A 57,671-nucleotide genomic window follows, 5' to 3' on the forward strand; every position below is an offset into this window, starting at 1 on the left:
GCATAATCCTCGCTCCAGTCGAACTGGAAGGCCTCGCCAGGCTGGAAAACCAAAGGCACGAACGTCCCGCGCCCGCTGGTCTGCTGTTCATACTGAAGCTCGCTCCGCCATCGCCGCGCAAAGGCGGCCACCCGGTTATAGGAGCCATCGTAACCCAGCTTCACCAGATCAACCTACAGCTGCTTGGCGGTTCGCTTCTACTTGCGCGATTTCTTGGATTCCACTCGCAACCAGGCCGTCAGCTTGTCCGCGAAAGGATCGAGTTTGCTGGGCCGCAACGGAACCTTGAAGCTGGGCTCAACCGCATCGGAGCGCAGATATTTGCGGATGGTATTGCGGGACAGGCCGGTTCGCCTCTTGAGCTCCCGAATGGAGATCCCCTGCCGCAAATGCCACCGGCGGATCACACTGAGTAAGTCCATGTCGATCACTCCAAGACCCTCCGACTGGCAGCCGGAAGGGAGGGAAACATGGGTCAATTCTCAGTGGTAACTTATACGCGCCCCGGGTCACTTCTCAGTGGTAATCAACACACAGTGCATATTCTGCGGGCCAGCGGGTCTTCACCTCTTCATGGGTTTTCCATTGCCATGCGCCATAATGGATATCCAGCAGATCCTCATCACTTTCATGCGGTGCTTTGCAGGCTTCGGCGATCCGGCTTGCCGTGACGCGGCAGCGCTCCAAAGGGCTATGCAAGACGATTTCAGGTTGCCATGTGCGGGCGATATATTCCGCAACCCGGTCAGCCTGCTGTTCTCCGAGAGATGTCAGGGGCAGTTCATATTGCCCACGAAAGCGGGGCGGGGTGATGCCTTCAACATGCCCGTGCCGGGTCAGGATGATGGTCGTCATCGGCGACACTCCCCCTCAATGCAATAGCGTTCACCATGACAGAGAACTGCGCGCACAGGAAGACGCTCTTCCGGTCCCTCAAGAGCTGGAGGAGTCTTACAGGGGCGGACCATCCGCCGGTCCTTCATTCAGCGTGAGAAGAGAGGCATTGCCCCCCGCTGCCGTGAGGTCGATCGTCAAGGTCCGCTCAATCATGAAGCGCATGAGATAATGCGGCCCGAAAGGTTCTGAAACCAGGGGAATGATGGGGCCTCGACGCATGGCCAGAAGGCTTGCCAGCGCTATGGTGGCAGGTTCCGTTCCAGTCCATTCCGCGCTGGCCCACGACACTCCATGAATGCGCTCATCCTCCATAGCAGCATTTGAGGATGACTGATCGAGTATGATGAGAGCGTGTTCTGGCGCTCCGGCCATATACAGGCGATCCACCAGATGCCGGGTGGTTTCGGCCAGCTCCGGGGGAGGCAGGATAAGGGCCGGGCACCCGGAGGCGACGCAGGCTCCAATCTGGGCCGCAATGGCGCTGAATGCGGCCCCTTCCTCGCTCATGCACAATATGACACCCCGGCCATGGTATTGCAGTTCATTATATTCCCCTGTCGGGCCGGGCAGCTTCAGGGGGGCAGAGAGAAACTGCCGACTTTGCGCCGCCAGGAGCCGAAGCATGGCGCAGGCAGAATGGATGTCCGCCGCCTCGTCCATATTGGCGGCGCTCTTGCGCGCCAGCAGCGCGGCCAGACTGGGAGCTTTCGTCTCAAGCGCCATTGCGGCTGTTTCCAGAATGGTTGCACGCCGAATGCCGCCAAAGCGATCCCATTTCGGCTGGACCTCATGGGCCGCAACTATGGCTTTGGCAAAATGCGTCTCTACGGTCTCCATGATTGAGGTTGGGGAAGATCCAGGCTGTGCCGCCTGAATGTCTGGGACGTTCCGCATCGTTTCATGGGTGACTACAGGTTTGGCAAAGCGCGCCACATAATTCGGTCCACCCGCCTTTGGCCCGGTGCCGGAGAGGCCTTCGCCTCCAAAGGGCTGCACGCCCACCACAGCTCCGATCATGTTGCGATTGACATAGGTGTTGCCAACTCTGGACGCAGCCTGAATTGCGCGGGCTTTCTTGTCGATCCGGGTATGGATACCCATGGTCAGCCCATATTGTGTGTTGCGTATAGCGGCGAGAACCCTGTCGAGCTCCTTCGCCTTGTATCGCACCACATGCAGCATCGGGCCGAACACTTCCCGTTCCAAAACCTCGATGCCTTCAATCTCATAGGCGCGGGGTGAGAAGAAGGTGCCGTGCGCGCATGAGGCAGGCAGAGGTGCTTGATGGATCAATCGGCCCCGCGTCGTCATATGCGAGGCATGATGCTGGAGCGTGTCTAGGGCTTCTTTATCAATCACTGGGCCGATGTCTGTTTCCAGAAGGGCCGGGTCGCCGATGACCAGTTCCTGCATGGCCCCCTTCAGCATGGTGATGATGGTTTCGGCGATCTCCTCCTGCACATACATCACGCGCAGGGCCGAGCAGCGCTGTCCGGCGGAGCCAAACGCAGAAAGCACCGCATCACGCACAACCTGTTCCGGCAAGGCGGAACTGTCGACAAGCATGACATTCTGGCCCCCTGTCTCGGCGATGAGAGGAGCGACGCCCCCAGTGCGCCGGGCCAGGCTTCTGGAAATGATGTGCGCCACCTCTACCGAGCCGGTAAAAGCCACCCCGTTTACGCGTGGATCGGCAATCAGAGTGGAGCCAACCGTTTCGCCAGAGCCGGGCAGGAGAGCCAGTACATTGCCGGGCACACCGGCCGCATGGAATATCCGCACCACGCGAGCGGCCATCAGGCTGGTTTGCTCTGCGGGCTTGGCGATCACCGCATTTCCGGCGGCCAGAGCGGCTGTGATTTGCCCGGTAAAGATTGCCAGCGGGAAGTTCCATGGGCTGATGCAGACAAAGACACCACGTCCACGCATCTCAATCCGCGCCACCTTTCCACCCGTGGCGGGCAGTTCGACAGGTGTCTGAATATCCTGTTGGGCACAACGCGCATAATAACGCAGGAAATCCACCGCCTCGCGCACTTCTGCCACGCCATCGGCAATGGTTTTGCCAGCTTCGCGGGTGCAGATGGCCATCAGTTCCGGCATCTGCTCTTCCATCGCGGTGGCGATGTGCTCGAAGATCTCTGCGCGCTCAGCTGTTGGTCTGGCTTCCCATGCGGGCTGGCTGGCTTGGGCGCGGGCGAGAGCCTCTTCAATATCATCTGGCCCGGCTTCACGGACATGGCCGACTATGTGTCGCCTATCCGCCGGGTTGCGGACAGGCTGGCTGTCGCCCAGACGCATATCGCCACCGATGATGGGGCCAGCACTCCATGGCCCACATGATGTGGCCTCCATGCGTTCCGCCACAGGCTGCAACTTGCTCATGTCGGAAAGATCAAGCCCGCGGGAATTGGTGCGGCCATCCGGGAAGAGGTTGCGGGGCAGGGGAATGTTGGGGTGTCGCTTGCTGCCATTGATGGCGCCAAGGCGCTCGGCGGGGTCCGTGATGATGAGGTCAATCGGCGTCTTGTCGTCTTCGAGGCGGTTCACGAAGCTGGAATTGGCTCCATTCTCCAGAAGCCGACGTACAAGATAGCTCAGCAATTCCGCATGGCCGCCCACGGGTGCATAGATGCGGCATGGCCTGTTGTGCTTCGCAGGGTCAACAATCTCGTCATAGAGTTCCTCGCCCATGCCATGCAGCCGCTGAAACTCGAACACCCGCCCTTTGCCGATTTCCAGCAGGGTAGCGACTGTCTGCGCATTATGTGTGGCGAACTGGGGAAAGAAGCTGTCGGTGTTTTCCAGCAGATAGCGGGCACAGGCAATATAGCTCACATCGGTCGTGACCTTGCGTGTCCATACCGGATAATCACCGAGCCCCTGTTCCTGTGAACGTTTGATCTCGGTATCCCAATACGCGCCCTTGACGAGCCGGACATTCATGCGGCGCCCCACACGGCCCACCATGCTTGCCAGCAGTTCCAGCGCCGCGCGGCTGCGCTTCTGGTAGGCCTGTACGGCCAGCCCGAAGCCGTCCCACCCTTCCAGATCCGAATGGGAGTAGACCTTCTCGATCAGTTCAAGGGAGAGCTCCAGCCGCTCGCTTTCCTCGGCATCCACACACAGGGCGATGTTCTGCTGCTTCGCCTGGCGGGCCAGCTCCAGAAGCCGCCCTGTCAGCACATTCAGCATGGTTGTGCGGTGGGCGGACTCATAACGTGGATGAAGTGCAGAGAGCTTTACAGATATGCCATTACCCTCAACCGGGCCCTTGCCCTGCGCCGCCCTGCCGATGGCTTCAATCGCCCGGCTATAGCTCTTGAAATAGGCTTGGGCATCGGCTTCCGTCCGCGCCGCTTCGCCCAGCATGTCGAAGGAATAGCGATATCCCTTCCGTTCCTTCTCCAGCCCGCGTTGCTGGGCCTCTTGAATCGTCCGGCCAAGTACGAATTGCCGGCCCATGACACGAATGGCCTTTCGCAAGGCTTCCCGAATGACCGGCTCTCCCATGCGGGCCACCATGCCGTGAAGCGGGCCGCGTGGTGCATCATCTGGCAGATCCGCCGCACCCAGAATACGCCCGGTCATCATCAGGCCTAGGGTTGAGGCATTTACGAAGATAGAGCGCGAGGAGCCCAGATGCTTTTCCCAATGGGTACCACTGAGCTTGTCGCGTATGAGCCGGTCTGCTGTTTCCGTGTCAGGCACGCGCAGCAGGGCTTCGGCCAGGCACATGAGCACAAGCCCCTCTTCTGTGGAGAGGTCATATGCATGCATGAAGGCATCTATGCTGGAACGGTGCTGGCGGTTGGCGCGTACAGCCTTCACCAGATTGCGGGCGGTGGTGTGAATGCGCGCCCGAGCTTCATCCGGCAGGCGGGCCTTATCGAGAATTTCAGCGGCCAGAACATCTTCATCCGCGCGATAGACAGCCTGCAAAAGTGCATGCCATGCCGGGACGGGAGGGTCATTCTCACGAAAGATCATGTCGTCCACCTCCGGATTTGAAGCTGCAACGAGAGACGCTAGAGCATGTTTCTTCCACGCTTTGATGGCAGGCGGCCTCATTATGAGGTGCAGTAAATCCTTGCGCCAGCCGTATGTTCTCGGGGTTCCGGGCTGAAACAGGCTCGGAACCCCGCTTTTATCTGAGAGCGGCGCCTATTGGGCGCGCTTCAGATCTTCCTTCACGCTGAGGAACTCTTCATGCACCTCAGGCGAAACCTTGGAACCAAACAGGCTGACAATAATGGCCGTAGCCCCGCACAGGATGAAGGCGGGCAAAATTTCGTAAATTTCGAAAATGCCGCCAGCAAACTCGCCCCCCGAAATGTTCCCCCAGATCACGACGGTCAGCGCACCCACGATAATGCCAAGCAGCGCGCCGTTTCGGGAGAGGCGTTCCCATGTGAGCGACAGGATGATGATGGGGCCGAAGGCTCCGCCGAATCCGGCCCAGGCATAGGAGACAAGATCCAGCACGGAACGCTCGGGATCAGACGCCATCCAGATGGCCAGAAGCGCAATCAGCAACACCGAGAGGCGACCGATCCAGATCAGCTCCAGATCACTCGCATTGCGGCGGAAAAGCTGCTTGTAGAAATCCTCGGTGATGGCGGAGGAGGCCACCAGCAACTGGCTGTCGATGGTTGACATGATTGCCGCTAGAATGGCCGCCATCAGTATGCCGGCGATCACCGGATGGAAGAGCACATTCGTCAGCACGATGAAGACCTGTTCTTCATCGCCAAGAACATTGCCCTGAGACAGATAGGCGATGCCGACAAAGCCGGTGAAGATGGAGCCGAACAGGGAAATCACCATCCAGCCCATGCCGATGAAGCGCGCCTTGGGCACATCATTGGCTGAGCGCAGGGCCATGAAGCGGGCCAGAATGTGCGGTTGCCCGAAATAGCCAAGCCCCCATGCCAGCAGCGAGACAATGCCCATGAAGGTCATGCCGCTGAAGGCGTCCAGATAGCTGGGATCAACGGCTGCCACACGGGTCACAGTCTCGTTCCAGCCACCAACCTCCATGATGGTGACGACAGGCACCGCGCACAGGGCGAGGAACATCAGAATGCCTTGGACGAAATCTGTCCATGACACGGCAAGGAAGCCGCCAAGGAAGGTGTAGGAAATGATGACAATAGCTCCGACCCACAAGGCCGATTGGTAGCTCATGTCAAAGCTGCTCTGGAACAGCTTGGCCCCCGCCACCAGGCCGGAGCTGGTGTAGAAAGTGAAAAAGAGCAGGATCACCGCTGCGGAAATCACGCGCAGCATACGCGAGCGATCCCGGAAGCGGTTTTCGAAAAAGTCTGGGATGGTCAGGCTGTCAGAGGCCTTTTCCGTGTAGATGCGCAGGCGTCCGGCGATGAACCACCAGTTCAGGAATGCGCCAAAAGTCAGGCCGATGCCAATCCAGATCTGGTTCATGCCGGCGGCGAAGACCGCGCCTGGCAGGCCCAGAAGCAGCCAGCCGCTCATATCCGAAGCTCCGGCCGATAGCGCCGCAACGCCCGGACCAAGTCGGCGACCGCCGAGAATATAGTCCGAGAGGCTGCTGGTCAGGCGGTATGCTGCAATGCCGATGGCTAGCATCGCGACCAGATAAATCACAAAGGTGATAGCCGTGGTATTGCTCATCGGGCGTCTCCCGGATGAGATTTGCCCGCATGACGCAGCCAGGACACCAGAGAAATCAGGACCAGAAGCGGCATGGGTATTGCCAGCCAGAACCATGTGGCAGCAGTCAATCCAGTCTCCATATAAACACCTCTGTTCTGCAATGGATGCGGCGGCTTCCTGTCGCTGCCTGCGTTTCCGGGAGCATTGAAAGTGCAGGCGAGCGGATGAAGCGCATGGCAGCCATGCCGGATTTGTTGGTCAGCCTAACAAAATGCTAATGAAATATGCCGCCGATATAAGGGATATTCGCGTTATTTTATTCGGCTAAAATAGTCATTTGAAGAAAAATATTCTGGGATATGCAGTGAGCAGAGAGCTGGACAAAACCGACCGGAAAATACTGAGGGAGCTTCAGGGCAGCGGCCGTTTGACGAATACGGAGCTGGCACGCCGGGTCAATCTCTCCCCCACGCCGTGTCTGGAACGGGTCCGTCGGCTGGAGCGAGAGGAGTATATCCGGGGTTATCGGGCGGAGTTGAACCCCGCTCATCTTGGCTACAATGTGATGTGTTTTGTGGAGATCTCACTGGATCGCACAACGCCGGATGTGTTCGAAACATTCCGAAACGGCATATTGAACATGCCGGAAGTCATGGAATGCCACATGGTCACGGGCGGGCTGGATTATCTTCTGAAGGTTCGTCTGCCAAACCTGTCTGATTATCGCAGCTTTCTGGAAGAAAAGCTCTCCCGCCTGCCGGGCGTGCATGCCACTCAGACTTATGTGGTGATGGAAGAAGTGAAATCAGGCAACACGATTCCGGTTGCTGAGTAGAGCGCTTTCAGTGCGGGAGGCCGGCCGGGCCGTGGCCCGGCGCGGACATTTCAGCGCGGATCGTGGCTGTGGACTTCCAGCGCTTCCAGAAAACGGGAAACCATGTTGTAGGCCCCGATTGTCGCCGTCAGTTCCACCAGAGCGCGCTCGTCAAACAATTCACGCACCTGAGCGAAAATTTCTGCGGGCACCTGAATGTTCCGTGTCATGGCCTCTGCATAGCCGAGAGCCGCACGTTGGTCCGACGTGAACAGATTGCTCTCCTGCCAGTTGGAGAGTGCATCCATCTGCTCTTGGCTGGCCCCTTCTTTCAACGCGATGGGAATATGCTGATCCGCCTCATAGGGGGCATTATTGATCTGGGCGATACGCACGATCAGCAATTCCCGCAGGCAGCCATTCAGGCCGCTTTTTTGGCGAATGGCGGTAAGGAAGGCGAGCCATCCTTCCGCCACTGGCGGGCTGTGAATCAACATCTGATACAGATGAAGCAGGTTGCCGCGTTCCGCGACAATGCGCTCCACCAGCGCGCGGGATTCCGGCGCATCAGGATCGCCATAGGGTATGCGGGCCATATATGTCTCCTCGGGGCATGTTTTCGCGGGACTGTGGGGCAGACAGGGCGAAAAAAATCAACGGGTGGCGCTTGTCAGCCCGCCATCCACCAGCAATTCGGTGCCGGTGACGTAGCGGCTTTCATCAGCAGCCAGAAAAAGGGCGGCGTGGGCGACATCCCAGGCATTGCCCATGCGGCCCATGGGCACCTGTTGGTTGCGGGTGGCGACAAATGCCTCATATTGTCCGCCGGCATATTTGTCCGCCAGGCGGGCAACCAGCGGCGTATGCATCAGGCCCGGCACCACGCAGTTCAGCCGGATACCTTTTGAGGCATAGAGAACGGCTGTGGTGCGGGTCATCTGCATCAGCCCGGCCTTGCTTGCGGCATATGCCACCTGAGGCTTGCCGATATAGCGCAGGCCCGCGACGGACGAGACATTGATGATTGAGCCGCCGCCCTGCTTCTCCATCACGGGTAGCACGGCCTTGCAGGTGAGATAGGCGCTCTTCAGGTTCACATCCATCTGAGCGTCCCAAATCTCCTCATTCATGGAGACAGGATCACCGGGCTCTGAGCGGCCAACATTGTTGACTAGCACATCAACGCGACCGTAACGCGCCAGGCAGGCTTCAACCAGAGCTGCGGTTTCATTTCCATGGGTCACATCGCAAGTGCCCACGGTCATGGTACCGTTTTCCTCGGTGACGATACGTGCCGTTTCTGAGGCAGCTTCAGCATTGAGATCCACGCCGTAGACCTGTGCGCCCTGCCGCGCGAACAAAACGGAAATGGCCTTGCCATTACCCCAGCCAGGCCCGATGGAGCCGCATCCGGTGACGAGAACCACCTTGCCATCCAACCGAAACGGGGGAGCGGATGGCGCTTCAGAGGGAGCGGAGGTGGTTTCAGCTTCAAGAATATCCATGTGTCATTCCTCATCTCACGGCTCATGCGTGAGAGGCCGCGCGGAGCGCAGGCAGTGAGCGGGGAGGGCGGCGGAGCCGCAGCCGGTTCAGGTTTCGGGCAGGTCCATATCCAGCACGGCTGCGCCAATGCATTTGCCATGTGCATCCAGCGCCAGGGACTGCGTGACCCCGCCGGCCAGGGCATCATGAAGAATGAAGTTCAATGCACCCAGCGCGGGCAGTTCAAACCGCTCGATCCGGCCAATGGAAAGGCCGGGGAAGCAGGCTCGCACCCGTTCTGTGGTCACTTCTTGTGCAAGGCGCGGATAGTCTTCCGGCTTGTAGGCAATCACCGAGATGTTGGAGGTGTTGCCCTTGTCGCCGGTTCGGCTGTGGGCAAGTTCCCGCAAGCGCATCTAGGCCTCCATCATGTGAATACGGGGCGTCGCGAGATGCTCCGGGATGAGGGTGGACAGCACACCGATGACCCGGCGGGTTGAGCGCCACGCGCCGCCACCACCGGCAGGGCCGTTCAGATAGAGAGCCTCAACTTCTCTGCCGATACGCTCGGCATCTGAACGTTCATCCGTTCGTGCAGCAAAGCGCATGCGAACTTCGCGTGGTTCCGGCAGGTGTGGTTCGGAGCCAAGAATGGCGTTTACGCCAATCAGCTCGCCCCGCGTTTCCCGGCACGGTACATCGAGAAGACGCAGGCGTTCGGCCACAATATCCGCCGCAAGTTGTCCGCGGGCCGTGGCGCCGGGGCCGGCATAGGAAATCTGGCCTTCGCCGATCCAGCCATCCTGCACCCCCAGTGATACCTTCAGAAGGCCGCTGCGGGTGTGGCCATTGCCACCTGTTATGCGGATGCGGTCTGGGCCATCCTCAGCCATGGTTACATTCGAGAAATCCGCCACGACATCCGGCTGAAGGTAGCGGGCCGGATCATGCACTTCATAGAGAAGCTGCTCCGTACAGGTTGCCCGCGTCACAGCGCCTCCCGTGCCCGGCAGCTTGGTGATGACGAGGTTGCCCTCTTCATCCAGTTCGCCAATGGGCATGCCCAGACGCGCCAGATCCGGCGGGTTCTTGTAGCCGGGGTCTGCGAAATAGCCGCCAGTCACCTGTCCACCACATTCCAGAAGGTGCCCGGCGACTGTGCCGCGCCCGAGTCTGGCCCAGTCATCCATCTGCCAGCCAAAGGCATGGATGGCCGGCCCCAGAAACAGGGCCGGGTCTGAGGCGCGGCCGAGAATGACCACATCAGCCCCTTGTGCGAGCGCCTCGGCAATGGGCCCTGCGCCCATATAGGCATTTGCGGAAACCAGTTTCTCTTGCACGCTGACCACCGGAGCGCCGGTTTCCTCAATGGTGAAATCACCCTTGCACACGGCTTCCAGAACATCATCGCCGGTGATGGCGGCAATGCGCAGGCCACCCAGCCCGCACTTTTTTGCGATGCGGGCGGTGGCTTCGGCGGCAGCCAGTGGATTGGCTGCCCCCATATTGGTGACGATCTTTACCCCGTTTTTGTGGCAGGCGGGCAAGACGGCCTGCATACGGGCTTCCAGAAGCGGCTCATAGCCGTGATCGGGATTATTGAGGCGGGAGAGCTGAGCCAGCGCAATGGTGCGCTCCCCCAGGCACTCGAACACCAGATAATCGAGATCCCCTCTTTCAGCCAGATCAACGGCAGGGTCGATCCTGTCCCCGGAATAGCCTGCGCCTGTGCCAATGCGGATTCTTCTCATGGCTGGCGCTCCATTGCGATGCGCGTTTCTGCCTGTGGTTCCGGCCGTTTGCGCATGAAGGCCCATGTCAGAATGGCAATGGCGATCAACGGCGTAACGGTATAGGGCAGGACGGCCAGCACGATGACGGCGAGATAAATCGCAATATCCACCAGACGGTTGCCGAACAGGGGCAGACCACTAAGCAGGGCCGGAATGGCCAGCACCAGAGCACCGCCGGTCAGCACGGCATCCAGCACAGCCATTGTGCCACCGCTTCCGGTCATGCCCGGATAGACGAGGAACAGGAAGGGCACCAGATAGACCACCGCAGCCAGACGCACGGCTTCAATGGCAGCCGGCAACCAGTTGGTCTGGGCAATCCCTGCCCCGACGAAGACAGCCACACAGACAGGCGGTGTCACCACAGAAAGGGTCGCGAAGTAGAAGACGAACATCTGTGCGGAGAGGGGCTCCACGCCAACGGTCGTCATGGCTGGGGCCAGCACGGCGGCAACCAGCACATAGGCGGCTGTCGTGGGCAGGCCCATGCCCATGATAAGGCACACCAGAGCGACAATGATGGCGACGATCCCCATATTGTCACCGGCCAGCTGCACGATGAGCGAGGAAACCACCACGCCAACGCCCGTCAGATTGATCATGGACACGAGGATCTGGGCACCAGCCAGCAGCACACCAATGATGACAAGGCCACGGCCGGCATCTGCAAGGCCATCGACGATATGCTTCACCATTTCGCGGGGCGAGGTTTGGCCGATATTGGTGGCGACATAGGCCACCAGCAGGCCGAGAACACCCCAGAAAGCGGATGTGGTGACGGACCGGCCAGTGAGAATAGCCACCAGCAGTCCACCCAGCGCCGCCACCACAGGCAGGGCCCGACGAGGCGCGAAGATGGAACTCCATGCCGGCAGTTCTTCATCTGGAGCCGCCCGCAGCCCCCGCCGCAGCGAGACGATATGCACGGTGATGAACACCGAAAGATAGAAGAGCAGCGCAGGAATGATCGCCGCCGCCATGACGGTGAAATAGGACACGCCCAGAATTTCCGCCATGACGAAGGCGGCGGCACCCATGATGGGCGGGGCAATCTGCCCGCCGGTGGAGGCCACAGCTTCCACCGCCGCCGCGAAGGGGGCCGGATAGCCAAGGCGGCGCATCATCGGAATGGTAAAATTGCCGGTGGTGGCGACATTAGCCACGGCGCTGCCGGAAATCATGCCGAACAGGCCGGAGGCAATGGTGGCCACCTTGGCCGCGCCACCGGGGCTGCGCCCACCAAGACGCATCGCCAGATCCATGAAAGCCTGCCCGCCGCCGGTATGGAGCAGCAGGGCCCCAAAAAGCACGAAAGCGGCAATCACGGTGGCGGCCACGCCTGTCAGCATGCCCCATACGCCCAGATCTCCAAGGAAAAGGGTCTCAGTCACGAAAGCGGTGTCAAAACCGCGATGGTTGAAGGGAGAGGGCAGCAGGTGGCCGAGCAGGGCATAGGCCAGGCCCGCAGCCACGACTGCCGGAAAAATGATGCCCACTGCCCGGCGGCTGAGTTCGAGAACGGATAGGGTGAGCCCGACAGTCAGCGCCATATCCAGAGAGGTTGCCCAGGGCAACTCCGTCATGATGCGATCATAGTTGACAATCACATAGGTGCTGGCAGCCAGGGTGCAGGCGGCCATGGCAAGGTCAATCGCCAGTCCCGCAGGGCGCCAGCGTGTGCCGGCGCCAAGGGGGTAGAGTGTCAGGCCGAGACAGACGACCAGAGACAGAAATATTGCGCGTTGAATGAGGCTCTCAAAGGGGCCCGCGCCCGCGGTCCAGAATACGAACACGCCAACGAGGACCGCGAGCGCGGCTGATAGTTGTTTGAACATTGGCGGTTTCCATCACTTCGAGGGCTGAAGCTTTTCGGGAAGCTCGATGCCATGTTCCTTGAACCAGCGCGCCGCACCCGGATGCAGCGGAATGGTGCCATAGGTGGTAGTCAGCTCGGCCAGGTTTTCACCCTTCATGGAGGCCAGCGCCGCAGCCTGGATGGTCTTGTCGGCCATCACCGCATCCACGATGCGATAGGCGGTTTCCTCATCCAGATTGGGGCTTGCGCCCACGGCGAGGCCAAAGCTCCAGGTGGAGTAGGCCGGAATATCCTGATCGGGATTGGCCGGCACCTTCACCACGGAAATGTCAGGCATTTCCTTTTCCAGCTTGGCAGCCTGCTCATCTGTGAGGGAGATCACATTGATGGGGGTCATGGTGGCGATATCAAGCGAGGAACTGTCCAGCTTCTTGCCCGCGCCGGATTTGACATAGCCGTTGACGCGGTTGTCCTTGACCATGTTCACCACATCGGTGGTGGAGCCGCGAATATAATCCGGCTTGATGCCGAGAGTCTTGAGAACGGATTCCGCCGTGGCTTCGGTGGCGGAGCCCTTCAGGCCGGGGTTGAAGCGCTGGCCATTCAACTTCTCCAGCGTGTCGATTCCGCTGTCCTTGCGCACCACCACATTCTGGGGGGCGGGCGAGTAGACCCAGAGAAGCTTCAGATCCGTCGGGCGGCCCTTGAACTCCTGCGTGCCGCTAATGGCGTGTTGGGCCACATTGGTGGTGACAAGGCCGAAATCAATCTGGTTCCGGTCCATGCGGCGGATATTGTCCAGCGTGGCGCCGGTTTCCACCACAGAGGCTTCAACACCCTTGAGTTGATCGTTGATGATTTTTGCAAGTGCAACGAAGTAGCCATACTGGCTGGACGAGGCCGATGTGGAGCCAATCAGCAGCTTTTCACTGGCCTGAGCCGAGGGAATGGCGAGCAACAGTGCGCCAGCCGCGAGCAGTGCGCGGAGCTTCATTTCATATTCCTCCCACAGGAAGCACAATGGCTTCCGATCACATTGGTGATCTTTATTTCATTTTAGCCAGCCTGTTTTTCTACAGGCTCACAAAAACTGTTGCATATAGGGGCTGGTGTTTGAATTGAAAAGAAGTCAATTTTCAGTGCATGAAACGCATCAATCCAGATCTCAATGACCTTCGGGTTTTCGTCACCCTGGCTGAAGCGGGCGGGTTTCGCGCTGCTGGCGAAATTATCGGGCTCAGCAGTCCGGCTTTGAGCCGCCAGATCGCGCAACTTGAAGGGCGACTGAACACGCGCCTGTTCGACAGGGATACGCGGAATGTAGAACTTACCCCCTCCGGCCGGGAGTTGTTGGGGCTGGCGCGCCGGGTGCTGAATGAAGCTGAGAAGGCGCGCGGTGAGTTTGAAACATTTCTGGCGGCCCGGCGCGGCAGCATTTCCATGGCCTGTCTGCCATCGGTCACGGCGGGGCTCATGCCGCCCATATTGTCCCGCTTCGTGAAGGACCGGCCGGATATTGACGTGCGCTTTCTGGATGCCGTGTGGGATGGGGGAGCCAGCGCCGTTCTGGACGGTCGTGCGGATCTGGGCCTGACAACGAATACGGCGGACAGCTCGGGACGGCTGACCTTCCGCAACCTGATTGATGATCCGATCTACGCCGTGGCGGCTCCAGGTGGGCCACTGGATGAGCCCCGCAGCTTTCTGTGGGAGGAGATCCTCGCGATGCCCTTCGTCACCATGGCGCCGGGCACAACAGTGCGAGACCATATTGAGGCATCAGTCACACAGATTGGAGCGGTTTTCCGTCCTCGGTTCGAGGTTTCTCATCTGGCTTCTGTCGGTGCCCTTGTCCGGCAGGGGCTGGGGGTTACCGCGCTGCCGCGGCTGACGCTGCCAGTGATTGGCGGTTCATCGCTGATCGTCCGCCCGCTGAAGGCTCCAGCCATGGTGCGCCATATCGGTTTGCTGCATTTAACAGGGCGGAGCTTGTCTCCGGCGGCGCAGGCGCTGACGGATGTGATTGTGGATTATTGTCGCAGCTATACACAGGATGATCTGCTGAATGCACTCGATCCCGCATAGAGCGCCTCAAATGTAGAAATGAATGTGGCGCGGAGGAAGCCCCCGCGCCACATATGTTTTCAGGTTGATATGTCCGGGTCAGTCGGCTTCGCCGTGCACCAGTGTCGAAGGTGTCACGATCTTGCGTTGCCAGAGATAAAGGCCAATGGCGATGGCGAGGCCAATGCCGTTGGAGAACCAGCCGGAATCGATCATCGCAATGGCGGCGATCAGCAGGGCGATACGTCCGATGGAGCCGAGCTTGCCGAAATAGTAGCCGATCACTGCCGCAGACAGCAGGAACATGCCGAACAGCGCCGTGACGAACACATGGGCAATGTTCACCCATTCACCCTGCATCAGCAATTCATGCGAGGTGAAGAACATGAAGGGCACGATGAAGGCGGCAAGACCCAGCTTGAACGATTCAACAGATGTCTTCATCGGGTCGGAGCCTGCCAGCCCTGCGCCGGCATAGGCTGCCAAGGCCACCGGAGGCGTGATGGCGGACATCACCGCATAATAGAAGACAAAGAAGTGGGCGACCAGCAGCGGCACACCCAGTTGCACCAGCCCGGGCGCCACCACGGCCGCAGCCACTGCATAGGCTGCCGTCGTGGGCATTCCCATACCCAGAATGATGGAAATGCACATGGCGAAGAACATCGCCAGAATCTGGCTCTGCCCGGCAATGGAAAGCAGCAGGGTGGAGAAGCGCGCACCTACGCCCGTAAGCGCGATAACGCCCACGATGATGCCAGCCGCAGCACACACCGCCACCATCTGAATGGTCATGCGTGCGCCGAGATCAAAAGCGTGGAAAATCTGCTTCGGCCCCATGCGGAAGGGCGTCAGCCAGCTCACCACGGCGGCTGCCGCCATGCCCAGCGTACCGGCGCGGATCACGGAATAGCCCGCAAACAGCGTGTAGATCAGAATGATGATGGGTGTGAACAGATAGATCTGTCGCACCAGAAGAGAGAATTTGGGCAGCTCATCACGGGTCATGCCCTTCATGTTCATTTTCAGGGCCTGTAGATCGACCATGAAATAAACCGAGATGAAGTACAGTACCGCAGGAATAATGGCGGCAATGACGATGTCCGTATAGGGAATGCCCGTCACTTCTGCCATGATGAACGCACCGGCACCCATGATGGGCGGCAGAATCTGCCCGCCGGAAGAGGCCGTGGCCTCAATGGCTGCGGATGTTTTGGGCGTATAGCCCACCTTTTTCATCAGCGGAATGGTGAGCGAGCCGGTGGACACCACATTGCCCGCCGAGGTGCCATTGATCATGCCCATGAGGCCGGAAGCGAACACCGCCACCTTGGCCGGGCCGCCGCGCGTCTGGCCGGCACAGGCAAAGGCGAAGTTCACAAAATAATCGCCTACCTTTGAAACCTGAAGGAAGGCTGCGAAGATGATGAACAGGATGATGTAGGTGGAAGAGACCGCAATCGGGTCTCCCAGAATACCCTGATCGGTAAAGATATAGGTGAAGAACCGCTTCGCATCATAGCCGCGATGGTTCAGAAAGCCCGGCAGCCAGGGGCCGAGGAAGGAATAGCCGATGAAGATGCTGACAATCACCACCAGAGCCAACCCGGTAAGCCGGCGCGTCAGCTCCAGAATGAGGATGACTCCCACCAGGGCTGCGTAGAAATCCGCCGGCTGCGCCATGGATGTGCCGGCCCGCAGGCGCAGGCTGCCAACCACGAACAGGATGTAGCCCAGCATGGCAATGGAGGCGAGGCCGAGAAGCCAGTCACCCTCATAAATGCGTCCGCGATTTTTGGGGGACCAGATCCAGCCAGCCAGCAAAGCCAGAAGCGTGCCTATCAGCAGGGGCATGCCATAAGTCTGGAAAACAAAGCGGCTGGGCATCGCCGCCCCCATGAACCACCAGCCGAACCACGCATAGGCGATCATGGCAAAGCCATAACCCACACCAGCCGCAGCGCCGATCAGCACGATCAGTTCAAGAGGGCCGCGCCGTGTCACAGGGCTGCCGCCCTCGCTCTGCGATAGGGCCGAATAGGTAAGGAAGCCGATAATCAGACCGCCGGAAAGATGCAGCATCCGGTAGGTCCACGTCTCCAGCGGGTAGACGTTCATCACAAAGATATGGAACGCCGCATAGAGCGCGCACAGAATGGCCAGCAGCAGGCCCATCCGGGCTTTCGGGTCGCGCTGGTTGGAGGCCAGAGGCTCTTCATCAACGCCTTGGGCGATGACGACATTGTCCTCAACCCCCGCCGGGGTGGGGTGGGTCATGTTGTTCTCCATCACGTCGGGCCATACCGAATGCCGGCAGCCGCGCTGGAAAGATGAGAATGCAGGCACACAAGCCGGGCCGCTGCATCAGGAGGCGGCCTTGTCGGAAATCCACAGCGCCAGCTCGGAAGACTCGAACCTCCAGAGCGGAGCTGCTGCGGGTGAACATTCAGCGGGGACAGGATCATCAGATCTGGCCGCTTAGGAGAGGACGGCCTTGTCGGGCCGTCCATCTTGTTTGCAGGGGCAACGCCCGAATACTCAGCTGGCAGACTCAGCCGCGCAGTTCATCCGGGATCTTGACGCCGATTTCATCAAAATATTTCACGGCACCCGGATGGTAGGGCAGGAACTTGTTCTTGTCGGCATTGGCCGGAATGGATTCCGCAGCCGTGGCGTGGATGCGCTTCATATCCGGGTTATTTTCCATCACCAGCTTGGTGATCTCATAGGCGAGGCTCTCGGGCATCTCGTCCGTGGTGACAGCGAAGTTCCACATCGCCACCGTGTTGTGGCTATTCGGCGTGTTCTTGTAGAGGCCGCCAGGCACTTCAAAGGCTGCCACTTCCGGCATGGCTTCGAGGATCTTCTTCAGCTGCTCGTCAGTGAAGCCGAAAATATTGACATCGCTTTCGGCAGCAATCTGCGCAAAGGCTGAAATCGGGACGCCAGCGGCAAAGGCGAAGGCATCCAGAAGGCCATCCTTCACCTGCCCGGTTGCATCATTGGCACCGGAATAGCTGATCTTCGGCTTGACATTGAGCACTTCGAAGAAGCGCGGCCAATAGGTGGCGGCGGTGCCGCCAGCTGGGCCGACGGAGACGCGCTTGCCGTTCATCTTGCTCACATTATCAATGCCGGAAGACTGGAGCGCCATGGCTTCAAACGGCGTTTGATACATGGGGAAAAGCGCGCGCAGCTTCTTGTGCTCCACGCCGGGGGCAAGCTCACTCTTGCCGGTCCAGGCTTCATAGGCCGGGCCCATCGTCACAAGACCGATCTGATGATCGCCGCTTTCCACCAGCGTGGCGTTCTGCACCGGGCCACCGGTCACTTCCGCAGAGGCATTGACGCCGAGATTCTTGCTGATGAGGCCAGCAAGACCCGTGCCGTAAATGAAGTAAGTGCCGCCCTGGCTGGCGGTGCCAATGGTGAGGCTTGAAGGCCAGTTGGTCTTGTCCTGCGCAGGGGCAGCGGACATCGACAGAACAAGGCCGGCTGCCGCGGCAGCCAGAGTGAGAAAGCGCATGGGTTTCCTCCCGCAGTTCCCGTCTTCGGCCAGAGGTTGCCCCTCCGGCCCAGACATCTCAGGAAGAAAAACTGTCACAGCACTGCCTCGCAATGGTCACATTGCCTAACAAATGCATAAAATGCGGAGGCGGGCTTCCTGATGGGTGGATTGGGTAACGTCACCCCTCATAAGTGGGTGGAAATCCCCCCATCTCACTCATCTGCATCTTCGTGGGCCATGCCGAGCTGGCTCTTGTCGATGCCATATTTCTGCATCTTCTCATACAGAGTCTTACGCGAAAGGCCGAGGGTTTCATAAACCGGCTTCAGCTTGCCGCCATGGGCGGAAAGGGTGGCGATGATGGTTTCCCGCTCAAAAGCGGCGACTCTGTCTGCCAGTCGCTGCGGTGCTTCGCGGCTTTCCGCCGGTTGAAGGGGAATGCCCAGTGCGTGCCTGTCCGCAGCATTGCGCAGCTCCCTCACATTGCCCGGCCAGGGGCGGTTCGCGATTTCCTCAAGTAATTGCGGGGGCACCGCGACAGGCTCCCTGCGGTGACGCGCTGCGGCTTCCTGCACCAGCTTGGTGAAGAGCAGCTGCACATCTTCCCGGCGGGCGGAAAGCGGCGGCACATGCAGGGTTGCGACATTCAGACGGTAAAGCAGATCAGCCCTGAAAAGTCCTTTTTCCACCTCCGCTTCCAGAGGCTGGCGAGAGGTCGCCAGAAAGCGGACATCCAAAGCGCAGGCTTCATTTGAGCCGAGGCGGGTGATGATCCTATCTTGTACGACACGCAAAAACTTGCCTTGCAGATCAATCGGCATGGAGCCGATTTCATCCAGCAGAATGGTGCCGCCCTGTGCATATTCAAATTTGCCATAACGCGGGCGCATCGCTCCGGGAAAAGCCCCGGCTTCATGGCCGAACAGTTCGCTTTCAATAAGATTGGCGGGCAGTGCGGCGCAGTTGATTGCAATGAAAGGCTTGCGGGCGCGGGGAGAAAGGTCGTGCAGGGCACGCGCAACAACCTCCTTGCCGACCCCCGTTTCTCCGATGATGAGCACATCCGCGTCTGTCGGCCCGATGGTGCGGATGCGGCGTCGCAGATCCACCATGGTGTTGGAGCGCCCGACCAGGCGTGTTTCCAGATCATCAGCCTGCCCGGCGGCCGCGCGGAGTACGCGATTTTCAAGCACAACCCGGCGATATTCCAGGGCCCGTGCGACAATCTCGGCCAGTTGCGAACCCGAAAAGGGCTTTTCTACGAAGTCATAGGCCCCTTCGCGCATGGCGCTGACAGCAAGCTGAATATCTCCGTGGCCGGTGACGAGAATGACCGGAATTTCCGGGTCAATATCATGGATGCGGTTCATCAGCGTGAGCCCGTCCATTTCCGGCATGCGGATATCGGTGACGACAACACCGCGAAAGCCGAAATTTACCAGATCCAGCGCCGGTTCCGCCGAGGGCAGGGGCTCAACCTCCAGCCCGGCCAGATCCAGCGCCTGGGTCGTGGAAAGACGCATTTCCGCATCATCATCCACCAGCAAAATCCGCTCGCTCTTCATGGCGCATCTTCCTTGTGCGGGAGGTCTTGTTCCGGTTCAGGGCGGGTTTCCTGGGTGGCCTGCGTCAGCTCCATTTCAAACATGGCGCCGCCCCCCGGTGTTTCCGTCACTCGCAGTTCACCACCAAAATCCTTGATAATGTTGTAGGAAATGGAAAGCCCAAGCCCCAGGCCCCGGCCGACCCCCTTGGAGGTGAAGAAGGGGTCGAAAATGCGCTCGCGCATTCCGGGGGGCACACCGGGCCCGTTATCAGCCACGCGCAGAATGACTTTCCCATCCCGCGTTTCAGCACTGATACGAACACGGCCCGCCACATGGGCGCCCAGCACATCTATGGCATTTGAAACCAGATTGACCAGAACCTGCTGTAATCGAACCGCATCGGCCTTCACATGCAGGGGGACAGGGCCCAACTCATCCTCAATTTGCACCTGTGTGCCCCTGAGCCGCCAGGCAATCACTTCCAGCGCTTCGGCCCAGACCGTTTGCACGGTCACGGTGCAGAGCTTCTGATCCGCCTTGCGGGCGAAGTTGCGTAGTGTGCGGCTGATATCCTTCATTCTGTCTGCAAGGTTCAGAATGCGGCTGATATTGTCTCGTGCTTCCGGGAAGCGGCCCCGGTCAATATAGGCCAGCGCATTATCCGCGAAGTTACGCAATGCCCCCAGCGGCTGGTTGAACTCATGAGAGAGTGCAGCAGACATCTGCCCCAGAGCCATGAGCTTGCCCGATTGGACGAGGCGGCTCTGGGTGCGACGCAACTCCATCTCCGTGGCGCGACGTTCAGCCACTTCGGCTTGCAGACGTGTATTAAGGCCGGCCAGTTCCTGGGTGCGTTCGTCGACGCGCTTTTCAAGCTGCATTTGTGCTTCGCGCTGCATCTCCATGCGTTCATGCAGCCGGGCGCGACGCTGAAGGACAATGGCCAGCCCAAGTGTCGTCAGGGCGACAGCCAGTAGGGCGGCTAGCGTACCCGTGCGGGCCAGAGTGTGGGCCGAGGCTGTATCCATCAGCATGCTCACGGTCCACCCGGCAGAGGGCATGGCTTCAGATACCATCATGAATTCCCGCGAGCCTTGCGGAAGCTTCAGCCGTAACAGTGGGCTGCTCTCAAAAATGCCGTCCTGGGTCAGCGGCAGAGCGGGCAGGGGGTTCATGTCATAGCGCCGGGTTGCGCTGACGCGCGCGCGCATTTCATCTGTAAGTGGGGCGAGGGTCTTGAATTGCCATGCCTGACGGCTGGCCATGAAGATGATGCCTTCCGGGTCTGTGACGATAATTTCATATTCCGCCGTGCGCCAGGAATCCTCCAGCGCATCAATGTCCATCTTCAGCACCAGAACCCCAAGCGTACGTCCCTGGCGTAAGATGGGTGCGCCGAAATAGAAGCCCCGCTTGCGTGACGTGGTGCCCAAGGCGAAGAAACGCCCTTCTCCGCCAGCCAGCGCATCTGTGAAATAGGGGCGATAGGTAAAGTTATGGCCGATGAACGAGGTGCTCAGATCATAATTGCTGGCGGCCACCGTGTGTCCATCAGGCCGGATGACATACAGATCCGATGAGCCGAGCAGGGCGTTGACCTCTTGCAGATAATGGTTCGCGGTAGAAAGTACCTGCTCTGAAGCGCCGGGGCGCACTGCATCAGCCAGAATATCCTGTTGAGCCAGAAACCGGGGCAAACGCTCGAACTGGGCCAGCTCGCCTCGCAGGCCAGAGACGGCAAGGCGCAGCGTGTTTTCACCCCGCACGGCGGTTTCTTCCAGTGCGGCGCGGGTCAGGTGATCGCGCCCCAGCGTAAGGACCAAAGTGGTGCATATCAGAAAGACAAACGCCAGAAGCCCCCAGCGCGAGCGCAAGGCGTGAAGGGCATGGGAGAGGCGCGAATGGTGCATCTGGATATGTGGCACAGGCTGGAACGAGGGAGGGGGCATCATGCCTCGCCTTTCGTCAGCCTTCCAGACATGAGCCTGCCACAGAGAGAGTTTGTTTGCCGGGCCGAGAAAAAAGCGGGCCGGTTATGCACCGGCCCGCTTTCAATTCATGTCAGTGGCGGCTTTCAGCGCCCAGTTGCGCTGATGCTTCACTGCGCCGGCTGCGGGCATAAATCGCGCCCCAACTCAAGCCCACCACCGCTGCGGTGACAGAACCGATGAGCACACCGAGTTTGGAAGCGCCCAAGAGGTTGGCATCCGTAAAGGCGAGCATGGCAATGAAGATGGACATGGTGAAGCCGATGCCTGCCAAAAGGCCGATCAGCACCACGCCACCCCAGCTGACGCCCGGCGGAAGACGGCAGACACCCAGCTTCACCATCAGCCAGCTCACACCCACAATGCCCAGGGGCTTGCCCAGAACCAGCGCAATGGCGACCCCGGCCATGACCCATTGCGGGCCGGCATTGGAGAGATCTATTCCATCCAGAGTGACGCCAGCATTGGCCAGAGCGAACAATGGCATGATGCCATAGGCGACCCAGGGGTGAAGCGCCATCTGCACGCGCACCACGGGCGGCAGAAGCTCACGCTGGGCGCGGCGCATCTCCTTGAGGGGACCGGCCATATGGTGGGGGTCGGGCTTTTCTTCCCGGCCCGTCAGGGCGCCGGTCACACGAGAAAGAATCTCAAGCGGGTGCTCATGCATGCGGACAGAGAAGACAGGGGTCATCAGGCCCAGAACCACACCTGCCAGTGTGGGGTGAGCTCCGGTCATGAGCAGGCCGATCCAGATGATGGCGCCGGGCACAACATATACATAGGCCGAACCGATGCCGATGCGCTGTAGCGCCAGGATCATGACGATACCAACTGCCGCAACGGCAAAGCCGCTGTAATCCAGCCCGCCGGAATAGAAAAAGGCGATGATGAGCACAGCGATGATGTCATCAATGATGGCTAGTGCGAGCAGAAACACGCGCACATTACTGGGAATGGATTTGCCCAGCAGCGCCAGAACACCCACCGCGAAGGCGATATCAGTTGCCGTGGGAACAGCCCAGCCCTGCAATTGCGGACCATTATGGTTGAAGCCCAGATAGACAAGAGCCGGCACACCCACGCCGCCCAGAGCCGCAGCGATGGGCAGGGATGCCTGCTTCAGATCGCTGAGTGCGCCCTCATGAATTTCTCGCCGAATTTCCATGCCAACGACCAGAAAGAAGACGGTCATCAGCGCATCATTGATCCAGAAATGCAGGGGGCGATCGAAAACGAAATCACCCAGACCAATGGAAAATGAAACATGCCAGAGATGGTGATAACTCTCCGCATAAGGAGAGTTGGCCCAGATGAGGGCAATGGCCGCAGCCAGAAGCAGCACGATGCCGCTGACGGCCTCAATATGCAGAAAGCGTTCAACCGTAGCGAAGGCGCGCTCGGCCAGTATCTGGGCGCGCGGCATCTTCTGCCGGTGGGCGGGTCGGTTCATGAGCAATAGCCTTTCCGCGCGGCGGCCCGACCAACGCAACATTTCCTGCCATGCAGCCCCATGCTGCTGGCACCCGAGAAATTCCTAGCAAACCGAATCTGAATTTCCAACTGTCTGTGTGGCAAAAATCCACATGAGGGGGTGGAAGTATTCAGCAGTTTGCCGGCGTTCTGGCCAAGTGCGTGTAATGCCTCAGATATACGAGAATATATTCTGTTTTAGTACTGTAAATGCCCCGACATCAGGGCGGTGACAGAAAGATGGCGGAGAGAAAATATCGGGTAAGCCCATAATGTTCGTGCAAAGGGACGTATAAGTGGAGCGGGAGCACGCTCAGTTGCTCCCTCCCTGTTCTGGGCCTGCTCTTGCAGCCAGGTGGTCGCCCAGCCGATGAGCCAGAGCCATGATGGTCAGGGTCAGGTGTTTGTCCGGCAGGTGAGGAACAACGCCGCCATCACAGATATAGAGATTGTCGATGTCATGGCTGCGTAGATTGGCGTTCACAATGCCAGCCTGCGGATTTTCCGACATTCCTGTGGTGCCGGCATAATGGATTCCGGTGCCTGAATTATCATGCGAGGTGGAAATCAGCGTGGATGAAGCCCCCTTCAGCACGCGTCGGCCCCAGGCTGTCATTGCATCCATCTGCTCATATGCCGTGGGCGGAACGGCAAAATCCACGGCCACCTGTCGTACGCCATGCCGATCTGTGCTGCTTGCCGGTCGCACCCGGTTTTCAGGTCGTGCCTCACCGGCGCAGAACAGGCCCAGCGTCACATAGCTGTGAAACAGCATGCGGGCCAAAGGCTCCTTCATGAAGGCGGGGAAGCGCGCCATGGCTGGCAGATAATGGGGAATATCGGGAATGCCGTGAATGGCGTGGCCAATGAAGGGGAAACTGCCGCCATCCTTCAGCTTTGCGCGGGCCATGAGGATGAGAAGATCTCCATAGCCAATATCATAATTGCGCCGCTTGCCCCACAGTCGCCAAAGCGAGGTGGAAAGGACGGATTTGGGGTTATCCTGCAAACCTTGGCCCAAACGGCCGGAGTGGTTCGCAAGGCCGGATGGGGCCTCTTCGTCTGCGGAGTTGAACAGAATGCGTGGCGTTTCGATCGCTCCGGTTGCCAGCACAACAATACCAGCCTTCAAGAAGCGCCGCTCCCCTGATGCGGTATCAATATATTCCACGCCAGAAAGCTGGCGACTTCCCGGCTTGCGCGCCAGCCGCACCACTTTGGCATGTGTGCGCAGCTCATAGTTCGGTAGCAGGCGGATTTCCGGCAACAGGCGGCTGGTGAATTTGTAAACCGCCCCAACAGGACAGCCAGATGTGCAGATGCCGGTTGAAATGCAGCTGCGCTCCTGTCCGGGGCGGGTATCTATGGCCTTGCGGTTGGGAATGGCGTGCGCATCGGCTTCGCCCAGAGCCTTCACGGCATTGATAACCATATGGTCTGCCGGGCGCAGAGGCTTGGGCGGCACGAAGACACCATCCGGCAATTCCGGGATATTCTCTTGCGTGCCACACACGATGATGCGCCGCTCTACGGCCTCATAGGCCGGGGCCAGATCTTCATAAACAATCGGCCAGCGCTCAAAATCACGCGGTGCAAAACGTACGCTCACCCCATTCCATAAATTTTGAAGGCCATTAACCGCCAGAACCTGAAAATGGCGAAAGCCATTTCTGGGGCGAGCGGTGGAACCTTCCTGCCCATCAGCGAACAGGGGGTGAATGAAGAGGCTATCGTGCGGATCACTCGGCCAGCGCGTATCCGGGCTAATGCCGAAATCGCGTACGGCTCCGGGTGGGGCCGTATTCTGGAAGTAGTCATCCGGCAATTGTCCACCCTGTTCCAGCGAAACAACATTGAGGCCGGCTTTGGCGAGCTTATAGGCCAGCATGCCGCCACCAGCGCCGGTGCCAACGATGCAGACATCACAGGAGGCGGCTTCAGTCATGCGCCAGCCCTTCCTTGTTCCGAGCCAAAGGCCCTTCGCCGACACGCGTCAGAAAGGCGGGGGAGGCGAAATGGATATATTCCAGAAATTCTGAGAACAGCCTGGCATCCGGCCCCAGATCCTGCCGGTTTAAGGGCGCCAGAGTGCGGCCAGCCTGCTCGCGTCTGGCCAGAAGTTGTTCCAGCGCCTGGCGAATCTGGTGGTTCATCAGGGCGATGCGGGTGATGTCCGGCTCCATTCCGACCAACTTGCGGCGATAGGGGCTGAAGGGAATGATTTGCGCAACAAGTTCTTTCAGTTGCGGATCTGTCGCGGAGGGCTTCATCAGGCCGGGCTCCCCAGTTCGCGGAAGGGCCTGCCCGATTTGAGGTGGCTCTCAATCTCCTCCAGCGGAATGCCGCTGGTTTCGGGCACTGTGCGCAGGGTGAACAGAATGCCGGCAAGGCATGCCATGGCATAAATGGTGAAGATGCCGCCCAGCCCGATATGCGCAATGAGGACCGGGAAGGAAAAGACGACCAGAAAATTGAAGCCCCAATTGGCCAGAGTGGCGGCGCTCATGCCAAGGCCGCGGACATTCTGCGGAAATATTTCAGACATCATGACCCAGGGCAAAGGGCCAAGGCTGGCTGCAAACGCGCCGATATAGATAACCAGCCCCACCAGCGCGACCATATCCAGAGATTGTGCTTCCGTGGCTGCGCCAATGGCTATCATGCCGAGGCTCAGTGCGGTGCCAGTGAAGCCGATGAGCAACAGTTTACACCGGCCGATCCGGTCAATCAGCGCCATGCCGACAAGGGTCATCAGAACATTGACGAGACCAATGCCGACGCTGGCCAAGAGGCGGCTGGAGCCGGTGTCAAATCCCGCCTCCCGAAAAATTTCAGGCGCATAATAGATGACGGCGTTGATGCCGCTGAGTTGCTGGAGAAAGAAAAGCCCGATGCCAACGATAAGGGCGGGGCGGGCAACAGGGCCGAACAGATCTGCCCATTTACCGCGCGGGGCATCACTGGTCGCGGTGCGGGTGATTTCGGCCATCTCGGTCTGAATGATGGGGCTTTGCGGAGGAGCTGCCCGCAAACGGCTGAGCACGGCCTGGGCCTGCCCCGTACGACCTTGCGCGGCAAGCCAGCGTGGTGTTTCCGGCATCAGCCACATGCTGGCGAAAAGCGCCACACCGGGCACCACGCCCAGCAGGAACATGGTGCGCCATGAATCCGAAAAGCCATAGCCCGCCAGATAGGCTCCCAAGATGCCCAGCGTGATCGCAAGCTGATAGATGGAGACCAGCATGCCGCGTTTTTTCGGCGGGGCGCTCTCGGAGATATAGAGCGGAGCCACCAGTGCAGCGATGCCAACGGCAAAGCCGAGAATGAGCCGCGCGAGGCTCAGCATCCAGATGGCAATGGTGGCAGAAGAGAGCAGGGCGCCTGCGGCAAACAGAAGGGCTGCAAACAGCAGCATGGTTCTTCTGCCATAACGCTCCACGGCAGACCCGGCAACGAGAGCCCCGAACAGCGCCCCCAGAGGCACAGCGGAGGTCATAAGCCCCTCATGCAGTGGAGAAATGGGGAATTGGGCACGCAGCAAATGAAGCGCACCCGCGATGATCCCCTCATCAAATCCGAACAGAAAGCCTGCAATGCCGGCAACTGCGGCGACTATATAGATCATGCGCTTCCCCCCGTTTTATGTGTGTTCAGGCGTGTGGAAGCGCGCCGGCCACCTTGCGTATGGCATGGATGACATCCTCCACGTCCTGATCGGTCAGGACAGAGGCGATAGTGAGAATGACACCCCGTTCCCTCATCTCGTCACAAACGGGCAGGGTGCCTGCCTCATAGCTGTAGCCATTCGCGAAACTGTTGGCCGGATGGGTCCAGGGAAAGCCATCCCGCGAGTTGGAACGGCGTTCGACAAGGCTGGGAATGTTGCAATACCAGTGCAGGCCCCACTGGCGCATGGTGATGCAGGCCAGGCTTCCGGCTGGCCCCACAATCCCTTCCGCGCGCAGTGCTTCCACAAACCAGTCGGCAGTGTGGCTATCTGCCAGTTGCATGAGAAGAAAGGGGCCGCTGTCGCCTGCCGGGTCTGGCACATGGCGGAAGGAAAGACCGTTCAGCCCCTGAATACCATCCCTTATCCGCCATTTGGCATTGCGCATGGCCCCGGTAATGGCTGGCAACTTGCGCTTCTGGGCCAGAGCCATGGCTCCTGCAAGTTCGGACATGCGAGCGCCATATCCCCACAGCTGGCAGTCTTCCCGTATCGTATCCAGCCGGCCTTCTTCCGTGCGCGGATAGCCCAGATCATGCAGGGCGACGATCCGTTCGAACAGTACATCATCCTTGCAAACCAGCAGGCCGCCTTCGCCGGAAGTCATGTTCTTGTTGAGCTGGAAGCTGAAAATGGCTACGTGGCCAAAACGCCCGACCGGCGTGCCTTTGAAGCTGGCACCGGCGGCCTGTGCGCAATCCTCAATCAGTTTCAGGCCGTGGGCCTGACAAATAGCTGCAATCTGGTCGATATGGCCAGGAGCGCCGCTCATATGCACACACAGCACGGCGCGGCTGTGGGGGCCGATCTTTCGGGCCAGGTCCTCCGGGTCCATGCAGAAGCTGTCGTCTATATCCACCAGCCGCGGAATGGCTCCGGTGCGGACAATGGCAGCGACGCAACTGACCCATAAATAGCCTGGTACCAGCACTTCATCACCCGGTCCCAGTTCCAGAGCTGACATGGCAATGGAGAGCGCCGCCGTGCCGGATGAAACCGCCAGAGCGTGCGGGTGGCCATAGGTTTCGCACCATTCCTGCTCCAGCCTGTCCACCATATGCTGAAGGTCTGGCCCATAAAAACGGAACGGGCTGCGGGCTTTGACGACTTGATCCACAAGCGCGCGTTCTTCCTCATCAATCCAGTGGGCACCTGGCAACTCCCAAGGCAAGGGCAGGGTGCGGACGGGCTTTCCCCCACGAATTGCGAGCTCCTCCTGATGGCTGGTGTGGGCGGCTTGGGCCGGGGGCATGTCGCTATTCATGGGGAGCGGTCCAGTCTGGGGGGATGAGAGAAACGAAATGAAACTGTGCGTCGGATCTCATTTGTGAGAACGTGTCTTCTCAATATACGTTTCACTCGCAGATTGGTTCCAGTCTTTGTTTGAAGGATCGAGGCATTGCGCACAGCTCCTCTCGCACTGGTCGTGTCTATGGTTGCTTTCTCTGGAGCAACCTTCGGTTATGGAACTGCATCTATTGCGGGAGTTCTGAGCCAATTACAGGATGGCTTTGGCATAGGAGTGGAGTGGCAGCAGGCAATAGTTGCATGCGTGCCAGGATCAGCCTTTGTCGGAGCAATTGCCGCCAGTATGTTGGCGCGAAAGTTTGGTCGCCGTCAGCTTATGTTGGCGGCATTTCTGCTGGCCTGCTGCGCCTATTCAGTCCTGTTCACTGCGCCTGACCTGACTATATTGTTGGTTGCGCGCGCGGGTATTGGAATAGCCATCGGCCTGGTTTCCATGGTTGCTCCCATGTATGCGGCGGAACTGACGCCTCCAAGATATCGCGGTGGTGTGGTTTCCGTTTTTCAACTTGCTGTGACAGTCGGTATTCTGGCGGCCTATGCGGTGCCGCTGGCCTTCCCACAATGGGCATGGTCGAGCGTTCTGGTCATGGGGATTGTACCCAATCTTCTGGGGGTGCCCGTCGTTTTGCTCCTGCCCGAAAGTCGTTCCTCTTTCAAAGAGGGGCGCATAGGGTTGGCTTCCGCTGAAGAGGCCGCGCGCGCGGAGAGGCAAGCCTTCTTCGCCCTGTTGCGACGCAAGAGCGTTCTGGCGGTTTTCATTTTATGCGGCTTGCTGTTCGTGTTGCAGAATCTGAGCGGCATTGACGGCATTCTTTATTATGCCCCCCATATTTTTGAGCAGCTCGGCTTCTCCGGGGATGGAGCGGCCATCATGGCAACGTCAGCGCTGGGCTTCATCAATGTGTGTGCGACCATATTGGCCATTCTGCTGGTTGATCGCATTGGGCGTCGGCCCTTGCTGATTTACGGGTCTCTCATCATGGCTCTGGGGTTGGGCGCGACTCTTGCTGGAGCAGCTCTGAACCTGCCCATGCTGGGGCTCCTGGGGCTTGGAGCCTATATCTGGGCGTTTGCGATGAGCCTTGGCCCACTGCCTTATGTGCTGATGTCTGAACTTTTTCCCTCGGCTGTGCGAGAGGCGGGCATTGCTGCGGCTTCAGCAACCAGCTGGCTCTTCAATATGCTGGTCGCTTTCACCTTCCTGTCCTTTGTAGGGTGGATCGGTCTTTCAGGAGTGCTCCTGCTTTTCCTTATCGTTTGCGTGGCCTCAGTCATCATCGGAATGGCGTTCGTGCCTGAGACAAAGGGAGCGGCGCTGGAGGATATTGAGGAGAATGTGCTGGCGGGGCGTCCGATCCGGCATCTGGGGCGTTTGGGGGAGTAGAGAAAAGACTCAGTTGGATGTCCGGTGACGCGCCAATGGAGCAAGAAGTCGTGGGATTGGCGTGAGCCAGATTTTTTGCCGCGTATTTTTTAGCAGGCCAACAATCGAGTGCTCATCAGGGTTACTGCGGCATTTCCGATATATCTATCCACAGCTTGAGAGGGGCTGTGACAGTTTTTTGTCTCGCCCCTCTTTCCTTTTTCGAGGGGCGTTGCTACATAAGCGCCACGCCAGACGGCGGCCACAACTGGCCCAGACAACTGGCTTTGACGCGGGGTGGAGCAGCCCGGTAGCTCGTCAGGCTCATAACCTGAAGGTCGTAGGTTCAAATCCTACCCCCGCAACCACTGATAACGACAAACCCGTAGCATCCGCTGCGGGTTTTGTTGTTTTGGCACTGTTTCCAATGGCTTGCTGCTCTGTCCAGTTGAGGATCGTGCCGAGTTCGCCGTGCAGTGTCGCGTAAATCTCGCCGCGTTCAGGCCCCGGCGTGAGCAAAATCTTCTCGATCAGGCCACGCAATGTCTCTGCCGCTTCTTGCCGCTCTTCCTTGCGGTTGAGCGCTTCGGTCAGGGCAGAAACCTTCTTTGCATAGATCGCCGAGGCGCTCGGCAGAATGTCCGGCGTGTCCTCTAGGTTCAGGACACATTGCTCATAGCCAGAAGATAACGGTCGCAGCGAGAGCGATGGCGGAGAGAAAGGCCATTGGGCACCTGTCGTAACGCGTAGCAACGCGTCGCCAGTCTTTGAGACGCCCGAACATGATCTCGATCCGGTTACGCCGTTTGTAGCGGCGTTTGTCGTATTTGATGGTCTTGTTGCGGGATTTCCGACCCGGAATGCAGGGAGTGATCCCCTTTGCGTGTAAAGCGTCACGAAACCAGTCGGCATCGTATCCACGGTCGGCCAACAGCCATTTGGCCTTGGGAAGCTCATCAAGCAAGGCGGCAGCACCGGTGTAATCGCTGACCTGGCCGGCCGTTATAAAGAAACTGATCGGGCGACCACTCGCATCCGTTACGGCATGAAGCTTGGTGTTCATGCCACCTTTCGTGCGCCCAATCAGGCGGCCCGCGCCCCCTTTTTTACCCGCAGGCTGGAAGCAGTGCGGTGGGCCTTCAGATAGGTCGCGTCGATCATGATGGTCTTGTGCTCTGCGGCTTCAGGCACAGCCAAGCCTTCCATCATCTGGATAAAGATGCCCTTGTCGCCCCAGCGTTTCCAGCGGTTATAAAGCGTCTTCGCCGGGCCATATTCCTTCGGCGCATCGCACCACCTGAGCCCGTTGCGGTTGACGAAGATGATGCCGCTCAGAACGCGCCGATCATCAACGCGCTGGCGGCCATGGCTCTTGGGGAAATAGGGCTGAAGACGAGCCATTTGCTCCTCCGTCAGCCAAAACAAATGACTCATCACTCAGGCTCCTGCTCACAAAGCCTGAATCACGGCCGTCAGCCAAAATCAATAGGTCCTGACCCTAGGCTGCAACGGAACCTTGAAGCTGGGCTCAACCGCATCGGAGCGCAGATATTTGCGGATGGTATTGCGGGACAGGCCGGTTCGCCTCTTGATCTCCCGAATGGAGATCCTCTGCCGCAAATGCCTCCGGCGGATCACACTGAGTAAGTCCATGTCGATCACTCCAAGACCCTCCGACTGGCAGCCGGAAGGGAGGGAAACATGGGTCAATTCTCAGTGGTAACTTATACGCGCCCCGGGTCACTTCTCAGTGGTAATCAACAACCGGAGGCTTTCGCCAAAAAATCGCGATCCACCAGAAATTGCCCAATCTTGGCATGCAATTTCTCGATTTCCGCCTCGCTGGCAGCCCTGGCCGTCTGGTCGCGACCATCGAACAGGCTCGCCATGCCTTCCATCGCCTGCCTCTTCCACGCTCCGATCATCGTGTGGTGAATGCCGTGCTTCGACGCCAATTCGGCCAAGGTCAATTCACCGCAGATGGCCTCCATCGCCACCTTCGCCTTGAACTCCGCGCTGTAACGCTTTCTCGTCGCCTTCATTCCCGTCCAGTCCTCAAGGTCGGGATGAGCTGAACACCCTGTCCAAATCTCCGGCAACACCTCACTGTGCGGGCGGCAGGAGCGAGAGAGCACCTGCCGCAACCTTGTTTCAGCGACGCACATCACCGCGTAGATCGGCTTCCATCCGGCGGGCGTTCGAGAGATTGAAGCGCGCTTTGTAACTCTGGTAGTTTTCCATCACCCGTTGCACATAATTGCGCGTTTCGGAGAACGGGATCAGTTCCACCCAATCCACGACATCCACCTTCGGGTCTCGCGGGTCTCCGTAAAGCTCTATCCAGTCCGAGACATTTCCGCGCCCGGCATTGTAGGCGGCAAACGCCAGTACATAGTTGCCATCATACACACGTACCAGCTCGCCCAATTCCGCAGCGCCGAACTGAACATTGTAAGACATGTCGTTCATGAGGCGTTTCTGGCTGTAAGGCACGCCAGTAATCTTGGCGACCTGGCGACCTGCAGCCGGGGTCACCTGCATCAGCCCCATGGCCTTGGCGCTGGAATAGGTGTTGGGGTTGAAGTGGCTCTCCTGTCTGGCAATGGCGTAAACGGCAGCCTTGTCCACGGGGTCGCCAATGGGGTTGTAACGGGGCATGCCGAAAATGGGGTAGGCGTCGCTTTCAACCGGATGCCCTTCAGCTACGGCCTCCTTGCCAACGGCCAGTGCGCCACGCGCATCATTATTGGCCTCAGCCAGATCCGCCAACAGGGCGATGTGGCTGGAATCTCCCAAACGCCATGCGAGATCATAATAGATGGTGAGAGGAATATTCCGCTCACCAATGGCGTAAAGCATGCGAATGGCCTTCACAGGCTCCAAGCGAGCAAAGGTTTGTTTGTCGCTGAAGGAGGGCGATGGCGTGGAACGCAGTGAGACCGGCTTGGCTCCCAGTTGCATGCGCGCCAGCTGGCCATAATAGGTCCAGGAATAATTGGCTGCGGTCTGGTAATGGCTGCGGGCCGACATGGTGTTGCCCATGGCCTCGGCCGCGCGTCCCTGCCAGTAAGAGGCGCGCCCAAGGGCAATGGGATGCTTCTGGCCATGCGCAATACGCGCAAAATGGGCGGAGGCCGTACGCGGATCATTCATGAAGCGCAGGGCAATCCAGCCGGCTGTGAACTGCTGTTCGGCCCGGTAATTGTCAGATTCCGGCACCACGCCACTGGCCGCCACCTGATAGGCTGTGCGCGGATCGCGATGATCTATGAGATGGCGCGCCAGCCGCCGGCGCTCAACCCACCAGGCATCAGGGTTCGCCTTGGCGTCTGCCGAATCCGCGCCGGCGAGTAGAGAGCGGGCCGCCTCTTTCCCCTTGTCCGCGCGCCGTAGCATCTGCGCGCGGGCATAATGATAGGCGGGTTCATCACGAAGCCCATAAGGCACTTTGCCAAGCAGGCTGTTTGCGCTTGATGATGCCTTCACGGCGGCCAGTTGCGCGCGCGTCAGGGCGACCACATCCGAGCCGGCAAGCGCCGCCGCGCGCATGGCGCGCCCACTGTCTCTTTCATAACTGAAGCGAGAGGCGCGGGCTTTGTGGTCATCACGGGTGAAAGCGCCGCCAAACTCTGAGAGGGCCGTTTTCTCGAAGCTCTCTGTCAGCTTATCTTCCCGCCAGGCGCTGCGTGCCCACGCGATAGCGTCCTTGCGATTGCCTTTCTGGAGCAGTGCACGAGCCAGCGCGAGCTTGCCTTCACCGCTGAGGGGAGGCTGCTGGGCAAAAAAGGCAATGGCCCGGTCCGCTCCGCGATTCTCTTGAAACAGCACACGCTCCGCCCGGCGTCGCAGGGTGGATTGGGTGGGCCAGCCCGGATTGGCCTTCAGGAAGGCGTTGATGTTGTCAAAGCCCATATCGTTCGGGGCATGGCGGATGACGAGCCATTCCACCAGTGTTCTCGCCACTGGGTCCCGCAACTGTGAAGCTGTGGCGAGCGCTTCCCTGCCTCGTGAATTGCGTGCAGACTTCACGGCGCTTTTCAGGGTGGAAAGTTCACCGCGCGGAAGGCTGGAGGATGAGGTGAGGGCGGGTAGGGGCTGGCTTGTGCGCACGCTGCCTGTGGTGAGCACAGCACTGCGTGGGGTGGGGAAGACAGCCAGATTGCCGGATGCACTGGCAACCGCGCTATTGCCTGTGCGTAGATTGGCCGGCTTGTGAGGCGGCAGAGGGGTTGCCGCCGAAGCCGCAGTCACCGCGCCGCCCAAGGCGACGCTCATCGCCAGGATGCTTGCGGAAATCAGGCTCGGAACTGGCAGCATGACGTTTCCTCACATTCGGAGGTCGAGGGAGTATTTGGGCCGGATGTTCCTCTACGGGCCTTGAAGAAACATTAAAGTCTTCACCGGCCTTGCCACGCCGTAAACGTCATGCTCTTGCGAAAAGGCGGCAAAAGCAGGGCTGGTAAAGGTTCGCGGGGAAAAACATGGCCGTGGAGGCGGACATGTTGCCGGAAACGCTTTGCGGATGGCGCGGGACAGGTTATGGGATGGGGTTCATGCCGGTGTGCCCGGTATGCTGCTGGGTGATGCAAGGCGGCGCGCCGGACGCGCCGTTGCCTGCGCGCCTTGCGGATCATTCCTGTAAGTCCAAAACTCCACAAGGCGTTCTCCATGTCGCCCATCGCGCCCCCTTCTTCTTACCGCGGCTCCTTCACTGCCCTTGTCACCCCTTTCCGTGATGGTGAGGTGGATGAAAAAGCTTTCCGCGATTTTGTGGACTGGCAGATCGCCGAGGGCGTACATGGGCTGGTGCCCGTGGGCACGACGGGCGAAAGCCCCACGCTGAGCCACGCCGAGCATAATCAGGTTGTGGCCTGGGCCGTGGAGCAGGCGGCTGGCCGCGTGCCGGTGCTTGCCGGCGCAGGCTCCAACAACACGGCGGAGGCGATTGCTCTGGGTCAGCATGCCCAGAAGGTGGGCGCTGATGCCTTGCTTGTTGTAACACCCTATTACAACAAGCCGAATCAGGAAGGGCTTTATCAGCACTTCAAAGCCATCGCCGAGGCGGTGGACCTGCCCATCTTCATCTACAATATTCCCAGCCGCTCAGTGATCGACATGTCTGTTGAGACCATGGCGCGGTTGTTTGAGCTGAAGAATATCGTTGGCGTGAAGGATGCGACGGCCAATATGGCGCGCGCCTCTTTGCAGCGGCAGACCGTGGGGACGGATTTTATCCAGCTTTCGGGTGAGGATGCCACGGCGATGGGCTTCATGGCGCATGGTGGCCTTGGCTGCATTTCGGTGACAGCCAATGTGGCCCCGCGCCTGTGTGCGGAGTTCCAGAATGCCTGTTTGGCGGGTGATTACACCACTGCTCTGGCGCTTCAGGACAAGCTGATGCCGCTGCATACGGCCTTGTTCGTTGAAACCAACCCGACGCCCACCAAATATGCGCTCTCCCTTTTGGGGCGCATGGGGGATGAGGTGCGCCTGCCGCTGGTGCGGGTGGCTGAGCCCACCAAGGCAATCGTGCGTGCGGCCATGGTCCATGCCGGTCTGATCGGCTGAGGCTCAGGTAGCACAGGTTCAGGAGACGGCGGGGGTTACCCTGCCGTTCTGCGCCTCCGGGTGGGGTGCCTGATATGGGGCGCGTGTGGCCGCGTCTTCCAGCGCAGGTTGAAAACCAGCGCTGATATGAGCATATGCGAGACCATGAGCCAGAAGAACAAGGACACCCCCCGCAAGATCGCCGCAGATAACCGGCGTGCGCGCTTTGATTATGAAATCAAGGAAGCCATGGAGGCGGGCATTTCGTTGACCGGCACGGAGGTGAAGAGCCTGCGCACCGGAAAGGCGACGATTGGCGAGAGCTATGCCGCCCAGAAGGGCGGGGAAATGTGGCTGTTCAATGCCTATATCCCCGAATATCTGGAGGCCAACCGCTTCAATCACGAAACGCGGCGGGCCCGTAAGCTGCTGCTTCACAAGAAAGAAATCGCCAAGCTGGCCAATGCGGTCGAGCGCGATGGCATGACGGTGGTGCCGCTGAAGATCTATTTCAATGATCGTGGACGAGCCAAGGTGGAACTGGCGCTGGCCAGAGGCCGCAAGAGCCATGACAAGCGCGAAGTGCTGAAGGAGCGCTCATGGCAGCGCGACAAGGCCCGCCTGATGCGAGATCGGGGCTGAAGGGCGGGCGCGATCACCTGTGGTGCCTCATGCGGGCGCATCCACCTAAAATGCCAGATGGCCCGGAGCGACTGCATCCGGGCCATTTTGATTCAGATAGAGATGGACAGGTCCACCCACACCGGCACATGATCGGAAGGCTTGGCCCAGCCTCGGACATGCTTGTCGATTCCTGTCGCCAGCAGATTGTCCGCCGCTTGCGGCGACAACAGCAGATGGTCGATGCGAATACCTTGATCGCGCTGCCATGCTCCGGCCTGATAATCCCAGAAGCTGTAAAGGCGCGCGGCGTCGCTGGTGGCGCGCACGGCGTCCGTCAGACCCAGATCCAGAAGTGTGCGGAAGGCCGTGCGGGTCTGGGGCAGAAACAGGGCGTCATTCGCCCAGGCTTCCGGGTTGGCGGCGTCAATCGGGGCAGGGATCACATTGAAATCGCCTGCCAGAACCAGAGGCTCCTCCAGCTTCAGCCGGTCTTCGGCCAGAGTGGTAAGGCGACGCATGAAATCCATCTTGTAGGGGTATTTCTCGGTATCAATCGGGTTGCCATTGGGCAGATAGAGGCAACACACCCGCACAACGCCGCCCTTCACGGAGACCACAGCCTCAATAAAGCGGGCCTGCACATCCTCATCATTGCCGGGCAGTCCGAAGCGCACATCCTCCAGCGGCAGGCGGGAGAGCATGGCCACACCGTTGAAGGTCTTCTGCCCATGCACGGCGACATTATAGCCCAGCGCCTCGAAGGGCTCCTTCGGGAAGGCTTCTGTCTGGCATTTGATTTCCTGAAGGCACACCACATCGGGCCGTGTTTCTTCCAGCCAGGCAAGGGCATGGTCGAGTCTCTGGCGGATAGAATTGACGTTCCAGGTGGCAATGCGCATGGCGGAAAGGCTCCTTTGGGGCGCAGCATAAGCACGGCGCGCGGGGCGGCAAGGGCGTTGCGCATCTGCTGGCTATTCCGCAGCCGGCTTGCATGTGACGGCAAAGGGTGGCATGTCCCCTCTCGCAAATCTGAACAGGCGGAAATGGGCGGATGACGTTCGCGTCAATTGAATTTCTATTTTATTTTTTTCCGCTGTTTCTGGTCAGCTATTTTTCCGCGAAGACCATTGCGACGCGGAATTATATTTTTCTCGCCTTTTCGCTGGTGTTCTATGGGGCAGGTTACACGCCCCATATTCTCATTCTACTCGCTTCGGTTGTGGTGAACTATTATCTCGCGCTGGCGATAGACAGGCGTGATGGCGCATCCCGCAAAAGCATGTTGATAAAGGGCGCAACCTTTAATCTGCTGCTGTTGGGCGTGTTCAAATATACCGGCTTTCTGGTCGAGAATATCAATGACGTGATTGCTCCCAGCGGCGCGCACATTCCTGTGCCGAAAATTGGGCTGCCGCTGGGCATCTCCTTCTATTCCTTCCACGCCATTTCCTATCTGGCGGATATCTACAAGCGGAAGGTGAGTGCGAACCGCGATTTCGCGCAGTTCTCGCTTTATATGTGCATGTTCCCGCAACTCGTGGCGGGCCCCATTGTGCGTTATTCCACGGTGGCCAGGCAGCTTTCCCAGCGCCGCACCACATGGGGGCGTTTTTCGGCCGGTGCGCGTCTGTTCGCCATCGGCCTGGGCTGGAAGGTGTTGATTGCGGACGAAGTTGCGCGGCTGGTGGATGGTGTGTTCGACGCCACTTCCAACCCCACATTCGTCGAGGCATGGCTGGGGCTCTATGCCTACACCATCCAGATCTATTTCGATTTTGCGGGCTATTCCACCATGGCTGTGGGCCTTGGCGTGATGGTGGGCTTTGCGCTGCCACGCAACTTCCGCCTGCCTTACACAGCCCTCTCCATCACCGATTTCTGGCGGCGCTGGCATATGAGCCTGTCTGCCTTCCTGCGGGACTATCTCTATATTCCGCTAGGCGGGAACCGGAAGGGCGCCTATCGCACCTATATCAACCTTTCCATCGTCTTCCTGCTCTGTGGTCTGTGGCATGGCGCAAGCTGGAATTTTGTGATCTGGGGTGCGCATCATGGCGCTTTCCTCATCATCGAACGGGCCTGGTTGGGTCGGTTGCTGAAGCGCCTGCCTGTCATTCTCTCGCAGGCTTATGCGGTTCTGGTGGTGATGCTGGGCTGGGTCTGGTTTCGGGCCGAAACCTTTGATGGCGCCATCCAGATGTTCCAGGGGCTGATCGGGCTGAATGGCCTGCACCGTGCGTCCATGGCGCTGTATTTTGGCCTGTATCCGCTTTCGATCGTGGCGCTGATTGCCGGCGGGCTCATCGGTTTTGTGAGCTGGCGGCGCTTCAGGCTGTTTTCCGGGGAGGGGCGCATGTCCGCCATTGCAGATTTCGCCCTGATCGGCGCCATCATGGTGCTGAGCGTAATCTGGGTGGGTGGCACCACCTCCACCCCATTCCTCTATTACCGGTTCTGAGGCAGGGACATCATGAGAATGCTCTCGCGTCATCGCCGTTATCTTGGTGCGCTCGTGGCTGGCATTGCGGGCCTGTTGCTGCTCTCCAACATCATTCCAGACCCACTGGGGCGCTGGCAGACGCGCACCGTCTATAATGCGGCGGCGGATCTGAATACCCGCTTTCAGCAGGCCACACGCATCGCCGGGGAATATCTGAACGACAATTTCGGCTTCCGCGCCTCCATCCCCTTTGCTCTGCGCAATTTTCGCGAGGCGGTAAATTCCCCTGACAGCAACAATGTGTATGTCGGGCGCAACGGGGAGTTCTTCTGGGCGCGGCAGGGCACGCCGGAGCAGTCGGCAGGCGCGTTGCTGCGCGTGAATGATGTGGAACGCTTCGTCTTCATGATGGGCGAGATGCAGCGCATTCTGGGGCCGCGCGGCACAAAAATTGTCGTCTCCATGCCGCCCAATGCCCAATCCGTGGAGCTGGATGAGCTGCCGGAATGGATGAAGAATCTGGATTATCCCACCACGGAATATGATCTCGCCATGGCCGGCCTTCATGCCATGGGGGTGACTGCTGTGGATCTGCGCAAGGTGCTGCGCGAGGCGCCCAAGCCGCGCTTCCTGCAAACAGATACGCACTGGAATAACCGTTCGTCAGTCATCGCCTTCAATGCCACGATGGTGGCGGTTGGTCACCCCGATTGGCAGGTGGATGTGAATGAGGTGGTTGGGCCGGCCATCTCGATTCCCTCCGGCGATTTGCTGCGCACCATGCGCATGCCGCCAAATATCGAGACCACGCAATATGGGGTGCGCGTGAAGATGCGCTCTTCCATGCCGCGGCCGGACCCAGCCCTCCAACACCATAATGAACATCCGGCCTTCCGTTCCATCGCCTATGATTATGCGAAGGCCGGGCCGCGCGTGCTCATTATGGGGGATTCGTTCACGGCCGGTCTGTGGGCGGGTCTGTTCGTGAATTCGGATGTCAGCGTGGTGGGCTGGATGCACGCCTCGCATGAGGTGAATGGCTCGTGCGATTTCAATTTCAAGGATATTGAGCAGTTTGCGCCGGATATCCTGATCTATGCCCGCACGGAGCGTTTCTTCCCCTGCGCGCGGGAGGATTGGCCCGTGGGCCTGCCGCAGCCTTCCATGCGCGGCTGGCTGAAGAATGTGGCGCCATAAAAGCTGGCGGGGCTTTTCTGCGCCCCGCCTTGCGCCTGCTCACACTGAAAAACTGGTGCCGCAGCCACAGCTTGCCGTTGCTTGCGGGTTGCGAACCTGAAAGGCCGAGCCCATCAGGCTGGAGACATAATCCAGCTCGGAACCGCGAACGAGTTCGAGCGATATGGCATCCACCACCACTTTCGCTCCGTTTTTTTCGATGATGAGATCATCGTCATTCTGCTGTGTCGTTACATCATATTTGTAGGAAAAGCCGGAGCATCCGCCCCCTTCCACGCTCAGGCGCAGAAAGGAGCCCTCAGCTTCCTTCTTCATGATCTGGCTGATGCGCCGTGCGGCGGCGTCCGTCACGGAGAAATCCGTGGTAGCCGGAGAAACAGGGGCAGAGGAAGGAGTTGCATTCATGGTATCGACTTTGCGAACAGAAGCTGGCACTGCCCAGAAACATAAGGGCTCTGCGGTCTGATTGAAGGGGTGTCGCGCCTCTGGCGTACACAACTGTGCAGAACCTCATGAGGATGAAGCGTTTTTATGCGCTTGGCCTCCAGAGGTGAAACAAGTTCAAGGGAGAGTGCGGCATGGCGGTTTCTGGAGCAAGGCCTCGTGTGTCATGGTCCTGCGATCCGTTTGCATCACGCGGGCGGCTTGTGCATGAGGATGATGCGCCTCCCCGCAGCGCCTTTCGCCGTGATTGCGACAGGGTGATTCACTCCACGGCCTTTCGCCGTCTGCGTCACAAGACGCAGGTTTTCAGCTTCAATGAAGGCGATCATTACCGCACCCGGCTTACTCATACGCTGGAAGTCGCCCAGGTGGCCCGCTCCATCGCCCGCGCTCTGGGGCTGGATGAGGATTTGGCGGAAGCTTTGGCGCTTTCCCATGATCTTGGTCACCCGCCTTTCGCCCATTCCGGCGAGCGTGCGCTGAATGAGTGCATGAAGGAGCAGGGCGGGTTCGATCACAACGCCCAGTCTCTTCGGGTCCTCACCCGGATCGAGCGGCGTTATGCGCGGTTTGACGGGCTGAATCTGAGCTGGGAAACGCTGGAAGGCATCGCCAAACATAATGGCCCACTCACTGATCGAGATGGCAATGGCGTCGGCCGTTATGCGGCCGGCCTGCCGCACGCCATTCAGGCCTATAATGAACAGCAGGATCTGGAATTGTGGAGCCATGCCAGCGCTGAGGCGCAGGTGGCCGCCATTGCCGATGACATCGCCTATGATGTTCATGATCTGGATGATGGCATGCGCGCACGCATGTTCACGGTGGATGATCTGGCTGATCTGCCGCTGGTGGGCAATGCCCTGCTGGAAGTCCGCACGCTCTATCCCGGCCTTGATGTGCCGCGCACGGTGGGTGAGGTGCTGCGCCGGGTTATCACGCGCTTCATCGAGGATGTGGTGACGGAAACCTCCCGGCGTGTGGCAGAGGCTGATGTGGCCAGCGCGCAGGATGTGCGCGGGCTGGGCCATCCCCTTGTCGGCTTTTCACCGGAGGTGCAGAAGGCTGAGCGGGCGATGAAGGATTTCCTCTTTCCCCAGATGTATCGTCATGCCCGCGTGGAGCGCATCATGGAAGATGCCCAGCAGGTGGTACGGGATCTGTTCGGACATTTCATCGCGCAGCCAGGTGATCTGCCGCCATCCTGGCAGGAGGGACGGGATGCGCTGAATGAGGAGCGTCTCGCCCGTCGTGTCGCGGATTATATCGCCGGGATGACGGATCGTTATGCGCTGGACCAGCATGCGCGTTTCTTTGACACGACGCCCGATCTGCGTTAGGCGCGAGCCCAGCCAATCCGATTGGAAAATTTCATGAACGTTTATGCGATCTTCGCCGCGCATGTGCGCGAAGCCGTCGCCGCCCTCGTCAGCGAAGGGCATGTGCCTGAAGGGCTTGATCTGTCTCGCGTTGTGGTGGAGCCGCCGCGCGACGCCAGCCATGGCGATATGGCCACCAATGCGGCCATGGTGCTGGCCAAGGGCGCGCGCATGAAGCCGCGTGATCTGGCAGAACAGATTGCTGGCAAGCTTTCGGCCACCGCCCATGTGGCGAAGGTGGATGTTGCCGGCCCCGGCTTCATCAATGTCACGCTGGAACCGGCTTTCTGGCCGCAGGTGCTTTCCGCAGTGCTGAAGCAAGGCACGGCCTTCGGCCAGTCTGAGCTGGGTGCGGATGAGCCGGTGAATGTGGAATATGTGTCCGCCAACCCCACCGGGCCCATGCATGTGGGCCATTGTCGTGGCGCGGTATTCGGCGACGCTATGGCGCGCCTTCTGGCGTTCGCCGGCCACAAGGTGACCAAGGAATATTACATCAATGATGCCGGCGCACAGGTGGATGTGCTGGCTCGCTCGGCTTTCCTGCGCTACCGCGAAGCGCTGGGCGAGGATATTGGCAGCATTCCTGATGGACTGTATCCGGGTGATTATCTGGTGCCTGTGGGGCAGGAACTGGCCCGGCAGCATGGTGAGAAGCTGAAGGCCATGCCGGAAGCCGAGTGGTTGCCTCTGGTGCGCGATTTCGCCATTGACGCCATGATGGCCGCGATCCGCGAGGATCTGGATGCGCTGGGCATCACGTTCGATATGTTCTTTTCCGAACGCTCCCTCTCGAAAGGCGCGGTGGACAAGGTGGGCGCGACCATCTTGTCGCTGCGGGCGTCTGGCGAGGTCTATGAAGGTCGTCTGCCGCCACCCAAGGGTGCGCCGGCCGAGGACTGGGAAGATCGCGAACAAACGCTTTTCCGCTCCACCGAATTTGGGGATGATGTGGATCGTCCGCTCATCAAGTCCGATGGCAGCTACACTTATTTTGCCGGTGACATCGCCTACCACAAGGACAAGGTGGACCGCGGTTTCCTCAAGATGATCGACGTCTGGGGCGCCGATCATGGCGGCTATGTCAAGCGCATGCAGGCGGCCGTGAAGGCCGTGAGTGGCGGCAAGGCAGAGCTGGATGTGGAGCTGATTCAGCTTGTGCGCCTGTTCCGCAATGGCGAGCCGGTACGCATGTCCAAGCGGGCGGGCTCCTTCGTGACGCTGCGTGATGTGGTGGATGAAGTCGGCCGTGACGCCGTGCGTTTCATGATGCTTTTCCGCAAGAATGATGCACCGCTGGATTTCGATCTTGCGAAGGTCATTGAGCAGTCGCGCGAGAACCCGGTCTTCTATGTGCAATACGCCCATGCCCGAGCTTGCTCGATTCTGCGTAATGCCCATGCTGCCATGGCGGATTTGCCCAAGGCTGCGGCAGATTATGCCGGCGCTGCACTGGCTCGGCTGGATGATGACGGGGAGCAGGGCCTCATGAAGCGTATGAGCGCCTGGCCGCGTCTTGTGGAGCAGGCCGCGACAGCGCGTGAGCCGCACCGTATCGCCTTCTTCCTGCATGAATTGGCAAGCGATTTCCACGGCCAGTGGAACCGGGGAAAAGACCTGCCTCATTTACGCTTCATTATAGAGAATGATCGAGAGTTGACATTGGCGCGTCTGGCATTGGTCCATGGCGTCGCTACGGTACTCGCCTCCGGTCTGGATATTCTTGGAGTCGAGGCCGTTGAGGAAATGACGTAGCCACCGCGTTTCGCGTACCTGAAGCTGCGAGCAGAGCCGGGCCCCTGTCCGTAAGGGCAGGGGAGCGCGTCGAGGTGGCATCGAGTGAATATCGAGGCGACATGGGCGACGACAGCAGGTTCCGCTACCGGCGCGACGACAGCGCGGGTCAGGATGGGCGCAGGGCTCCGGCTGCGCCTCGGGGTGGGCCTTCCGGCGCGCCTCAACAGCGGCCTGCCGCTGGCGCACCTCCTTCCCGGCGCGATATGGTGGAACCGGCGACGCAGGACCGTGTGACACGGCCGCCTCGGCCCGCTACCATTCAGCCGGCTCCTTCTCAGGCAGCAGGGGGAGATGCCGGTGATCCTTTGGCCGAACTGGCGCGTCTGATCGACGAGCAGGATCCTTTCGCAAACACCTCTGCGCAACGCCAGCCACCTGAAGGTGCGCGGCCGGCCCAGCCTGCGGCGCAGCCGCACGCGGGCATGTCTCTTCGTGAAGAGGCGCAGGCACGTCTGGAAGCTGCGCGTGCGCGGCAGACGGCGGCTCAAGCATCCCCTTCTGGGGCGGCAACTGCCCGCCAACAGGTTGCAACGCGAGAGGACGACGCACGTCGCCAGCTCGCGCGGCAGGAACTGGCCCGCTACGAACTGGCCCGCCGTGAACAGGCCCGTCAGGAACTCGCGCGGCAGGAGCGGGCCCGTCACGAACTGGCTCAGCGTGAGCAGGAGCGGCAGAATTTCATCCGGCAGGAGTTGGAGCGGCAAAAGCAGGCGCGACAGTCTGGTGTGCGCGCTACAGAGAGCCCGGCTTCTTCCTCTGCTCGGACGCGTATGTCCGCCCAGAGTGGGGAAGCTCCGGCCCGCCAAGATGCGTCTCGCCAAGATTCGGCTGGACAGGCTCCAAGCCGAGAGGTTCCAACCCGCGAGATTTCCAGTCCTCAGGCTTCAGCCCAGCGCGGTGCACGCCCACCGGCGTCGGCATCGTCCTCTGAGCGCCATGTGGATTCTTCGGTCGATGCTGTTCGGCAAGCGCAGTTGGCGCGGATTGCTGCGGCCCGAGAGGCGCAGGCGCGGCAGCATGCCGGGCAAACAAGCCCGGAAGCCGGGCGTGAGCGCGCCGAATCTCGCCCGTCCCATTCCAACGAGCCTGATGCGGCGCGCAGGGCACCTCCTTCATTTCTGACAGCGGGCTCTGCGGCTGGGCAGCGTGAGCGTCGGGTGTCGCCACAAGCTGGCGCACTGGATGAACGTCTGGCTACGGACCCCAACCTTCGCGCGAGTGCCGAACAGGCGGCTCGGGCCACTCAGGCGCGGCGTGAGGCAGCAGCGCGCACTGCTGCCATGCAGGGGGCTGCCCCCTCAAGGCCGGCCTCCTCACCTGATGGACGCCGGGCACCGGGGCTGCATAATCCGCCTCCGCGCGCCGCCACACCGGCTACATCCACGGCAGAACGCGCTGCTGATGCAGCATCTTCCGTTCGCCTCGGTTATGGATCTTTGGCCAATGAGCGCGCCGCCCAAGCGCAACAGGCTGAAGTTTCGCGTCATGCAGAACGTCCACGCGTTGCACCTTCGGCGGAAACGTCGGTTTCTGCGCCACGTCATCATGCTGAAGAACCGCAGGCTCACCCGGATGCGGCCAGCTATGCCTATTCCGCCGAGCGTCGTTCCGCTGGGGGGCATGGCTATGATGATTATGACGAAGCCTATGATCCCCAATATGCCGATGAGGGCTATATGCCGCCTCATGGCGAGGAGATCTATGATGGTGATGCGCAACGCCAGAAGGGGCGTCGGGCACTGATGGCTGCCGCTGCCGCTCTGGCCATTGTTGTGGTGAGCGCAGCAGGATATTTCGCATTCCGCATGGGTGGGGACGATGCCGGAGGCACGTCTGGCAACGGCACGCCGGTTATCAAGGCCGATACGACGCCTAGCAAGATCATGACGCCGCCATCGCAGCAGGATGCTCAGCAAAAGCTGATCTATGATCGCGTCGGCACCGGGGCGCGGGGCGATGAGCAGATGCTGCCGCGGGAGGAGCAGCCGGTGGATGTGTCCTCGGCAGCCGCAATTCGTACGGCGCCGCCGGAGGGCATTACGCCAGAAAGCACAGAGCCCAAGCGGGTGCGTACGCTGACCGTGCGGGCAGATGGCACTGTGGTGCCGGAGGGCACTGTGGTGGCCGCCAGCCCCAATACCAGCGGCTTGACAGCCTATTCTGCGGATCAGGATCCTGTTCCCGGCGGGTTGCCTGAGCCGACTGGCGTGACCACCGTGACGACCGAGAATGAACCGGAAACGACACCAGAGGTGGCTGTTGACGGGCAATATGTGGTGCAGGTCTCTTCGCAGCGCTCCAGCTCGGATGCGCAGGGGTCTTGGCGTGCCTTGCAGACACGCTATCCGAACCTGCTCAGCAGCTATGCGGCCACCATCAAGAGGGTGGATCTGGGCGAGCGCGGCATTTTCTATCGTGCTCAGGTCGGCCCCTTTGCAACGCGGGATGATGCCAACAGTCTTTGCCAGGCGTTGCGCGCGCAGGGCGGCGATTGCGTCGTCAATCGGGAATGAAGTGAGAGGGGCGGTGGAGCGGGCAGTGCCTGCGTGGTGCTCCTGAAGTTATGGACCCAATGATGGAATGAAGGGCAGGGCCAGAACAGGCCCTGCCTTTTTAGGTTACGTCATCAGGCTTCGCGCAGCGGCACGCCGAGCCGGCCGGCCAGATCCTGAATATATTGGAAAGCGGTGCGGCCAGAGCGGGAGCCGCGGGTGGTGGCCCATTCCAGCGCCTCTGCCCGCCACTGCTCTTCACGAACCGGCAGGCTGTGATGCTTCACATAAGCCGCCACCATGGCCAGATATTCTTCCTGGCTGCATTTGTGGAAGCCCAGCCACAAGCCGAAACGATCCGAGAGGGAAACCTTTTCCTCAATGGCCTCGCCGGGATTGATGGCCGTGGAACGTTCATTGTCCATCATGTCGCGCGGCAGCAGGTGGCGGCGGTTGGATGTGGCGTAGAACAGCACATTATCCGGCCGCCCCTCAATGCCGCCTTCCAGTACGGCCTTCAGAGATTTGTAGGAGGTGTCGTCGGTATCGAAGGAGAGATCATCGCAGAACACGATGAAGCGATGGTGAGAGCCGCGCACAAGGCCCATGAGGACGGGCAGGGTTTCAATATCCTCGCGGTGGATTTCCACCAGCTTCAGACGTGGGCCGGTGCTGTCGCCCAGCTCGCGGTTCACGGTGGCGTGCGCCGCCTTGACGAGGGAGCTTTTGCCCATGCCCCGTGCGCCCCAGAGCAAGGCATTGTTGGCCGGCAGGCCGCGCGCAAAGCGCTGGGTATTCTCCAGCAGTTGCTCACGCATGCGGCTGATGCCTTGGAGCAGTTCCATATCCACACGGTTCACGCGGGCCACAGGTTCCAACCGGCTGGGGTTGGTTTGCCATACAAAGGCATCAGCCCCGTCCACATCCGGCGCTGTGAGGCGGGGCGGTGCAATGCGGTCCAGCGCTTCGGCAATGCGCGAGAGCAGATTGAGGGCCGATTGGGCAGTTTCTGTATTCATGGTTATAGACATATTATTTCTCCCAAAGCGGGATTAGTGCGCGCGGCGCGCCACTGCAAGGGGAGATGAGGCGGTAGCGCAGGGTGGGGCGTTCAAGTTGGGACGCAAGAAAAGTGCGAAGCTCCACAAACTTGCCTTAACTTCCTCCCATCACTCTCTGAAAGGCTGAAGGCCGTGACAGCGGATGAGCGTGGCGGCAGGGGCGGTGTGGAGAGGCGGATGCGATCGACAATGCGAGAACGCAGGAAGGTTTTCCTGGTCACGACCTTTATGCTCCCTGTTCTTTCTGCCCCGGCCTTGGCTGGCGAGGTGGTGACCACATCCCGGCAAGCGCTGAATGCGGATGGTTCCACCTCGATGAATTATTCAACACAGTTGGAAGAGTTGGGGGCGCAAATCGGGCTGAGCATGTCCGCACCCGGCCGCAGTGTGGCTCCACAAACGATTATTGGCACGTCGAATGTGACGGGTACGGCCTATGCCAAGGTTTCTGTCTCCAGCCTTCCTGAGTGGCTGATGTGGCAGAAGGGGGCGGTGAATGTGGTGCTGAACCCCACGGCGGAGGAGAGCAAACTCTCCACCTCTTTCTCACGGACATGGACAGTGAATGACGGGCTGAAAGCCACTTTGGCTGACAGTTATGAGGTTGCCCACAATTCCTCCGGTGCCGGATGGAACACGGATAAATCCCTGAGCGTGAAGCTGGAGGATACGGGCACCACGTTTTCGGTTGGTGCGCATGCCTCGGATTCCACCCAGCAGTTTCTGGGGCGGGTAAGTGCGCGGCAAAAAGTGTTTGGCAATATCAATGTCACGGCCAGTGCATCTGAGACCACTGGCGATGATTTCAGCAAGAGCGTTACGGCGGGCTTCACCCATCGCTGGTGAGGATAAAGCCGTTTTGAGCCTTGGGCCATGAAGCTTCAGGCCGTGAAGATGGCCACGAAAAAGCGGGTGGCGATCATCAGCAGAAAAATGCCGAAGGTGATTTCAAGATGTCTGCGGCTGAGCTTGTGCGACAGGCGGGCCCCATAAGGTGCAACAAATGCGCTGACAGGGGCCATAAGGGCAAAACCCAGAATGGAGACATAGCCCAGAGATAGGGATGGCAATTCTGCCAGGTGCGGCCAGCCGGCAATGGCATAACCGATCACCCCCGGAATGGGAATGAAGATGCCCAGCCCGGCCGAGGTGGCGACGGCCGCGTGGATCGGCACGCCGTAAAGCAGCAGGAAGTTTGTGGCGAGGCCACCGCCGGAAATGCCGACCATGGAGGCGGCAAAGCCGATGATGAGCCCGTAAAGAGCCATCATGCCTTGGCCGGGCAGGTTTTCAGCAATGCGAATATCATTGCGACCCAGCAGGCTTTTCAGCCCCAGCGATGAAATCACCAGCACGAAAATGGCCTGTAGCACCCAGCCGGCCGCAAAGCTGGCAATGACGCTGCCAATGATGATCCCGATGATGGCCGAGAGCCGCCATTGTTTCAAAACATCCGGCAGGGCGGCGCCTTTGGCCTTGTGTGTGCGATAGGATGTAATAGCCGTGGGGATGATGATCGCGAGAGACGTGCCAACGCATAGTTGCATGCGGATTGAATCATCCACCCCCATCATGCCGAAGACCTCATAAAGCACCGGCACAATCACGCCGCCGCCGCCAACCCCCAACATGCCTGCGAGTATCCCGGTGAGAATGCCTCCGAGCAGCAGTGTGCCTGCGAGAAAGGCAAGGTCATTCCATGGGACGGCAACAAGCATGAAAACCTCGAGGGCCTCGAATTGCAGGCTTGCACCCGGAAGGGAGCTGCCGCAGGGGGAAAGGAAACGGGGAGGGATCTGTGCGCCGGAATGCAAGAGAAGTCCAGAGAGGTCAGGACGCTTGCCTATTCCTGAGCGGAAGGTAGCTGGGTGCTTTTTAATATGACGGACTTATGAAGGATTTGTGATCTCCGCATGGAAGAAAGCGCTCTACCTTTTTCTAAAAAGGTGTTTTTATCCCATCATGATAAAGCACCATGCAGAAGATGAGCTGTTTTTCCTTCTTGTGATGCGTATTGCGCGCCATCTGAGAAGATATACAGACTATCATCTTTCATCTGTGGGTATTTCTCAAGCAGCCGGCTGGCCGCTTTTGATGTTGGCGCGGGCCAATACAGAATTGCGCATGAGCGAAATCGCTGAAACTCTGGGGATTGAGGGGCCCTCTCTGGTGCGTATAGTGGAGGGCTTGGTCACAGATGGATTGCTGAGCCGGCGTGTTGACCCTCAGGACAAGCGGGCCAAGTTGCTAAAACTGACGTCGCGGGGTGAGGCATGTATTCCTGCCCTTGAAAAACTGTTGGAGCATATCAAGGGGCAGTTTCTTTCCGATTTCGATGATGATGAGTTCGGGATCATGCTGCGGGGGCTTTTGCGTGTGGATCGTGTGCTAAATCGTGAGAGCCATATGTTGCGCTGATGCGCGAGATAGCATGTGTGCCAAGAAAAAAGCCGGGCATTCGTGCCCGGCTTTTCGTTTTCAACGGCCTTACCCTGTTCAGCATCAGGCGACGCAGGAGAGGAAGCCAAGCTTCAACGCCACTTCATTCATCTTGCGGCCGATGAAGACGATGCGGCTTATGCGCGGTTCGTCCTCTTTCCACGGACGCTGATGGTCTCCATCCAGAATCATGTGCACGCCCTGAAAAACGAAGCGTTCGGGGTCATCCTTGAAATTGAGAATGCCCTTGGAGCGCAGAATGTTCTGCCCTTCTGTCGCAACCAGATTCTGGACCCAGGGGAAAAACTTGTCCGGTGAAAGGGGCTGGTCCGTGGAGAAGGAGAAGGACTGCATCTCGTTGTCATGCACCACCTTCAGGCCATGGTGGTGGTGCCCGTGGTCATGCTTGTGCTCGTGGCCATGAACATGTTCATGGTCGCAGCCGCAATCCGGCCCGTGTTCATGATGCTCATGACCATGAGCATGTTCGTGGTCATGGTCATGTTCGTGCTCGTCCGCCTCAAGGAAGGCCGGCTCAAGGCCGAGAATGCGGTCCAGATCGAAGGCGCCTTGGTTCAGCACCTTGTCCAGCTCGATTTCGGAACGCTGCGTGCGATAGAGCTTGGCGTAGGGGTTGATGCCACGGATGTGTGCTTCCACCTCATCCAGTTCCGCCGGGGTCACAAGATCAACCTTGTTGAGCAGGATGACATCGGCAAAGGCAACCTGGTTCTTTGCTTCCGGTGCATCCTTCAGCCGTTCGGAGAGCCATTTGGCGTCAGCCACTGTCACCACGGCGTCGAGCCGGGTCTTGGCCTGCACATCCTCATCCACGAAGAATGTCTGGGCGACGGGGGCCGGGTCTGCAAGGCCGGTGGTTTCGACAATGATGCCGTCGAAATCATCCTTGCGGCGCAGCAGGCCATCAATGATGCGGATCAGATCGCCGCGCACCGTGCAGCACACGCAGCCATTGTTCATCTCGAACACTTCCTCGTCGGCGCCCACCACGAGGTCATTATCGATGCCGATTTCTCCAAACTCGTTGACGATGACGGCGTATTTCTTCCCGTGTGGCTGGGAGAGAATGCGGTTCAGCAGCGTGGTTTTGCCCGCGCCGAGATAACCGGTCAGCACAGTGACGGGAATTTTCCGGGGCTGCGTGTCAGTCATGGAATTTCACCTGATGTGATGGCCCGGTGTGTCTGGCGCACCGGGCCATAAGAGCGGAGCCTTACTGCGCGAGGGCGTTGGTCAGCGCCTTCGTGTTGAAGCGGATGAGCTCGATGTAGGTGCTCGCAGGGCCTTTGTCATCCGAAAGGGCATCAGAATAAAGCGCGCCGCCTACCTTGGCGCCTGTTTCCTTGGCGACCCGCTCCATCAGGCGTGGATCGCTGACATTCTCGATGAACACGGCGGGGATCTTGTCTTCCCGGATCTGCCGGATAATGCGGGCCACATCCTTGGCGGAGGCTTCACTCTCCGTGGAAACTCCTTCGGGGGAAATGAAGGCCACGCCATAGGCGTCCGCGAAATAGCCGAATGCGCCATGGGAGGTGATGATACGGCGACGTTCTGCCGGGATGTTGCCGATGGCCTGCTTCACTTCGGTGTTCAGCGCATCCAGCCTGGCGTCGTAGGCGGCGGCATTGGCGGTGTAGATGGCCTTTCCGTCCGGGTCCGCAGCAATCAGGGCATCGCGGATATTTGCGACATAAATCCTGGCATTGGCGACAGACTGCCAGGCGTGCGGGTCCAGCCCGCCATGATGGTGCCCTTCATGCTTGTGGTCATCATCATGGTCATGCTCATCATGTTTGCCGGCTTTGGCATCATGGCCATGGTCCTTGTCATGAGCTTCATGGTCATCATGTTCATGCCCATCATGCTCGTGCTCATCCTCGCCGCCCTTGCGTGGGGAGATGCCCGTGGTCGCGACAATGATGGGGGCCTTGGTGCCCGATGCCTTGGCCAGACGCTCCATCCAGCCTTCAAAACCCAGGCCATTCACGAAGATCAGCTTGGCGGCGCTCAACTTCTTCGCATCGGCCGGGGTCGGCTGATAAACGTGAGAGTCGCCGTTGGGGCCGACAATGGTGGTCACATCCACACGCGCGCCGCCTACTTCCTTCACGAAATCTCCAAGGATGGAGAAGGAGGCGACAACCGGAAGCTTGCCATCATCCGCCAAAGCGGGGCGGGCAAATGCAGGCGCAACAAAGGCTGCCAGCGTGGCCGCCAGCACGAAACGTCTTGAAATCATGACTTTTCCCTCAGGCTTCGAGATGTCGGCGCGGCAGCAGGCGCGAGAGAACCCCTCCCGCCGGGCCGAAGATGACGGCCAGCCCATAGGCGATGCCTGCCACCAGAACGATGGAGGGGCCAGAGGGCGTGCCCAGATGATAGGAAACCAGCAGGCCGGCCATGCCGCTGATGAAGGCGATGATGGTGGCCAGAGTGACGAGTGCGGAAAGATCCCGCACGAAGAAGCGGCTTGTGGCGGCGGGCAGCATCATCAGCCCTACGGCCAGCAGGGTTCCCAGCGCGTGGAAGCCACCAACAAGATTCAGCACCACCAGCGCCAGAAAGGCGATATGCGCCGGCCCGCCCATACGGCTGACGGAGGAGAGGAAGACCGGGTCCACGCAGTCCATCACCAACGGACGCCAGATGATGGCGAGTGTCATCAGGGTGAGGGTGGTGATGCCCGCGATCAGCAACAATGTTGCGTCATCAATGCCCAGCACAGTGCCAAACAGCACATGCAGCAGATCCACATTCGAGCCACGCAGTGAAACGATCAGCACGCCCAGCGCGAGAGAGATGAGATAGAAGGCCGCGAGTGAGGCATCTTCCTTCAGTTCGGTGGCCCGCGCCACCACACCTGCACCCACCGCAACCAAAAGCCCGGCCACAAGTCCGCCAAGGCTCATGGCGTAAAGGTTCAGGCCGGCGAACAGAAAGCCGATGGCCGCCCCCGGCAGAATGGCGTGAGACATCGCATCCCCCGTCAGAGACATGCGTTGCAGCATCAGGAAGGTGCCCAGTGGCCCGGCACCAAGCGAAAGCGCCAGCACGCCAATCAGGGCGCGACGCATGAACTCGAATTCGGTGAAGGGGGCAATGATGAGATCGTAAAAAGGCATGCGCTCTGTCCGTCGGCTCTTCTGTTTCCGGCGTCAGGCGGCGCAGGAGGGGGCGTCATCGCGCCAGGCTTCGCTGGTCAGGCGGGCTTCCGCGAGATTTTCATCGGTCAGCACCTGTGCCGTGGGGCCCCAGGCCACCTCTGTGCGGGCCAGCAAAAGCGTTTGTGGGAAAGCCGCACGCACCATGTCAAAATCATGCAGCACCGCCAGAACGGTGCGCCTTTCCTCATGCCAGCGGTGAACAAGGGCGATCAGGTCTGCCGTGGTGCGGGTATCCAGTGCGGTGAAGGGCTCATCCAGAAGGATGACACGGGCATTCTGTAGCAGCAGGCGCGCAAACAGGGTGCGCTGCATCTGCCCGCCGGAGAGGGTGCCGATGGGGCGGGCTTCAAAGCCTTCAAGCCCCACAGCGGAAATTGCCTCTTCAATGCGCCGCTTGTCTGCCCGGCCAATACCGCCAAACAGGCCGGAGCGGCGCCAGAGCCCCATGGAAACCAGATCAAACACATGAATGGGAAAGGAGCGGTCGATTTCCGCGCTTTGGGGCAGATAGGCAATGTCATGCACGGAAAGGCCGTGTAGATCGACCCTGCCCCCCAGTGGCTTCAGCGCACCGCAAATGCCTTTCAGCAGCGTGGACTTTCCCGCGCCATTCGGCCCACATATGGCCAGAAGGTCACCTTGCGGCACATCACCATTAAGATGATGCACGGCGGGATGACGCTCATAGCCAAGGGTGAGATCGCGGAAGGAAATCTGGGGCAGGGCCGGGGAGGGCTGTGCGTTCATGACTTACTCCAGCACCAGAAACACGGCCAGCCATAGCGGCGCGAGCAGGATGAGGGCAATGAGAAGCCGGGCTGCCACGGACATGCGTAGCATGGAGGGGCCAACGTGCAAGGCCCTGCGTGGCGGGCCACTGTCACGCACATGATTCGCCGTCGCCATCCTCTCTGCTGAACCGGAAGACGATGTCAGCGATAAGGAGGAGGTGAGGGGCGAAGGAGGCATGAGGTACGGCTCGGAAGTCTGTCTGAACAGGATGCGGAACGGCCTGACGACCACTCGCTCCGTATTTGATATAGTGTATCAAAGGTGCTGTCCAGATCACCTAAGGGAGAGTGCTGGCCCTGTCGCCCGTGTCAGTCCTGTTCTGGTGTGTCGGCGGAGCGGCGGAACGGGCCGAGGCGGGTGAGAATGGCTGAATCTTCATCCACATGGGCGCGTTCATAGCTGAGATAATCCGCGACAGCATCACGCAGGCCGGGATGGACAATATAATGCGCCGAACAGGTGGGGGTGGGCAGATAACCGCGCGCCAGCTTGTGTTCGCCCTGTGCTCCGGCTTCCACCACCTTCAAGCCACGGGCAATGGCATAGTCGATGGCCTGATGGTAGCAGACCTCAAAATGAAGGCCGGGATGATGCTCGATACATCCCCAATAGCGCCCATAAAGCGTTTCAGCCCCGATGAAGTTCAGTGCTCCCGCCACATAGCGCCCTTCACGGCGCGCCATGACGAGAAGGATGTTCTCGGGCATTTGTTCCCAGATGCGGTTGAAGAAAGCGCGATTGAGATAGGGTGACCCCCATTTGCGCGCGCCGGTATCCAGATAAAAATGAAAAAAGGCATCCCAGGCTTCTTCGGTCAGATCCGCGCCAGCAAGCCATTCAATGGTGATGCCATTGGCGAGCGCCTCCCGCCTTTCCTTCCGCAGGGCCTTGCGCTTGCGGGAGGCGAGGGCGGAGAGGAAGTCCTCATAGACGCCATAACCGGCGTTCAACCAGTGAAACTGCCGGTCCGCACGCTGGAGGAAGCCTTGTTCAGCCAGTGCGGTGCATTCCACGGCATGGGCGAAGGTGACATGGGCGGATGAGGCATGGCGCAGTTTTACAAGTTCGTGCAGACCGCTAATCAGGGCGTCGCGGGCTGCCTCATCTTCCGTATTGCGCAGCAGCAACCTGCGGCCCGTAACTGGCGTGAAGGGGACGGCAACCTGAAGCTTGGGATAATATTGGCCGCCAGCACGCTCAAATGCTTCTGCCCAGCCGTGATCGAAAACATATTCACCGCGGGAGTGCCCCTTGAGATAGGCAGGCATGACCGCACGAATGCGGCCATCCCCTTCTTCCAGCACCAGATGTTGCGGTAGCCAGCCTGTGTGGGCCGCTGCACAGCCGGTGATTTCAAGAGCATTAAGAAATGTGTGGGTGAGAAAGGGCTCCGGCTGGCCATCGTTGCCCGCCGCACAGGCATCCCATGCGTCAGCTGGAATGTCGCTGATGGCGGAAACGACGCGCAGGCGCACCTTGCTCTCCTTCTGCCTCAGGCCACTTCCACGATCGCATCAATTTCCACGGCGGCATTCAGCGGCAGGGCCGGCACGCCAACTGCGGAACGGGAATGCCGTCCCTTGTCGCCCAGCGCCTCCACCATAAAATCGGAAGCGCCATTCACCACCTTGGGCTGGTCCGTGAAATCCGGCGTGCTGGAAACAAAAGCGCCGAGCTTCACAATTCGAACCACCTTGTCGAGATCGCCAATCTCGGCGCGGATCTGGGCCAGAATGTTGATGGCGCACATGCGGGCGGCTGTCTGCCCGGTCGCGACATCCACATTTGCACCGAGATGGCCGGATGCCACCAGCGTGCCGGAAGCATCCAGAGGAAGCTGGCCGGAGATGAACAGCAGATTGCCCGAACGTATGACAGGCAGATAATTCGCCACTGGCGGCACGGGGGTGGGCAGGGTCACGCCAAGTTCGGCAAGCCGGTTCTCGATGGAAGAAGACATCATATTCTCCTGATCCGTAATGGTTCACCACACGGTGTGCGCAATTGGCCTTTTTCTTCGCGCATAGATGAGGCATGTGCAAGGACGCATATTCTGCATGTGAGTATGAAGCCTTGATGTGAGTTGAGAGCTTGCCGAAAGACAGGCCTTTTGCGGAAGGCCGGAAGGAGACAGAAAACATGCCAATATGCACGCTGCCCGGCCTTGGCCTTGTTTCAGGGCTGCGCCTTTCCGCCCTGTGTGGCGTGCTGGCCACTGCGCTGGTGCTTTCCTTCTGTGCGAGCGCGATGGCTGCCCCTGAAGTTGCTGCGGGCAAGGCTTTAGGTAAGGCTTTGCCGGGCCTTTTGCCACACCATGCGACCTATAGATTGCAGCTGGAAAGCACGGGAGCCAACAGTCGCCTGGCAGATGTGAATGGCATTATTGATTATCGCATCACCGGAAATGCCTGTTCCGGTTATGACACGCGCACGCGCCAGACCAGCGAGAGCCGGACAGATGATGGCCGGACAAGCCAGAGGGAAATCGTCGCGAATGCATGGGAGGCCGGTGATGGCAATGCGTTCCGCTTTTCTTCCGTAACCCGGCCTTCAGGGCAGGGGGGCGACCGGAAGGGCGTTTCCGGGCGAGTGGCGCGGCTGGAGAATGGCGCTGTTCGGGTGACCGTGCAGGAGCCTGAGGCCCGTGCCATCGTGATCGACACGCCGGTGCTGATGCCGACAGAACATGTGCTGCATATTCTGAAGCAGGCCGCAGCCGGGCCGGGCACATTGTCTTCCCGCGTTTATGAGGGGGGCAATGATCCGGGTAAGTTCTTCGACACTCTGGCCATTATCGGGCGCGCGCAGGGGGCGCGGAAGAAAACAACCGGCAAGGCGGTGGCGCAGATGTCGGAACCTCTTCTTGTGCCTTCGGCGCGCCTCCAGCTGGAAGGGCGTCCATATTATCCTGTCAGTGTCAGCTATTATGACCCTGCGGCCCCGGAGGAGGGGCCTGAATATGTGATGAGCTTTGCGCTTTACGATAATGGCGTGATCGGAAGACTGAGGATCGACTATGGCAGCTTTGCCGTTGTGGGCGCCATGGCGGCTTTCGAGGCGTTGGGTGATGAGGTGGCGAAGGGCTGCACATCAGGGCCGGATTCGGCATTGTGAGGCGGGGTGAGGGAGTATTGGCATGCGGGTGGTTCGGGTGATGATTGGTGGCCGCGTGCAGGGTGTGAGTTATCGGGCCTGGTGTGCCGATACTGCGCAGAATCTGGGGCTTTCAGGTTGGGTGCGGAACCGACGCAGCGGGCAGGTGGAAGCGTTGTTTGCAGGCGTGGAGGAAGATGTCACCACCATGCTGAAAGCCTGTGAGCAAGGCCCTGTGGCCGCGCGCGTCGAGAAGATCGAGTTGCATGACGCGACGCAAGAGGAGCTGCCTCAGCGCCAGCGCTTTAGCATTCTGGAGACCTTGTAAGAGGGAGATCTTGCGCACATACATGAGCCACTCCATCCGTGGAGTTCATGATGGGCTGGCAGAGTGTTGCGGAGCTGTGCCATGGCCATGTGGGGCAGGGATTGAAAGCCTGCAACTGTGTTCCGGGAGGGCCCTGGCTTCGTGACTGATGTGCAAATGCAAGATCCGCGTGTTTCTCCTTACCGCGAAATGAGAAGCACGCAGGTGCAGGATGCAGCCGCACCATTCTGGGCGCGTCAGAAGGGCGTTCTTCTCATCATCGGGCTGTGGGTGCTGGCCCATGCAGCGGTCGCCGTTTTTCTGGAAAGCGCGATCAATGTGGATGATGCCATTGAGAGCTATCTCGCCCAGTCTTTTGATCTGAATTATGTGCAGCGTAATCCGCCGGTTTTCGACTGGCTTCTTTATGCGCTTCAGCAGGTGGCTGGCACTGGCCCACTCAGCTTCGCCATCATGCGCTATGGTCTGCTGTTTCTGTGTGCCTGGCTTGTGTATCGCATCGCGCGCCGCGTGATTGTGGAACCGCGTTTGCAGGCCATGGCTGTCTATTCGCTCTCGGCTATCTGGGTGCTGGGCTATCACAGCCACCGCATATTGACCCATTCCAACATCATGATTGTTGGCATCGCCGGCACTTTCCTGACGTTGCTGGCCCTTGTGCGCCGGCCGAGCCTTGCTCTTTATGCCGGGCTTGGCTTCTGGCTGGCATGGGGGCTGATCGGGAAGTTCGGGTTTGCTGCGTTTCTGGCCACGCTCATGGCGGCCTGCCTGCTGGAGCCGCTTTTTCGCCGCGTTATTCTGGATCGTCGGCTCATCGTCACATGTATTGTCGCGGCCTTGCCTCTGCTGACTTACAGCATCGGCCTTCGCGCCGACCGGCAGGATGTGATGGGTGCCGCTGTTGAAACCATGGGGCAGACGGGTACGGACTGGCAAATTGTCATCACAAGCTGGGTTGAGGCGCTGTTTGGCTATGTGATGCCGCTGGTGGCTCTTCTGGCGCTGATCTTCCTGCCTTTCAACCGGGGCGGTGGTGAGCGGCCACAGGGTAGCGAAGAGCAAGCCGCCATAAGGCGGGTGCTGCGTAACATCATGCTGCTGGGGGTTCTGGCCAGTTTCATCATGGTCGTGGGCATGGGGGTCAGCACTTTCAGGGATCGCTATTTCCACGTCTTCCTGTTGTTCTTGCCGGTGTATCTGTTTGCCGAGCTGGAATTTCTGGGGGGCTGGCGACCAAGGGTGGCGTTGTATCTGGGGGTTCTGGTGGCCTTGGCCATTGGTATTCTGGGAGGGCGCATTCTGGTGACGCTCTGGCCCAGCCCGGCCCTGTGCGGGCGATGTCTGGCGGCCGAGCCACTCTACAAGATTGCGCCTGTCATCTTTGAGACGCTGGGGCCCTCGCCAACACTCGTGGCGGATGACAGAACATCTGG

The 57,671-nt window shown here is 59.6% G+C and carries 46 protein-coding genes, 1 tRNA gene and 3 pseudogenes (1 of these 50 running past the window's edge); 16 read left to right on the plus strand and 34 right to left on the minus strand.

The features are described from left to right. The 4 genes and pseudogenes from ACT6QH_RS00785 to putP all read right to left on the minus strand — a co-directional run. Nucleotides 1-422 (minus strand): annotated as a pseudogene (locus ACT6QH_RS00785) (helix-turn-helix domain-containing protein); the annotation flags it as partial. Between the two features lie 94 nt (nucleotides 423-516). Continuing rightward, nucleotides 517-855: a histidine phosphatase family protein gene (locus ACT6QH_RS00790; RefSeq protein ID WP_444972913.1), complete on the minus strand. Its 339-nt coding sequence runs from the start codon at nucleotides 853-855 to the stop codon at nucleotides 517-519. Nucleotides 856-951: 96 nt separating this feature from the next. Continuing rightward, nucleotides 952-4,887 carry a bifunctional proline dehydrogenase/L-glutamate gamma-semialdehyde dehydrogenase PutA gene (gene putA / locus ACT6QH_RS00795; protein ID WP_444972914.1) on the minus strand — a complete coding sequence of 1,312 codons (3,936 nt, stop codon included), beginning with the start codon at nucleotides 4,885-4,887 and terminating at the stop codon, nucleotides 952-954. A 174-nt stretch (nucleotides 4,888-5,061) separates the two neighbouring features. Continuing rightward, a complete protein-coding gene (putP, locus tag ACT6QH_RS00800; RefSeq protein WP_444972915.1) occupies nucleotides 5,062-6,549 on the minus strand; it encodes a sodium/proline symporter PutP in 1,488 nt (495 codons plus the stop codon). 346 nt (nucleotides 6,550-6,895) lie between these two features. On the opposite strand from putP, the gene ACT6QH_RS00805 reads away from it, so the two are divergent. Next, nucleotides 6,896-7,366, plus strand: a complete 471-nt coding sequence (locus ACT6QH_RS00805) for an Lrp/AsnC ligand binding domain-containing protein (protein ID WP_444972916.1) — start codon at nucleotides 6,896-6,898, stop codon at nucleotides 7,364-7,366. A gap of 50 nt (nucleotides 7,367-7,416) precedes the next feature. Here the strand turns inward: ACT6QH_RS00805 and ACT6QH_RS00810 are convergent, their stop codons facing one another. From ACT6QH_RS00810 to ACT6QH_RS00835, 6 genes are all read right to left on the minus strand, one after another. Next, nucleotides 7,417-7,941 carry a carboxymuconolactone decarboxylase family protein gene (locus tag ACT6QH_RS00810; RefSeq protein ID WP_444972917.1) on the minus strand — a complete coding sequence of 175 codons (525 nt, stop codon included), beginning with the start codon at nucleotides 7,939-7,941 and terminating at the stop codon, nucleotides 7,417-7,419. A gap of 57 nt (nucleotides 7,942-7,998) precedes the next feature. Next, a complete protein-coding gene (locus ACT6QH_RS00815; protein WP_444972918.1) occupies nucleotides 7,999-8,850 on the minus strand; it encodes an SDR family NAD(P)-dependent oxidoreductase in 852 nt (283 codons plus the stop codon). An 87-nt stretch (nucleotides 8,851-8,937) separates the two neighbouring features. Beyond that, a complete protein-coding gene (locus tag ACT6QH_RS00820; RefSeq protein ID WP_444972919.1) occupies nucleotides 8,938-9,246 on the minus strand; it encodes an AtuA-related protein in 309 nt (102 codons plus the stop codon). Continuing rightward, entirely contained in the window at nucleotides 9,247-10,581 is a 1,335-nt protein-coding gene (locus ACT6QH_RS00825) for an acyclic terpene utilization AtuA family protein (protein WP_444972920.1), read from the minus strand. After that, entirely contained in the window at nucleotides 10,578-12,458 is a 1,881-nt protein-coding gene (locus ACT6QH_RS00830; RefSeq protein WP_444972921.1) for a TRAP transporter permease, read from the minus strand. Before ACT6QH_RS00830 ends, ACT6QH_RS00825 begins: the two co-directional genes overlap by 4 nt. A 12-nt stretch (nucleotides 12,459-12,470) precedes the next feature. Beyond that, nucleotides 12,471-13,433, minus strand: a complete 963-nt coding sequence (locus ACT6QH_RS00835) for a TAXI family TRAP transporter solute-binding subunit (RefSeq protein ID WP_444972922.1) — start codon at nucleotides 13,431-13,433, stop codon at nucleotides 12,471-12,473. Between the two features lie 149 nt (nucleotides 13,434-13,582). On the opposite strand from ACT6QH_RS00835, the gene ACT6QH_RS00840 reads away from it, so the two are divergent. After that, nucleotides 13,583-14,524: a LysR family transcriptional regulator gene (locus tag ACT6QH_RS00840; protein ID WP_444972923.1), complete on the plus strand. Its 942-nt coding sequence runs from the start codon at nucleotides 13,583-13,585 to the stop codon at nucleotides 14,522-14,524. 78 nt (nucleotides 14,525-14,602) lie between these two features. Here ACT6QH_RS00840 and ACT6QH_RS00845 read toward each other — a convergent pair whose 3' ends face one another. The 9 genes from ACT6QH_RS00845 to ACT6QH_RS00885 form a co-directional block, all read right to left on the minus strand. Beyond that, a complete protein-coding gene (locus ACT6QH_RS00845; protein WP_444972924.1) occupies nucleotides 14,603-16,780 on the minus strand; it encodes a TRAP transporter permease in 2,178 nt (725 codons plus the stop codon). A 274-nt stretch (nucleotides 16,781-17,054) separates the two neighbouring features. Then, nucleotides 17,055-18,029 carry a TAXI family TRAP transporter solute-binding subunit gene (locus tag ACT6QH_RS00850; protein WP_444972925.1) on the minus strand — a complete coding sequence of 325 codons (975 nt, stop codon included), beginning with the start codon at nucleotides 18,027-18,029 and terminating at the stop codon, nucleotides 17,055-17,057. Nucleotides 18,030-18,223: 194 nt separating this feature from the next. Further along, a complete protein-coding gene (locus ACT6QH_RS00855; RefSeq protein WP_444972926.1) occupies nucleotides 18,224-19,576 on the minus strand; it encodes a sigma-54-dependent transcriptional regulator in 1,353 nt (450 codons plus the stop codon). Then, entirely contained in the window at nucleotides 19,573-21,510 is a 1,938-nt protein-coding gene (locus tag ACT6QH_RS00860) for a sensor histidine kinase (RefSeq protein WP_444972927.1), read from the minus strand. Before ACT6QH_RS00860 ends, ACT6QH_RS00855 begins: the two co-directional genes overlap by 4 nt. A gap of 109 nt (nucleotides 21,511-21,619) precedes the next feature. Then, complete coding sequence (gene nhaA, locus ACT6QH_RS00865) at nucleotides 21,620-22,999, minus strand: Na+/H+ antiporter NhaA (RefSeq protein WP_444972928.1); 1,380 nt, start codon at nucleotides 22,997-22,999, stop codon at nucleotides 21,620-21,622. A 333-nt stretch (nucleotides 23,000-23,332) separates the two neighbouring features. Then, a complete protein-coding gene (locus ACT6QH_RS00870) occupies nucleotides 23,333-24,964 on the minus strand; it encodes a GMC oxidoreductase (RefSeq protein WP_444972929.1) in 1,632 nt (543 codons plus the stop codon). Next, nucleotides 24,957-25,289 carry a hypothetical protein gene (locus ACT6QH_RS00875; RefSeq protein ID WP_444972930.1) on the minus strand — a complete coding sequence of 111 codons (333 nt, stop codon included), beginning with the start codon at nucleotides 25,287-25,289 and terminating at the stop codon, nucleotides 24,957-24,959. Before ACT6QH_RS00875 ends, ACT6QH_RS00870 begins: the two co-directional genes overlap by 8 nt. After that, nucleotides 25,289-26,644, minus strand: a complete 1,356-nt coding sequence (locus tag ACT6QH_RS00880; protein ID WP_444972931.1) for a sugar porter family MFS transporter — start codon at nucleotides 26,642-26,644, stop codon at nucleotides 25,289-25,291. Before ACT6QH_RS00880 ends, ACT6QH_RS00875 begins: the two co-directional genes overlap by 1 nt. Nucleotides 26,645-26,669: 25 nt before the next feature. Beyond that, on the minus strand, nucleotides 26,670-28,010 hold the full coding sequence (locus ACT6QH_RS00885; protein ID WP_444972932.1) for a DegT/DnrJ/EryC1/StrS family aminotransferase: 1,341 nt from the start codon (nucleotides 28,008-28,010) through the stop codon (nucleotides 26,670-26,672). 168 nt (nucleotides 28,011-28,178) lie between these two features. Between ACT6QH_RS00885 and ACT6QH_RS00890 the strand changes: the two genes are divergently transcribed. Both ACT6QH_RS00890 and ACT6QH_RS00895 read left to right on the plus strand, forming a co-directional pair. After that, the gene (locus ACT6QH_RS00890) at nucleotides 28,179-29,438 is read left to right on the plus strand and encodes an MFS transporter (protein ID WP_444972933.1); all 1,260 of its coding nucleotides are present in this window, start codon (nucleotides 28,179-28,181) and stop codon (nucleotides 29,436-29,438) included. A gap of 270 nt (nucleotides 29,439-29,708) precedes the next feature. After that, a tRNA-Met gene (locus tag ACT6QH_RS00895) sits at nucleotides 29,709-29,785 on the plus strand. Nucleotides 29,786-30,090: 305 nt separating this feature from the next. Here the strand turns inward: ACT6QH_RS00895 and ACT6QH_RS00900 are convergent. The 4 genes and pseudogenes from ACT6QH_RS00900 to ACT6QH_RS00915 all read right to left on the minus strand — a co-directional run bounded on the left by ACT6QH_RS00900 (nucleotide 30,091) and on the right by ACT6QH_RS00915 (nucleotide 33,734). Further along, nucleotides 30,091-30,851 (minus strand): IS5 family transposase gene (locus ACT6QH_RS00900; protein WP_444972956.1). Its coding sequence is split into 2 segments (ribosomal slippage): nucleotides 30,091-30,527 and nucleotides 30,527-30,851, totalling 762 coding nucleotides; the frame shifts between segments, so codons are not numbered across the junction. Nucleotides 30,852-30,917: 66 nt separating this feature from the next. After that, nucleotides 30,918-31,070, minus strand: a pseudogene (locus tag ACT6QH_RS00905) (IS21 family transposase); the annotation flags it as partial. Between the two features lie 119 nt (nucleotides 31,071-31,189). Next, a pseudogene (locus ACT6QH_RS00910) lies at nucleotides 31,190-31,459 on the minus strand (transposase); the annotation flags it as partial. A 109-nt stretch (nucleotides 31,460-31,568) separates the two neighbouring features. Next, nucleotides 31,569-33,734: a lytic transglycosylase domain-containing protein gene (locus ACT6QH_RS00915; RefSeq protein WP_444972934.1), complete on the minus strand. Its 2,166-nt coding sequence runs from the start codon at nucleotides 33,732-33,734 to the stop codon at nucleotides 31,569-31,571. Nucleotides 33,735-34,085: 351 nt separating this feature from the next. On the opposite strand from ACT6QH_RS00915, the gene dapA reads away from it, so the two are divergent. Together dapA and smpB are read left to right on the plus strand one after the other, a co-directional pair. After that, on the plus strand, nucleotides 34,086-34,985 hold the full coding sequence (gene dapA, locus ACT6QH_RS00920) for a 4-hydroxy-tetrahydrodipicolinate synthase (RefSeq protein WP_444972935.1): 900 nt from the start codon (nucleotides 34,086-34,088) through the stop codon (nucleotides 34,983-34,985). Between the two features lie 144 nt (nucleotides 34,986-35,129). Continuing rightward, nucleotides 35,130-35,606 carry an SsrA-binding protein SmpB gene (gene smpB / locus ACT6QH_RS00925; protein WP_444972936.1) on the plus strand — a complete coding sequence of 159 codons (477 nt, stop codon included), beginning with the start codon at nucleotides 35,130-35,132 and terminating at the stop codon, nucleotides 35,604-35,606. A gap of 92 nt (nucleotides 35,607-35,698) precedes the next feature. Here the strand turns inward: smpB and xth are convergent, their stop codons facing one another. Continuing rightward, complete coding sequence (gene xth, locus ACT6QH_RS00930; protein ID WP_444972937.1) at nucleotides 35,699-36,487, minus strand: exodeoxyribonuclease III; 789 nt, start codon at nucleotides 36,485-36,487, stop codon at nucleotides 35,699-35,701. Nucleotides 36,488-36,639: 152 nt separating this feature from the next. On the opposite strand from xth, the gene ACT6QH_RS00935 reads away from it, so the two are divergent. Together ACT6QH_RS00935 and ACT6QH_RS00940 are read left to right on the plus strand one after the other, a co-directional pair. After that, the gene (locus ACT6QH_RS00935) at nucleotides 36,640-38,046 is read left to right on the plus strand and encodes an MBOAT family O-acyltransferase (protein ID WP_444972938.1); all 1,407 of its coding nucleotides are present in this window, start codon (nucleotides 36,640-36,642) and stop codon (nucleotides 38,044-38,046) included. 12 nt (nucleotides 38,047-38,058) lie between these two features. Beyond that, a complete protein-coding gene (locus ACT6QH_RS00940) occupies nucleotides 38,059-39,225 on the plus strand; it encodes an alginate O-acetyltransferase AlgX-related protein (RefSeq protein ID WP_444972939.1) in 1,167 nt (388 codons plus the stop codon). A gap of 39 nt (nucleotides 39,226-39,264) precedes the next feature. Here the strand turns inward: ACT6QH_RS00940 and erpA are convergent, their stop codons facing one another. Continuing rightward, nucleotides 39,265-39,630: an iron-sulfur cluster insertion protein ErpA gene (gene erpA, locus ACT6QH_RS00945; RefSeq protein ID WP_444972940.1), complete on the minus strand. Its 366-nt coding sequence runs from the start codon at nucleotides 39,628-39,630 to the stop codon at nucleotides 39,265-39,267. Nucleotides 39,631-39,803: 173 nt separating this feature from the next. On the opposite strand from erpA, the gene ACT6QH_RS00950 reads away from it, so the two are divergent. The 3 genes from ACT6QH_RS00950 (at nucleotide 39,804) to ACT6QH_RS00960 (ending at nucleotide 45,358) form a co-directional block, all read left to right on the plus strand. After that, the gene (locus tag ACT6QH_RS00950; RefSeq protein ID WP_444972941.1) at nucleotides 39,804-41,009 is read left to right on the plus strand and encodes a deoxyguanosinetriphosphate triphosphohydrolase; all 1,206 of its coding nucleotides are present in this window, start codon (nucleotides 39,804-39,806) and stop codon (nucleotides 41,007-41,009) included. Between the two features lie 33 nt (nucleotides 41,010-41,042). Then, complete coding sequence (argS, locus tag ACT6QH_RS00955; protein ID WP_444972942.1) at nucleotides 41,043-42,803, plus strand: arginine--tRNA ligase; 1,761 nt, start codon at nucleotides 41,043-41,045, stop codon at nucleotides 42,801-42,803. A gap of 74 nt (nucleotides 42,804-42,877) precedes the next feature. Continuing rightward, on the plus strand, nucleotides 42,878-45,358 hold the full coding sequence (locus ACT6QH_RS00960) for an SPOR domain-containing protein (RefSeq protein ID WP_444972943.1): 2,481 nt from the start codon (nucleotides 42,878-42,880) through the stop codon (nucleotides 45,356-45,358). A gap of 113 nt (nucleotides 45,359-45,471) precedes the next feature. On the opposite strand, the gene ACT6QH_RS00965 is transcribed toward ACT6QH_RS00960, so the two are convergent. Continuing rightward, nucleotides 45,472-46,356 carry an ATP-binding protein gene (locus ACT6QH_RS00965; RefSeq protein WP_444972957.1) on the minus strand — a complete coding sequence of 295 codons (885 nt, stop codon included), beginning with the start codon at nucleotides 46,354-46,356 and terminating at the stop codon, nucleotides 45,472-45,474. 270 nt (nucleotides 46,357-46,626) lie between these two features. Here ACT6QH_RS00965 and ACT6QH_RS00970 point away from each other — a divergent pair, with 270 nt between their 5' ends. After that, the gene (locus ACT6QH_RS00970) at nucleotides 46,627-47,244 is read left to right on the plus strand and encodes a hypothetical protein (RefSeq protein ID WP_444972944.1); all 618 of its coding nucleotides are present in this window, start codon (nucleotides 46,627-46,629) and stop codon (nucleotides 47,242-47,244) included. Nucleotides 47,245-47,279: 35 nt separating this feature from the next. Here the strand turns inward: ACT6QH_RS00970 and ACT6QH_RS00975 are convergent, their stop codons facing one another. Further along, nucleotides 47,280-48,116: a sulfite exporter TauE/SafE family protein gene (locus ACT6QH_RS00975; RefSeq protein ID WP_444972945.1), complete on the minus strand. Its 837-nt coding sequence runs from the start codon at nucleotides 48,114-48,116 to the stop codon at nucleotides 47,280-47,282. Between the two features lie 184 nt (nucleotides 48,117-48,300). Here ACT6QH_RS00975 and ACT6QH_RS00980 point away from each other — a divergent pair, with 184 nt between their 5' ends. Further along, complete coding sequence (locus ACT6QH_RS00980) at nucleotides 48,301-48,816, plus strand: MarR family winged helix-turn-helix transcriptional regulator (protein WP_444972946.1); 516 nt, start codon at nucleotides 48,301-48,303, stop codon at nucleotides 48,814-48,816. Between the two features lie 84 nt (nucleotides 48,817-48,900). Here ACT6QH_RS00980 and ACT6QH_RS00985 read toward each other — a convergent pair whose 3' ends face one another. The 7 genes from ACT6QH_RS00985 to ACT6QH_RS01015 form a co-directional block, all read right to left on the minus strand. Then, nucleotides 48,901-50,010, minus strand: coding sequence for a CobW family GTP-binding protein (locus tag ACT6QH_RS00985; RefSeq protein WP_444972947.1), 1,110 nt, complete (start codon nucleotides 50,008-50,010; stop codon nucleotides 48,901-48,903). A gap of 61 nt (nucleotides 50,011-50,071) precedes the next feature. Continuing rightward, nucleotides 50,072-51,100, minus strand: coding sequence for a metal ABC transporter substrate-binding protein (locus ACT6QH_RS00990; protein ID WP_444972948.1), 1,029 nt, complete (start codon nucleotides 51,098-51,100; stop codon nucleotides 50,072-50,074). 10 nt (nucleotides 51,101-51,110) lie between these two features. Further along, complete coding sequence (locus tag ACT6QH_RS00995) at nucleotides 51,111-51,983, minus strand: metal ABC transporter permease (RefSeq protein ID WP_444972949.1); 873 nt, start codon at nucleotides 51,981-51,983, stop codon at nucleotides 51,111-51,113. A 33-nt stretch (nucleotides 51,984-52,016) separates the two neighbouring features. Continuing rightward, nucleotides 52,017-52,772 carry a zinc ABC transporter ATP-binding protein AztA gene (aztA, locus tag ACT6QH_RS01000; RefSeq protein WP_444972950.1) on the minus strand — a complete coding sequence of 252 codons (756 nt, stop codon included), beginning with the start codon at nucleotides 52,770-52,772 and terminating at the stop codon, nucleotides 52,017-52,019. Nucleotides 52,773-52,775: 3 nt separating this feature from the next. Further along, complete coding sequence (locus ACT6QH_RS01005; protein ID WP_444972951.1) at nucleotides 52,776-52,931, minus strand: hypothetical protein; 156 nt, start codon at nucleotides 52,929-52,931, stop codon at nucleotides 52,776-52,778. A 194-nt stretch (nucleotides 52,932-53,125) separates the two neighbouring features. Further along, complete coding sequence (locus ACT6QH_RS01010) at nucleotides 53,126-54,292, minus strand: GNAT family N-acetyltransferase (protein ID WP_444972952.1); 1,167 nt, start codon at nucleotides 54,290-54,292, stop codon at nucleotides 53,126-53,128. A 17-nt stretch (nucleotides 54,293-54,309) separates the two neighbouring features. Beyond that, nucleotides 54,310-54,777, minus strand: a complete 468-nt coding sequence (locus ACT6QH_RS01015) for a RidA family protein (RefSeq protein WP_444972958.1) — start codon at nucleotides 54,775-54,777, stop codon at nucleotides 54,310-54,312. A gap of 179 nt (nucleotides 54,778-54,956) precedes the next feature. Here ACT6QH_RS01015 and ACT6QH_RS01020 point away from each other — a divergent pair, with 179 nt between their 5' ends. From ACT6QH_RS01020 to ACT6QH_RS01030, 3 genes are all read left to right on the plus strand, one after another. Then, the gene (locus ACT6QH_RS01020; protein WP_444972953.1) at nucleotides 54,957-55,931 is read left to right on the plus strand and encodes an EipB family protein; all 975 of its coding nucleotides are present in this window, start codon (nucleotides 54,957-54,959) and stop codon (nucleotides 55,929-55,931) included. Nucleotides 55,932-55,953: 22 nt separating this feature from the next. Further along, nucleotides 55,954-56,238 (plus strand): acylphosphatase, encoded by a 285-nt coding sequence (locus ACT6QH_RS01025; RefSeq protein ID WP_444972954.1) that lies wholly within the window; start codon nucleotides 55,954-55,956, stop codon nucleotides 56,236-56,238. 141 nt (nucleotides 56,239-56,379) lie between these two features. Further along, nucleotides 56,380-57,671, plus strand: the 5' portion of a protein-coding gene (locus ACT6QH_RS01030) for a glycosyltransferase family 39 protein (RefSeq protein WP_444972955.1). The gene runs 256 nt beyond the window's last position; the window shows 1,292 of its 1,548 coding nt (coding positions 1-1,292); its start codon is at nucleotides 56,380-56,382; its stop codon lies beyond the right edge, outside the window.

Source organism: Haloleucobacter albus (assembly GCF_052492075.1).

Coding starts and splice junctions, on each gene's coding strand:
- ACT6QH_RS00790 (WP_444972913.1), bottom strand. CDS start 855: ATGACGACCATCATCCTGACCCGGCACGGGCATGTTGAAGGCATCACC.
- putA (WP_444972914.1), bottom strand. CDS start 4,887: ATGATCTTTCGTGAGAATGACCCTCCCGTCCCGGCATGGCATGCACTT.
- putP (WP_444972915.1), bottom strand. CDS start 6,549: ATGAGCAATACCACGGCTATCACCTTTGTGATTTATCTGGTCGCGATG.
- ACT6QH_RS00810 (WP_444972917.1), bottom strand. CDS start 7,941: ATGGCCCGCATACCCTATGGCGATCCTGATGCGCCGGAATCCCGCGCG.
- ACT6QH_RS00815 (WP_444972918.1), bottom strand. CDS start 8,850: ATGGATATTCTTGAAGCTGAAACCACCTCCGCTCCCTCTGAAGCGCCA.
- ACT6QH_RS00820 (WP_444972919.1), bottom strand. CDS start 9,246: ATGCGCTTGCGGGAACTTGCCCACAGCCGAACCGGCGACAAGGGCAAC.
- ACT6QH_RS00825 (WP_444972920.1), bottom strand. CDS start 10,581: ATGAGAAGAATCCGCATTGGCACAGGCGCAGGCTATTCCGGGGACAGG.
- ACT6QH_RS00830 (WP_444972921.1), bottom strand. CDS start 12,458: ATGTTCAAACAACTATCAGCCGCGCTCGCGGTCCTCGTTGGCGTGTTC.
- ACT6QH_RS00835 (WP_444972922.1), bottom strand. CDS start 13,433: ATGAAGCTCCGCGCACTGCTCGCGGCTGGCGCACTGTTGCTCGCCATT.
- ACT6QH_RS00840 (WP_444972923.1), top strand. CDS start 13,583: ATGAAACGCATCAATCCAGATCTCAATGACCTTCGGGTTTTCGTCACC.
- ACT6QH_RS00845 (WP_444972924.1), bottom strand. CDS start 16,780: ATGACCCACCCCACCCCGGCGGGGGTTGAGGACAATGTCGTCATCGCC.
- ACT6QH_RS00850 (WP_444972925.1), bottom strand. CDS start 18,029: ATGCGCTTTCTCACTCTGGCTGCCGCGGCAGCCGGCCTTGTTCTGTCG.
- ACT6QH_RS00855 (WP_444972926.1), bottom strand. CDS start 19,576: ATGAAGAGCGAGCGGATTTTGCTGGTGGATGATGATGCGGAAATGCGT.
- ACT6QH_RS00860 (WP_444972927.1), bottom strand. CDS start 21,510: ATGATGCCCCCTCCCTCGTTCCAGCCTGTGCCACATATCCAGATGCAC.
- nhaA (WP_444972928.1), bottom strand. CDS start 22,999: ATGAACCGACCCGCCCACCGGCAGAAGATGCCGCGCGCCCAGATACTG.
- ACT6QH_RS00870 (WP_444972929.1), bottom strand. CDS start 24,964: ATGACTGAAGCCGCCTCCTGTGATGTCTGCATCGTTGGCACCGGCGCT.
- ACT6QH_RS00875 (WP_444972930.1), bottom strand. CDS start 25,289: ATGAAGCCCTCCGCGACAGATCCGCAACTGAAAGAACTTGTTGCGCAA.
- ACT6QH_RS00880 (WP_444972931.1), bottom strand. CDS start 26,644: ATGATCTATATAGTCGCCGCAGTTGCCGGCATTGCAGGCTTTCTGTTC.
- ACT6QH_RS00885 (WP_444972932.1), bottom strand. CDS start 28,010: ATGAATAGCGACATGCCCCCGGCCCAAGCCGCCCACACCAGCCATCAG.
- ACT6QH_RS00890 (WP_444972933.1), top strand. CDS start 28,179: ATGGTTGCTTTCTCTGGAGCAACCTTCGGTTATGGAACTGCATCTATT.
- ACT6QH_RS00915 (WP_444972934.1), bottom strand. CDS start 33,734: ATGCTGCCAGTTCCGAGCCTGATTTCCGCAAGCATCCTGGCGATGAGC.
- dapA (WP_444972935.1), top strand. CDS start 34,086: ATGTCGCCCATCGCGCCCCCTTCTTCTTACCGCGGCTCCTTCACTGCC.
- smpB (WP_444972936.1), top strand. CDS start 35,130: ATGAGCCAGAAGAACAAGGACACCCCCCGCAAGATCGCCGCAGATAAC.
- xth (WP_444972937.1), bottom strand. CDS start 36,487: ATGCGCATTGCCACCTGGAACGTCAATTCTATCCGCCAGAGACTCGAC.
- ACT6QH_RS00935 (WP_444972938.1), top strand. CDS start 36,640: ATGACGTTCGCGTCAATTGAATTTCTATTTTATTTTTTTCCGCTGTTT.
- ACT6QH_RS00940 (WP_444972939.1), top strand. CDS start 38,059: ATGAGAATGCTCTCGCGTCATCGCCGTTATCTTGGTGCGCTCGTGGCT.
- erpA (WP_444972940.1), bottom strand. CDS start 39,630: ATGAATGCAACTCCTTCCTCTGCCCCTGTTTCTCCGGCTACCACGGAT.
- ACT6QH_RS00950 (WP_444972941.1), top strand. CDS start 39,804: ATGGCGGTTTCTGGAGCAAGGCCTCGTGTGTCATGGTCCTGCGATCCG.
- argS (WP_444972942.1), top strand. CDS start 41,043: ATGAACGTTTATGCGATCTTCGCCGCGCATGTGCGCGAAGCCGTCGCC.
- ACT6QH_RS00965 (WP_444972957.1), bottom strand. CDS start 46,356: ATGAATACAGAAACTGCCCAATCGGCCCTCAATCTGCTCTCGCGCATT.
- ACT6QH_RS00970 (WP_444972944.1), top strand. CDS start 46,627: ATGCTCCCTGTTCTTTCTGCCCCGGCCTTGGCTGGCGAGGTGGTGACC.
- ACT6QH_RS00975 (WP_444972945.1), bottom strand. CDS start 48,116: ATGCTTGTTGCCGTCCCATGGAATGACCTTGCCTTTCTCGCAGGCACA.
- ACT6QH_RS00985 (WP_444972947.1), bottom strand. CDS start 50,010: ATGACTGACACGCAGCCCCGGAAAATTCCCGTCACTGTGCTGACCGGT.
- ACT6QH_RS00990 (WP_444972948.1), bottom strand. CDS start 51,100: ATGATTTCAAGACGTTTCGTGCTGGCGGCCACGCTGGCAGCCTTTGTT.
- ACT6QH_RS00995 (WP_444972949.1), bottom strand. CDS start 51,983: ATGCCTTTTTACGATCTCATCATTGCCCCCTTCACCGAATTCGAGTTC.
- aztA (WP_444972950.1), bottom strand. CDS start 52,772: ATGAACGCACAGCCCTCCCCGGCCCTGCCCCAGATTTCCTTCCGCGAT.
- ACT6QH_RS01005 (WP_444972951.1), bottom strand. CDS start 52,931: ATGGCGACGGCGAATCATGTGCGTGACAGTGGCCCGCCACGCAGGGCC.
- ACT6QH_RS01015 (WP_444972958.1), bottom strand. CDS start 54,777: ATGTCTTCTTCCATCGAGAACCGGCTTGCCGAACTTGGCGTGACCCTG.
- ACT6QH_RS01020 (WP_444972953.1), top strand. CDS start 54,957: ATGCCAATATGCACGCTGCCCGGCCTTGGCCTTGTTTCAGGGCTGCGC.
- ACT6QH_RS01025 (WP_444972954.1), top strand. CDS start 55,954: ATGCGGGTGGTTCGGGTGATGATTGGTGGCCGCGTGCAGGGTGTGAGT.